48 protein-coding genes and 1 other RNA gene (1 of these 49 only partly in view) are annotated in these 57,671 nt (G+C 40.7%); 10 read left to right on the forward strand and 39 right to left on the reverse strand.

Annotation, left to right across the window (positions count from 1 at the left end):
- From dnaB to EO113_RS06580, 5 genes are all read right to left on the reverse strand, one after another.
- Window positions 1-274 carry the start of a replicative DNA helicase gene (gene dnaB / locus EO113_RS06560; RefSeq protein WP_127135866.1) on the reverse strand. Its footprint begins 1,079 nt before the window's first position, so 274 of the gene's 1,353 nt are visible here — the first part of the coding sequence; the start codon lies at window positions 272-274; the stop codon falls past the left edge of the window.
- Window positions 275-339: 65 nt separating this feature from the next.
- The gene (gene rplI / locus EO113_RS06565) at window positions 340-786 is read right to left on the reverse strand and encodes a 50S ribosomal protein L9 (RefSeq protein WP_009353218.1); all 447 of its coding nucleotides are present in this window, start codon (window positions 784-786) and stop codon (window positions 340-342) included.
- Window positions 783-2,807, reverse strand: a complete 2,025-nt coding sequence (locus EO113_RS06570; protein ID WP_127135867.1) for a DHH family phosphoesterase — start codon at window positions 2,805-2,807, stop codon at window positions 783-785. The genes rplI and EO113_RS06570 overlap by 4 nt, the downstream gene beginning before the upstream one ends.
- Before the next feature lie 16 nt (window positions 2,808-2,823).
- On the reverse strand, window positions 2,824-3,771 hold the full coding sequence (locus EO113_RS06575; RefSeq protein ID WP_009353182.1) for a YybS family protein: 948 nt from the start codon (window positions 3,769-3,771) through the stop codon (window positions 2,824-2,826).
- 104 nt (window positions 3,772-3,875) lie between these two features.
- A complete protein-coding gene (locus tag EO113_RS06580) occupies window positions 3,876-5,795 on the reverse strand; it encodes a ribonuclease J (RefSeq protein WP_127135868.1) in 1,920 nt (639 codons plus the stop codon).
- 427 nt (window positions 5,796-6,222) lie between these two features.
- On the opposite strand from EO113_RS06580, the gene EO113_RS06585 reads away from it, so the two are divergent.
- The 3 genes from EO113_RS06585 to bioF are packed head-to-tail and all read left to right on the forward strand — an operon-like array spanning window position 6,223 to window position 8,632.
- Window positions 6,223-6,717, forward strand: a complete 495-nt coding sequence (locus EO113_RS06585) for a hypothetical protein (RefSeq protein WP_127135869.1) — start codon at window positions 6,223-6,225, stop codon at window positions 6,715-6,717.
- Between the two features lie 6 nt (window positions 6,718-6,723).
- Window positions 6,724-7,479, forward strand: coding sequence for a 6-carboxyhexanoate--CoA ligase (locus tag EO113_RS06590; RefSeq protein ID WP_127135870.1), 756 nt, complete (start codon window positions 6,724-6,726; stop codon window positions 7,477-7,479).
- Window positions 7,472-8,632 carry an 8-amino-7-oxononanoate synthase gene (gene bioF / locus EO113_RS06595; RefSeq protein ID WP_127135871.1) on the forward strand — a complete coding sequence of 387 codons (1,161 nt, stop codon included), beginning with the start codon at window positions 7,472-7,474 and terminating at the stop codon, window positions 8,630-8,632. The genes EO113_RS06590 and bioF overlap by 8 nt, the downstream gene beginning before the upstream one ends.
- 437 nt (window positions 8,633-9,069) lie before the next feature.
- On the opposite strand, the gene EO113_RS06600 is transcribed toward bioF, so the two are convergent.
- The 19 genes from EO113_RS06600 to EO113_RS06690 form a co-directional block, all read right to left on the reverse strand.
- A complete protein-coding gene (locus tag EO113_RS06600) occupies window positions 9,070-9,777 on the reverse strand; it encodes a uracil-DNA glycosylase (protein WP_127135872.1) in 708 nt (235 codons plus the stop codon).
- 10 nt (window positions 9,778-9,787) lie between these two features.
- Window positions 9,788-11,389, reverse strand: a complete 1,602-nt coding sequence (locus tag EO113_RS06605; RefSeq protein ID WP_127135873.1) for a glycosyltransferase family 39 protein — start codon at window positions 11,387-11,389, stop codon at window positions 9,788-9,790.
- Window positions 11,390-11,399: 10 nt separating this feature from the next.
- Window positions 11,400-11,969, reverse strand: coding sequence for a DedA family protein (locus EO113_RS06610; RefSeq protein WP_370106798.1), 570 nt, complete (start codon window positions 11,967-11,969; stop codon window positions 11,400-11,402).
- A gap of 48 nt (window positions 11,970-12,017) precedes the next feature.
- Window positions 12,018-12,968 carry a cation diffusion facilitator family transporter gene (locus tag EO113_RS06615; protein ID WP_009353188.1) on the reverse strand — a complete coding sequence of 317 codons (951 nt, stop codon included), beginning with the start codon at window positions 12,966-12,968 and terminating at the stop codon, window positions 12,018-12,020.
- A 230-nt stretch (window positions 12,969-13,198) separates the two neighbouring features.
- Window positions 13,199-15,382, reverse strand: a complete 2,184-nt coding sequence (gene speC, locus EO113_RS06620; protein WP_127135875.1) for an ornithine decarboxylase — start codon at window positions 15,380-15,382, stop codon at window positions 13,199-13,201.
- 87 nt (window positions 15,383-15,469) lie between these two features.
- Window positions 15,470-16,768, reverse strand: coding sequence for an adenylosuccinate synthase (locus tag EO113_RS06625; RefSeq protein ID WP_127069093.1), 1,299 nt, complete (start codon window positions 16,766-16,768; stop codon window positions 15,470-15,472).
- A 184-nt stretch (window positions 16,769-16,952) separates the two neighbouring features.
- The gene (locus EO113_RS06630) at window positions 16,953-19,601 is read right to left on the reverse strand and encodes a 3'-5' exonuclease (protein WP_127135876.1); all 2,649 of its coding nucleotides are present in this window, start codon (window positions 19,599-19,601) and stop codon (window positions 16,953-16,955) included.
- A 14-nt stretch (window positions 19,602-19,615) separates the two neighbouring features.
- Window positions 19,616-19,849, reverse strand: coding sequence for a hypothetical protein (locus EO113_RS06635; RefSeq protein ID WP_240633523.1), 234 nt, complete (start codon window positions 19,847-19,849; stop codon window positions 19,616-19,618).
- Window positions 19,849-20,442 (reverse strand): recombination mediator RecR, encoded by a 594-nt coding sequence (gene recR, locus EO113_RS06640; RefSeq protein WP_009353178.1) that lies wholly within the window; start codon window positions 20,440-20,442, stop codon window positions 19,849-19,851. The genes EO113_RS06635 and recR overlap by 1 nt, the downstream gene beginning before the upstream one ends.
- 1 nt (window position 20,443) lies before the next feature.
- Window positions 20,444-20,773 carry a YbaB/EbfC family nucleoid-associated protein gene (locus tag EO113_RS06645; protein WP_009353175.1) on the reverse strand — a complete coding sequence of 110 codons (330 nt, stop codon included), beginning with the start codon at window positions 20,771-20,773 and terminating at the stop codon, window positions 20,444-20,446.
- A gap of 15 nt (window positions 20,774-20,788) precedes the next feature.
- A complete protein-coding gene (gene dnaX / locus EO113_RS06650; protein ID WP_127135877.1) occupies window positions 20,789-23,083 on the reverse strand; it encodes a DNA polymerase III subunit gamma/tau in 2,295 nt (764 codons plus the stop codon).
- A gap of 55 nt (window positions 23,084-23,138) precedes the next feature.
- Window positions 23,139-23,279, reverse strand: an RNA gene (ffs, locus tag EO113_RS06655) — signal recognition particle sRNA large type.
- Between the two features lie 337 nt (window positions 23,280-23,616).
- A complete protein-coding gene (locus tag EO113_RS06660) occupies window positions 23,617-24,261 on the reverse strand; it encodes a DUF421 domain-containing protein (RefSeq protein ID WP_009353216.1) in 645 nt (214 codons plus the stop codon).
- A 1-nt stretch (window position 24,262) separates the two neighbouring features.
- The gene (locus EO113_RS06665; protein WP_009353185.1) at window positions 24,263-24,724 is read right to left on the reverse strand and encodes a DUF3290 family protein; all 462 of its coding nucleotides are present in this window, start codon (window positions 24,722-24,724) and stop codon (window positions 24,263-24,265) included.
- A 16-nt stretch (window positions 24,725-24,740) separates the two neighbouring features.
- Window positions 24,741-25,292 (reverse strand): TIGR01440 family protein, encoded by a 552-nt coding sequence (locus EO113_RS06670; protein WP_127061722.1) that lies wholly within the window; start codon window positions 25,290-25,292, stop codon window positions 24,741-24,743.
- Window positions 25,293-25,461: 169 nt separating this feature from the next.
- Complete coding sequence (locus tag EO113_RS06675) at window positions 25,462-26,340, reverse strand: mechanosensitive ion channel family protein (RefSeq protein WP_062403513.1); 879 nt, start codon at window positions 26,338-26,340, stop codon at window positions 25,462-25,464.
- Window positions 26,341-26,644: 304 nt separating this feature from the next.
- Complete coding sequence (locus tag EO113_RS06680; RefSeq protein WP_009353186.1) at window positions 26,645-27,355, reverse strand: lactate utilization protein C; 711 nt, start codon at window positions 27,353-27,355, stop codon at window positions 26,645-26,647.
- Window position 27,356: 1 nt separating this feature from the next.
- A complete protein-coding gene (locus EO113_RS06685) occupies window positions 27,357-28,802 on the reverse strand; it encodes a LutB/LldF family L-lactate oxidation iron-sulfur protein (protein ID WP_062403510.1) in 1,446 nt (481 codons plus the stop codon).
- A gap of 11 nt (window positions 28,803-28,813) precedes the next feature.
- A complete protein-coding gene (locus EO113_RS06690) occupies window positions 28,814-29,551 on the reverse strand; it encodes a (Fe-S)-binding protein (protein WP_009353202.1) in 738 nt (245 codons plus the stop codon).
- 524 nt (window positions 29,552-30,075) lie between these two features.
- On the opposite strand from EO113_RS06690, the gene EO113_RS06695 reads away from it, so the two are divergent.
- Window positions 30,076-31,233 (forward strand): S-layer homology domain-containing protein, encoded by a 1,158-nt coding sequence (locus EO113_RS06695; protein WP_062403507.1) that lies wholly within the window; start codon window positions 30,076-30,078, stop codon window positions 31,231-31,233.
- 86 nt (window positions 31,234-31,319) lie between these two features.
- Here the strand turns inward: EO113_RS06695 and dapF are convergent, their stop codons facing one another.
- Window positions 31,320-32,159: a diaminopimelate epimerase gene (gene dapF, locus EO113_RS06700; RefSeq protein WP_062403504.1), complete on the reverse strand. Its 840-nt coding sequence runs from the start codon at window positions 32,157-32,159 to the stop codon at window positions 31,320-31,322.
- Between the two features lie 216 nt (window positions 32,160-32,375).
- Here dapF and EO113_RS06705 point away from each other — a divergent pair, with 216 nt between their 5' ends.
- Both EO113_RS06705 and mscL read left to right on the forward strand, forming a co-directional pair.
- Complete coding sequence (locus EO113_RS06705; protein ID WP_009353154.1) at window positions 32,376-33,131, forward strand: DeoR/GlpR family DNA-binding transcription regulator; 756 nt, start codon at window positions 32,376-32,378, stop codon at window positions 33,129-33,131.
- Window positions 33,132-33,309: 178 nt separating this feature from the next.
- Window positions 33,310-33,756 carry a large-conductance mechanosensitive channel protein MscL gene (gene mscL / locus EO113_RS06710; RefSeq protein ID WP_009353215.1) on the forward strand — a complete coding sequence of 149 codons (447 nt, stop codon included), beginning with the start codon at window positions 33,310-33,312 and terminating at the stop codon, window positions 33,754-33,756.
- Window positions 33,757-34,109: 353 nt separating this feature from the next.
- Here the strand turns inward: mscL and EO113_RS06715 are convergent, their stop codons facing one another.
- Window positions 34,110-36,017 (reverse strand): YadA-like family protein, encoded by a 1,908-nt coding sequence (locus EO113_RS06715; RefSeq protein WP_127135878.1) that lies wholly within the window; start codon window positions 36,015-36,017, stop codon window positions 34,110-34,112.
- Window positions 36,018-36,218: 201 nt separating this feature from the next.
- Window positions 36,219-37,553, reverse strand: a complete 1,335-nt coding sequence (potE, locus tag EO113_RS06720) for a putrescine-ornithine antiporter (protein WP_009353207.1) — start codon at window positions 37,551-37,553, stop codon at window positions 36,219-36,221.
- 270 nt (window positions 37,554-37,823) lie between these two features.
- Here potE and EO113_RS06725 point away from each other — a divergent pair, with 270 nt between their 5' ends.
- On the forward strand, window positions 37,824-39,248 hold the full coding sequence (locus EO113_RS06725; protein ID WP_127135879.1) for a sodium:alanine symporter family protein: 1,425 nt from the start codon (window positions 37,824-37,826) through the stop codon (window positions 39,246-39,248).
- Between the two features lie 201 nt (window positions 39,249-39,449).
- Here the strand turns inward: EO113_RS06725 and addA are convergent, their stop codons facing one another.
- The 8 genes from addA to EO113_RS06765 all read right to left on the reverse strand — a co-directional run bounded on the left by addA (window position 39,450) and on the right by EO113_RS06765 (window position 50,665).
- Window positions 39,450-43,301 (reverse strand): helicase-exonuclease AddAB subunit AddA, encoded by a 3,852-nt coding sequence (gene addA, locus EO113_RS06730; protein WP_127135880.1) that lies wholly within the window; start codon window positions 43,299-43,301, stop codon window positions 39,450-39,452.
- The gene (locus EO113_RS06735) at window positions 43,288-46,677 is read right to left on the reverse strand and encodes a PD-(D/E)XK nuclease family protein (protein ID WP_127135881.1); all 3,390 of its coding nucleotides are present in this window, start codon (window positions 46,675-46,677) and stop codon (window positions 43,288-43,290) included. The genes addA and EO113_RS06735 overlap by 14 nt, the downstream gene beginning before the upstream one ends.
- 116 nt (window positions 46,678-46,793) lie before the next feature.
- Complete coding sequence (gene queF / locus EO113_RS06740; RefSeq protein WP_127011052.1) at window positions 46,794-47,291, reverse strand: preQ(1) synthase; 498 nt, start codon at window positions 47,289-47,291, stop codon at window positions 46,794-46,796.
- Window positions 47,284-47,784 carry a QueT transporter family protein gene (locus EO113_RS06745; RefSeq protein WP_127135882.1) on the reverse strand — a complete coding sequence of 167 codons (501 nt, stop codon included), beginning with the start codon at window positions 47,782-47,784 and terminating at the stop codon, window positions 47,284-47,286. The genes queF and EO113_RS06745 overlap by 8 nt, the downstream gene beginning before the upstream one ends.
- An 81-nt stretch (window positions 47,785-47,865) precedes the next feature.
- Entirely contained in the window at window positions 47,866-48,390 is a 525-nt protein-coding gene (locus tag EO113_RS06750) for a GNAT family N-acetyltransferase (protein ID WP_062401206.1), read from the reverse strand.
- Window positions 48,391-48,479: 89 nt separating this feature from the next.
- On the reverse strand, window positions 48,480-49,454 hold the full coding sequence (locus EO113_RS06755) for a hypothetical protein (RefSeq protein ID WP_127135883.1): 975 nt from the start codon (window positions 49,452-49,454) through the stop codon (window positions 48,480-48,482).
- A gap of 16 nt (window positions 49,455-49,470) precedes the next feature.
- Complete coding sequence (locus EO113_RS06760; RefSeq protein ID WP_127061704.1) at window positions 49,471-50,181, reverse strand: hypothetical protein; 711 nt, start codon at window positions 50,179-50,181, stop codon at window positions 49,471-49,473.
- A 1-nt stretch (window position 50,182) separates the two neighbouring features.
- The gene (locus tag EO113_RS06765; RefSeq protein ID WP_164723762.1) at window positions 50,183-50,665 is read right to left on the reverse strand and encodes an ECF transporter S component; all 483 of its coding nucleotides are present in this window, start codon (window positions 50,663-50,665) and stop codon (window positions 50,183-50,185) included.
- A 186-nt stretch (window positions 50,666-50,851) separates the two neighbouring features.
- Here EO113_RS06765 and EO113_RS06770 point away from each other — a divergent pair, with 186 nt between their 5' ends.
- Together EO113_RS06770 and EO113_RS06775 are read left to right on the forward strand one after the other, a co-directional pair.
- Entirely contained in the window at window positions 50,852-51,526 is a 675-nt protein-coding gene (locus EO113_RS06770) for a response regulator transcription factor (RefSeq protein ID WP_062401198.1), read from the forward strand.
- Between the two features lie 108 nt (window positions 51,527-51,634).
- Window positions 51,635-52,909: a cell wall metabolism sensor histidine kinase WalK gene (locus EO113_RS06775; protein WP_164723761.1), complete on the forward strand. Its 1,275-nt coding sequence runs from the start codon at window positions 51,635-51,637 to the stop codon at window positions 52,907-52,909.
- A 67-nt stretch (window positions 52,910-52,976) separates the two neighbouring features.
- On the opposite strand, the gene EO113_RS06780 is transcribed toward EO113_RS06775, so the two are convergent.
- The 3 genes from EO113_RS06780 to EO113_RS06790 all read right to left on the reverse strand — a co-directional run bounded on the left by EO113_RS06780 (window position 52,977) and on the right by EO113_RS06790 (window position 55,223).
- The gene (locus EO113_RS06780; protein WP_127135884.1) at window positions 52,977-54,188 is read right to left on the reverse strand and encodes an MFS transporter; all 1,212 of its coding nucleotides are present in this window, start codon (window positions 54,186-54,188) and stop codon (window positions 52,977-52,979) included.
- Window positions 54,189-54,344: 156 nt separating this feature from the next.
- Window positions 54,345-54,776, reverse strand: coding sequence for a MarR family winged helix-turn-helix transcriptional regulator (locus EO113_RS06785; protein ID WP_062401192.1), 432 nt, complete (start codon window positions 54,774-54,776; stop codon window positions 54,345-54,347).
- A 30-nt stretch (window positions 54,777-54,806) separates the two neighbouring features.
- Window positions 54,807-55,223, reverse strand: coding sequence for an Rrf2 family transcriptional regulator (locus tag EO113_RS06790; protein WP_009353240.1), 417 nt, complete (start codon window positions 55,221-55,223; stop codon window positions 54,807-54,809).
- A gap of 332 nt (window positions 55,224-55,555) precedes the next feature.
- Between EO113_RS06790 and EO113_RS06795 the strand changes: the two genes are divergently transcribed.
- Window positions 55,556-56,926 carry an NCS2 family permease gene (locus EO113_RS06795; protein ID WP_009353152.1) on the forward strand — a complete coding sequence of 457 codons (1,371 nt, stop codon included), beginning with the start codon at window positions 55,556-55,558 and terminating at the stop codon, window positions 56,924-56,926.
- Between the two features lie 259 nt (window positions 56,927-57,185).
- Here EO113_RS06795 and EO113_RS06800 read toward each other — a convergent pair whose 3' ends face one another.
- Complete coding sequence (locus EO113_RS06800; RefSeq protein ID WP_009353198.1) at window positions 57,186-57,488, reverse strand: hypothetical protein; 303 nt, start codon at window positions 57,486-57,488, stop codon at window positions 57,186-57,188.
- Window positions 57,489-57,671: the final 183 nt, after the last annotated feature.

The raw sequence follows: 57,671 nt of genomic DNA on the forward strand, positions 1-57,671 counted from the left end.
TATCTGTTGTAAGATTTGTAAGGTATAAAATACCTCCTACAGCCTCTAATTTTTGGGATTTTTTTAATTCTTCAGATAATAAAACATAGTCTGCTCGCTGATTTTTTCCTACAATACTAGCAATCGCTTCATAAATTACTCGATGATTATCACTGTAAAAATCTTCTGCTTTTACAATAGAGCTAACTGCATCAAAGGCATCTTTATTGAGCAAAATAGCTCCTAGTACGGCTCGTTCTGCTTCTATACTATGCGGTGGTATCCGTCCTGACATACATACCCTCCCTATATACAATTACATATTTTATGCAAAAAAGAGGGGCCTAGCCCCTCTTTCTATTAACCTGCAACTACTTCTACAGTAATCTTAGCTGTAATTTCTGGATGCACTCGAATTAACACTTCATGAGTACCCAATGTTTTGATTGGCTCTTTTAAGTCAATTTTCTTTTTATCTACATCAACTTTTACTTGCGCTTGCAATGCATCAGAAATATCTTTACCTGTTACAGAACCGAATACACGGCCACCATCTCCCATTTTTACAGGGATTGTAATAGATACTTTCGACAATTGGCTAGCCAATACAGTAGCTTCATCAGAGTCCACTTGTTTTTTATGAGCTTGAGCCCCCAATTTTTGTTTCGCGTTGTTCAAATTCTGAGGAGTTCCTTCAAGGCCAACACCTTTTTTAATAAGCACATTACGACCATAAGCTTCAGAAACTTCTATGATTTCGCCACGTTTACCAACTTTTTTAACATCTTCTAATAAAATTACTTTCATGTTAAGTCCTCCTTCGTTTCTCTTTGTAATTCTGTCATATGGGATACGGCTACTTCAGTCACCCATTGGCGCGCCTCTTTCATAGACATATTGTAAATCTGAGCGCCCGCCACGGTACGATGACCTCCGCCACCGACAGATTCCATAATTAACTGTACATTTAACTTGCCTTGTGACCTAGCACTGACTCCAATGCCACCATCTGGCAATACATAAAATACAAAACTAGCTTCAATACCCTCTAGCGTGATTAATTTATCACCTGTTTGAGCTGCTATCACTGTTGCATTCTTCGCATCTTGCGGTGCCTCTGTAAAAGCCATATTTTCTATTTCTTCTGCAGACGCTAGCATAGCAGAACGTATACGCATACCTTCAAAGCTATCCATAAATAAATGTCGTACTAAAGATACATCTGCACCTGATCGGCGCAAGAAAGAGGCTGCTTCAAAGGTGCGCGCCCCTGTTTGGACCACAAAGTTTTTTGTATCTACTACAATACCCGCATATAAACCACTAGCTTCAATATGCTTAATCTCTACATGTTCTGGGAAATATTGAATTAACTCTGTTACCAGTTCACTAGTAGATGATGTAGATGGTTCCAAATAGGTCAATAATGGAGACTCAATAAAGTCTGAACCCCTTCTATGATGGTCGATGACAACACGACGATTTGCCTTTTTCAAAGCTGATGGAGCTGCCACCATCTCAGAACGATGCACATCTGTCACAATCACAACTGTATTATCTGTTACAAACTGAGCTGCTTCTTCTTCATCAATAATTAAACCTTGAAAATCTGGATGTTCTACCAGTACTTCTACTAATTTACGAACTGCTGTAGGATGTGAACTCAAGGCAATATGCACTGGTTTATTAAGGGCTCTTGCCATCGCTGCTACGCCTACAGAAGCACCAATACTATCATAATCTTCCCGATCATGGCCCATCACAAGCACACGATCAGAATCTAGCATAATCTCATGTAATGCATGGGATACCACCCTAGCACGAACACGTGTATTCTTTTCATTCCCTGATGACTTCCCACCAAAGAATTTTACTTCCTCACCATGATATACACAAACTTGGTCACCGCCACGCCCTAAAGCGATTTCTAAGGCTGATTTTGCCTTTTCCCCTTGTACTTTCACAGTATCTTCTGTTAAAGCAATGCCCATACTGATAGTTGGAGGAATATGTTTCGATGTCGTTAAGGCCCGAATTTTATCTAATATGCTAAACTTCGACTCCATCATCTGCAACATAGCTGCTTTACTAATACTGAAGGTATACGTATCTTCTGTAGCATTTCGTATAAATCCGTCATGTCTGTCAATTTCCGTTACAATCAAGCGATTCATATCAGACCATAATTGCGTATATTCAATATCGCTCAAGCCAGAACGCAAATCTTCAATATTATCCATAGCAATGAAACCAAGAGCTGGCAGCATAGAAATAGCCTTATGTTTTTCTGCTTCAATATCTGTAATATCATCAAAGTAAAATGCCATATAAGACTCTAATTCATCACTCTTTACATCAGAATAGTTAGACTTTGGTGCTACCAAGGTTTTGTAAAGTACGCGATAATACTTACCATCAATTTCCTCGTGAAAGAACCCAGACTTGCCCCAATATTTATCAATCCGCAAGGTAGGAATAAATCCACTTAATTTCATTGTTTTATCAGAATCACTGGGCAACCAATCTCTAAATACGCTATTACTCCAGCAGATAACATTATGTTCATCGATGATGACAATACCTACTGGCAAGTTTTGTAGCGCAAAGGTCGAGGCCTGCGTAATTCCTTTCGCCATACAGTCAAATTGAGCTTTTCTAAAATGTCGTCCTCTTCGAATGGTACGTCCCACGTACAAATACGCAGCGATTACCACTATACAAGCCAACATGGCTAGTTGCCAATTCAAATAGAAAATAATACCTAATAAGATAAGAATGAGAACGGCAGCAGTAATTTCAATAGAACTGTATTCAGTTTGTATATCCATACTACCTCCTCTAATTTCACTCACTTCGTCTGCCCCATCGTTCCTCTAGGTGCAAGAACACATCTAGAGCTCCTAATATAGCGGCGGACTGTGACATCATAATAAATAAACCTAGTACAATCCACGGTACAAACTTCGGTGGATGATAACTTTTACTAATACGCCAAGCACAAGATATACCTCGTATAAATAGCATTATACCACCTAAGTACATCAAATTATAGCCTACATATTCAAGGAGCGGAATATATTGTTTCACAAAATAAGAAATAACACCCACTAAAAAGATATGTAATGCCCAATCTGGTACACGCCAACCTTTAATAGTAGGCATTTCAGGAATATGGTAAGTACCGATACGACTGAGCACAATATACGTAAGACGATTGATAATATAAGAAATAGCCACACCAGAGCAAAATAAACCTGCAATCAATACTTTTTTCATGATTTCAATTTGATCTTGTAAGGCGATCATCGCCGTTGTCACTTGTTCCTCTGAAAGCCCCTGCTGCACATACATATCTTGCATGGATACTGTAATTTGTTCTTCCAAAGATGACCACATCTCTGTAGGACTTACCTGCATCACCAAAGCGGATGCCCAAAACTGAACTACTACTGCTAGCATTAATACCACAGCAGGAATCATCAACAATTTAGAAATCGACCAGTGCTTGCTTAATCCATAACCGATTAAAATACCAATCACACCAAAGACTCCCCCTTCTACTATGGCCGTCAAAGGTCCTAATAAAAAGGCAATGGCTATAATCGCTGATACAACAGATAATAGGCTCCAGCGAAAACCATGACGTACACCTACAATGGCAATCGTCATAGGCACAAAAATAGATCCAAAAAATCCAAGCATAGGTACACTGAGACCTATCATGGCAAAGACAATCATCAATGCCGTTAAGATACCAGACTCTACGACGGACTTTGTACTTGTTTGATTCATATACTAACTCCACACTATATTTTCCCCAAAGGTTCAACATAGTTCTATGCTAATAGAATAAATAGACATATGACTTTCGTCATATGCCTATTATATCATATTCTCTATACGTCTTGAATGATTGGTAGAATCATTGGGCGACGACGTGTTTTTTCATAGAAGAATTTTCCTAATGTGTCACGCACCACAGTTTTGATCGTTGTCCAATCTTTGATATGATCCATTTCACATTTCTCTACTGCTGCATCTACACGACGTTGTGCTTCACTTAATAATTCTTCCGCATCACGAACATACACAAAGCCACGAGATAACATATCTGGTCCCGCTACAATCGTACCAGAAGCACGGTCCATTGCCATAACAACCACAACCATACCTTCTTGCGCTAATTGCTGACGATCACGGATAACGATGTTACCTACATCGCCTACACCTAATCCATCCACAAAGACTTTACCAGCTGGCACACGACCTGCTAAACGACCTGTACGAGTAGTAAACTCAAAAATTTGTCCATTATCACCTACCAAGACATTGCTAGGTTTTACAATCCCCATGGACACAGCCAGTTCACCATGTTTTTTCAACATGCGGTATTCACCATGAACTGGGATAAAGAATTTAGGTCTCACCAAATTCAACATAGTTTTTAAATCTTCTTGGCTACCATGACCAGATACGTGAATACCACGATCCTTGCCGTATACTACATGAGCACCTTGGCGCAATAAGTTATCGATGGTACGTCCTACGGCCGCTTCATTACCTGGAATTGGTGTAGCGGAGATGATAACAGTATCATTTGGTGTAATCTCTACGGTACGGTGATTGTTTGTAGACATACGAGATAGACCTGCCATTGGTTCCCCTTGAGACCCCGTTGTTAAGATCATAATTTCATCAGCACGATAGCGATTCATTTCATCATCACCGATGATAGTTCCTTCTGGCACTGTTAAATAACCACGCTCTTGAGCGATTTCTGTAACATTTACCATGGAACGACCTAATACCACTACTTTACGTTTTGTGGCTACCGCTGCATCAATAGCTTGTTGCAATCGGGACACATTAGATGCAAAAGTAGCTAAAATAACACGACCCGTAGCTTCTGCGATAGCACGCATAATCGCTGGTCCTACAGAACTTTCAGATGGAGTGAACCCTGGCTTTTCCACATTAGTGGAGTCAGACATAAGCGCCAATACGCCTTTGTTACCAAGTTCTGCAAACTTGTGAACGTCCATCAATTTCCCATCTACAGGAGTTTGATCCACTTTGAAGTCCCCCGTATGTACCACAGTACCTACTGGAGTTTCTAAAAAGATGGCACATGCATCTGGAATAGAGTGATTTGTTTGGATAAAGCCCACTTTGAAGCAGCCAATTTTAAATTCATCACCAGCTTTTACAACTTGTAATTTTTTAGCTTTTACATGATGTTCTTTTAACTTACCTTCAATCAAGCCACATACTAAGTTCGTAGCATACACAGGTACGTTCACTTCTTTTAATAAATACGCCAAGGATCCAATGTGGTCTTCATGACCATGAGTAATCACCACAGCACGTACTTTATCTTTATGCTCGATTAAATAACTCATATCAGGGATTACAATATCTACCCCTAACATGTCATTTTCTGGGAATGCTAATCCCGCATCTAACACGACAATATCATCGCCATATTGGAAAATGGTCATGTTTTTACCGATCTCACCTAGGCCACCTAATGGAATGATTTGCAATTTATCTTTTCGCGCATGGGAACGATTTATTTGTTCATGTTTTTCCACAGTTGTATTGGCACGTTGTGGTTTACGCGGACCACGATTAGATTGACGGCGCTCGCCATTATCGCCTTGTGGACGCGGACGACTGGTACGTTCCCCCTCAGCTTTCACAGTGGTACGACGATTTTGACCCGTCGTGCGGCGTGTACGTGTTGTAGAACGTGGTCGTTGTTGCGTAGCTTCACCTACCGGTGCAGCTATATTTGTTCTTTCTTCTTGTATATTCAAAATTTCCTCCTACAGGACTATAGTCGTACTGTCTATACATACTACCATAGTCCAAGACTATATAATCCCACCCTCAGATGGTTAAGCATGTATCGGCATGTAAGCACAAATAAGTATCTATTTCTGTTCGTATTCATACAGCAAAACACTGTGAGAAACCTTTCTCACTATCTATGTCACATTCTTCTACACAGCAAAGCATATACCCTCTATACATACTTCTACTGTGAAACATTTGGGAACCCATAAGGTTCATAAGCCGATCAAAATAATTACCTTTATTATACTATAGAAAATCCACCCTAAGCAACTAAGGCGCCTCTCCCTAATCCATAAAATTTGCAATTGAATATTGCACTATATGCAATTGCGTTTTATAATGTAAACGAAGTAAGGTTTTTGAAAGTTTACAATAGGAGGTCACAAAATGAAAAATGTAAGTATTCACACAATTGCAGAGATCGCTATCTTAACGGCGATGATGACAATTCTAGGAGGCATCAAAATTCCCAACTTAATTCCCGGTGTAGAGTTCCAACTATCTGCTCCTTTAGCGGTAGCAATTTGCGCTGCCTTCGGATTCCGCAAGTACATCATCTGCGGCTGTCTTTCTAGTTTGATTGGTCTTGTATTAGGCACACAAAACTTATTAAACGTTGCCATTGCCATGCAATTCCGCCTCATCGTAGGACTCATTTTATGGATTGGCAAAAATCGCATGTGGTCTATTCTTATCTCTGGTCCTATTGCGTCTGCTATCGCCCGTATCACTATTGGTTTATCCTTTGGCAAAATGGTCATTCCTATGCTTATGATGGCAGTACCTGGCATGATTTTCACAGTCATTGTAAGCCCTATCTTCTATAGTATCTTGCGACGTCTACCACGCTTGGCTACTACATTGAAAGTACATCAAGGTTAGTCTCTCATGGTCTATAGCATTCGTATGCGCGCTGCTAAGGGAGGCCCTCATGAACAAGGCGGTTCTCATATTTCAGGAGCTGAACGTCTCGTCTCTTTAGAATCCTTATCACGCATTTCAGAAGAATTTTTACAACGAGCATTACAACACAGCAAAGGTCGTCCAGATTTTATCAATTTACAAATTGATGAGATTCCTGATGACTCCATCGTGAAAGTCCCTGCTCTCATGGTGGCTACTACAGAATCAGAAACAATCGAGGACTCTCATCGGGTAGCTACCCAACTATTACAACAAGCACAGATCCATGAACAGGCGATTCAAAAGGCTTTTATCAAACTCAGCCAAAACACAAAAACTATAAGTGGTGCTTGGCTCGTCAATGCTACTACTGGTGAGGTATACCCCCAAACAGTACGCGTGTCTCGTATGGATGCCGAATCAGATGCAGACATACACTACCATTTGCAATATTATGGTTGTTCTTCCATCCATTCTAGGGAGGCTCTCATCCTAGCAAGCAAGGTCCTCGCATCGCCTTACGTACTAGGTGAACTATGTTGGTCCGATGATCCAGAGTATACGACAGGCTATGTGTCCTATGGCACTACCTACCATCGGTTAAGCCCTATGAAAGTCTATGGTAGTCCTATCGGTGGTCGTGCCTTCTTTATCACTGACGATGCACCGATAGAAGAAGTAATACAGTATTTTACATCCACTCCTACGTGGGTCACAACGAAAGGGATTCACCATGTTTAATCGATACTCCGAAGCCTTAGTCAAGCGCCAAGAGGAATCACAATTTCGTTCTCCTCGCACCTATACTCCTATCGATGCTACTCATGTTATGTATGAAGGTTCCACCTATCTGATGATGGCATCAAATAATTACCTAGGCTTAACCCATCATCCCCACGTGAAAGATCGCGCCTTACAGGCCATCCAACACTATGGCACCGGTTCTGGTGGCGCTCGCCTTACCTCTGGTTCTTTCCCTTTATTTCAAGAACTAGAGCACCGTCTTGCACAGTGGAAAGACTGTGAAAAGACACTCACTTTCACAACTGGGTTTATGGCAAATCTAGGAACAATCTCTGCCCTAGTTCATAAAGGAGATATTATTTTTAGTGATGAATTGAATCACGCTAGCCTCATCGACGGATGTCGTCTCAGTGGCGCTAAAGTACAAGTCTACCCTCACAAGGATCTGGCAGGTCTAGAATCCTCATTAAGCCAATCTAAGCACTATGGTATGCGTTTTATCATCACTGATGGAGTGTTCAGCATGGATGGGGATATAGCACCCTTACCTGAACTATTGGAACTTGCAGAACGGTACGATGCCCTACTGATTGTGGATGATGCTCATGCTACTGGCGTCATCGGTGAGGGCCGTGGCACAGCGCATCACTTTCACTGTGAAAACCCACGTATCATCACCACTGGCACTATGAGTAAAGCCTTAGGGTCCATCGGAGGATACGTCTGCGGTAGCCAAACCATCATCGACTATATCATTAACCACAGTCGTCCCTTCATCTTTGCCACCGCTTTGTCCCCTGCTGACATTGGAGCCAGCATCGGTGCCCTAGAAGTATTAGCAGAGGATCCAAGTGTGTATCAAAACCTGCGAAGCAATACAAAATATATGCACAAAGCCTTGCAAGCGCTAGGAATCCCTAGCAGTGATGACACACCAATTTTCCCTATTATCATCGGTTCCAACGAAGACACATTAGAAGCTAGCCTCCTATGTGAACGAGAAGGGATTATCCTCAGTGGTATACGTCCACCTACTGTACCTATCAATACAGGGCGATTACGCTTAACCGTCACCTCCGCACACACACAACAAGAATTAGATAAAGTCATCCAAGTATTGCAGCACTTGCCAACACGTAAAGTAATATAATGACCAACCCTGTATGGAGCACTTGTCGAAAGCAACGATGACTCATATAAAAACTATACTCTTTACAAAATATACCACAACATACAAAAGAGGAAAGCGAAGCACACAGCATCCACTTTCCTCTTTTTATATTTTTAATAAACCAAAGGGGCCCGTAGCCCCTTTTCGTTAATATAGTATAAATATGAACAAGTCTAACATAAACGCACTTAATGATACCAATTTGGTGAGTCCTCACCAACTAATTTTACCATTAAATTATATCACTGTAATCAAAGAACCTACACCAAGAAAACCCAGTTTTTTTCATAATTCCATTTCCGCCAAGAAAAGCCGTAGTGCTTACTAAAAACATTAGCGTAGGTCTGTTTTTAGAAGCGCTGCGGCTTTTCGTCTTTTTAGAAGCGCTGCGGCTTTTCACTTTTTTGTATTACCTATTAAGCTTTCAGCTTTTCCTCAAGAAATTCCCGAAACTGCTGCTTATACAGCCCCGCTCCTCCATTGGCTGGATGGCGCAAGGTTGCTTGTACATCTATACCATAGTCACTGAGTGTAAGACTCGCTTTTTGACCCACTCCAAGGATCTGTGCCCTAGGGAACAAATCTAAGAGCTGTTTCGTATAGGTCCACCCTAAGTCTAATTCTTGCTTTGTAGGAGTCCGGTTCGTCAAGCCATCTATTCCTTTAAAGGGATGAAATGGAAAAATGTTCCACAACACCACTTCATAAGGGTCTATATTAGCTTCTAACATGGCATTCCACACCACAGAATCAGTAGGCTCATTAAAGCCCTTTTCTTTTTGTGTCGGTTTTATAATATACTCGCTCTTTGGATTACTAGTTCGTTTCGGCTCCAATCCAGTAAGCACCATAGATGGGGTTACCGTAGGGTGATGCCCTAAGAGCATTCTTTCACAGGTCATGGCAATCCCTGTAAATCGCCCTCCTTGATAGCCCACCGCTTCTGCAATGATAAGAATTTTGGCGCGATCTAATCGCTGCTCCAAATAGGCTTGTAACTGTTTTCTCCGAATGGAGCTCGCTCTCTGATTAGTATCATAGCGTTCATCAAAATCATTCCAAGGATTATACACATGAGGACTAGAAAATCCTTTTAATTGTCGCATCAATCGTTCTACTGACATAGATACCTCACTATTTGGAATGCAATAGTACTACCTTAGAACTACTTTCATCACGTTCTAAATATTGACCTACTGAAGATTCCTCTAATTCTTTACCATAATTTTTATTGGTAATTATGAGCATCCGTTCCCCAGATTGCAAGCGTTTAAATAACTCTTGTTCCTCAATTTGAGGCATCACATTCTTACCGTTCCACTTCGCACTGCGCTGTACATTATACTTCGCCAATCGTTCTGGACTAGGCTCTACTCGCACGGGTGTCACATCTAAATAATACGGCACTGACGCCGCATATTCCCCATAATAATACACAGGTCCATGAAAGCTGCGTATCTGTTCATGATAGGTCACAGAAGAACGCAAGCCCAAGAATGGTACCAACCCTTCCATAAGCACAATACCTAGTACTACCAAGGTACCCATCCCCACTGTGAAAGGCATCATCAATCGTTTCCGATACCAATAACACCCACCTAGAAATAAGGTAAGGACTACGACAACAGCTCGAAGAATCCACCAAAAGCCCCAAGGTGCAAAGAATGTTCCAACCCCAAGAGCCCACCATAACACTAAAGTCGGTCCTAATAGCCACCACCAAGCACGGTGACTGGCATCTTTCAAAGAAATCACCCCATAAGCCCCTAATAGACTAAAAGGAATCACCGAAATAAAAGCATAGGTTGGATATTTCGTGGCCATCATTGTATAGAACAAAATTGTTCCCCATCCCATAATCATGGTATATAGATAGGCATCAGTTCTTGTTTTCCAACCCCGATACATACCGTATAAAATGGCTCCCGTCCAAGGGAGAGAGCCTCCTAGGAAAATAGGTAGATAATACCACCAATGGTTTACCTCAGGATGTTCAGATTGGGTCGCTCTCGTTACATTATGAAGTCCTAAAAACCCATTGATAAATTCCATACCGTGAGTATGGTACATATATCCATACCAAGGCAAGACTATAGCTAAGAGTATGAGGATACCTTGCCATGGAAATAAAGCTTTCACCATAGACCAAGATCGTTTAACCCCTGCATAAATCAGGAACAACAATCCCGGTAATACCAGCCCTACAGGGCCTTTTGTCAACACTGCAATACCCGCAAAGCCATAGGCTACTGCCATATGCCATGGATTCTTAACTAGTAGCCCACGATAGGCGTAATAAAAGGTACCTACCGTGGCAAATAACAACACCATATCTGTGATGATACCATGGGCAATGATCCATACGATGAGAGATGTGCCTAATATGAATGCTGATAACAAAGCGCCTAATCGTTGCCCTGTTAGGGTGCGCACCCCTTGGTAAACCATAGCCACTGATAAAGCCCCAAAAAGACCTGATGGAAAACGAGCTGCAAAATCTGTCATGCCGAATACAGAATAGGACAAACTCAATAGCCAATAAATCATAATTGGTTTATCAAACCAATAGTGCCCATAAATTTGTGGGGACAACCAATCTCCGGAAAGGACCATCTCTTTTGCGGTTAAAGCGTAATTCGACTCTACTGGATCCGACACTGGTAATAGATGGTTCCCTAGTACATAAACTCCTAAGAAAAAGAGAAATACTACATAGGTTACACGATGTAATTTCATAAGCATCTCCCTATTGTTTACGACGTTTCCAATATTTCAAACCATATACTACAGCTACTATTACAAAGACTACAATCATAGCAATTAATAGTTCATGATTATACTCAATCAAGTCTTTCCAATGTTCCCCTAGCTTCATGCCTAGCCAAACTAATAAGATTGTCCAAGGAATGGTACCAACAGTAGTCCAAATCACAAAGGGGGTCATCGGATATTTAGCCACTCCTGCAGGGAAGGAAATAAATGTACGCACCCCTGGTAATAAACGGCCAATAAACACAGCGGCACCACCATAGCGATTGAACAATTTTTCTGCAGCACCAAATTTATCTTCACTAAATAAGATATATTTCCCATATTTCATCAATACAGGTCTGCCACCATATTCCCCTAGCCAATAGGATAATACAGAACCCACAATACCCGCTACAACACCTACAATAATAGCCGTATTCAGATCAAATACTCCTTGAAATACTAAATACCCTGCGAACCCTAAAATAATTTCACTAGGAATCGGAATGTTCGCATTTTCTAGCACCATGCAAATAAACATGGCTGCATACCCATAGGTCTCCATGATGGTCAATACATAATCCACTGTTGTCTCCTCATCGGAAGATAATTATTAATCTTCATCTTCTTCATCTAATAAATAATCTTTTGCCATCCACTTTTTCGTAGCTGTAAATGTGATAGTCACCCATTTTTCTGCAGGGTCACCACCAATGGCAAGGTCAATTTCATTGCGAATTTCATCTAATTCCACAATGGTTTGTTTTGGAAAATTCTTAGGAATTAAAATATCAATTTCAATCATTTTTACATTCCCATAGGCTTGTACACTAGTGACATAATCTTTAAATTTATACTTTTCCATGAAAGAATCCATAATAAATTGGATTCGATTATGTAATTTCAAAGGCGCTACACCCATAATTTGTTTCACCGATGGAATGATAATTTTTAAAGCAGATGGCATCATTTGTAACGATAAAATAATGAGCACAATAGGATCCACGTAGACCGCCCATTCTGCATAGCCAAAATGTTCTAGCCCAAAAGCCACTAAAAAGCTAACTAAAATCCCAGCTTCCAACATAGCATCGATGGACCAGCTAATATTATCGAATTTTACCAAATTAGATTGTAATTTTTTATTGATTTGGTGCACATAGAAATAATAGCACGTATCAGCAATGGTAAAAATCGTAGCATAGATGATAGCAGGTCCCACATGAACAGCACGACCGCCACCTAATAAATCCGTCAGTCCCGACAAAAAGGCATAGCTTACGATCAGCAAGGTAAAACTACCTTCTGCAATCAACACCAACGGTTCAAACTGCCAATAGCCAAACTGAAAGCGTTTGCTTGTTTCATTTGATACTAATCGGGATGTGATGATCATCATCACCTTAATAATCACGGCAATAAAGGACACGACCCCATCTAACAAGATGGCACTAGATCCGCTAAAGACCCCCATCATAGTGCCCCCTATAGCCACAAATGACATGAGTATGGCCGATTGAATTAACAACCGTTGCTCTACTGCATGTTTATCTTGTATTAACATATACACTCCTATTTAATCTAGTGAGCTTTTCGCTCAAGTTTCCTATACCTATGTAAGAATATTTGTATCTGTAACTACTTTATAGCCTATAGGCATTCTGTACGGTCTACACGCTATGAAATAGTTTTATGCATTCATATACAAGTATATATAAAAACGGTGTATCATACAAGTACGATACACCATTTCTATTCATTGTGAGTACAAATTTATATATAGAATCCTCTATACTATCGCGATTCATAGGACTCTTGTAAAACGTAGGCAAAGGCTTTTTTAGTGCCATCCTCTTGCTCTTGCAAGTACACCCCTTGAATTTCTGGGGCAAAGCCAGGCAATCGATTAATCCCTTCTTCTAAGGCTAAGAAATAATCTCGTGCCGTCTCTGACCAGCGCTCACCTGGCTGTACACAGAGCACTCCTGGTGGATATGGCAAGGCTCCTTCTAACGCCATACGCCCCACTGCCTCAGACACAGGCACTAACTCGCCATGGCCTCGAACAAAATCAAAGTTCGCTTCTTGCGGTGATTTTACATAATCAGGAAAACACTCTTGTAAAAATAATTTCCGTTGTAAATCACTCACATTACGATCTTTATAAAAATCATGCATTTCTTGGCAAAGTTGACGAATTGTATATCCATCATAGGCCTTCCAGTGTTGATGATACACATAGGGCAATACTTCTTCCAACGGAGCATCTCTATCGATGAGCCTTTCAAACTCCACTAAATGAGATACTAATTGATCCATCTTTTTCTTTGTTTCCGCTGGCGTCATTAAGAATAATATGGTATTTAAATCGCATTTCTCTGGGATGATATGGCGATCGCGCAAGTAATGTGCCAAAATCGTAGCCGGTATACCAAAAGATTCATAGTCTCCTGTTTCTACATCAATACCAGGTGTAATCAATTGAAACTTGCAAGGGTCAATGAAGTATTGGTTCTCTCCATAGCCTTGGAAGGAGTGCCATTTTCCATTCGGTTCAAACCGGAAGTAGGATAGGTCCTCTGCCATGCGTTCCGTATCGCCATCTTCCCAACATTGACCATGCACCATAGGTGGCACTAGTGGTCGTATATACTGACACCGGGTTAGCACTGATTTACGAGCTTCGATAGCCACTTTTACACACTCTTTCCACAGATATTGACCACCTAATCCTTCATGCATTTTAGCATTCACATCTAAGGATGCAAACAAGGGATAAAAAGGAGATGTAGAGGCATGCATCATAAAGGCATTGTTCATCCGTTTATGGTTTACATACCGCGCTTGTCCTTTGATGTGTCTGTCTTTTTTATGCACCTGAGAGGCTTGAGAAAAGCCCGCTTGTTGCTTATGTACTGATTGCGTCACGAGAATACCCGGATCATTTGGTCCTAATTCTAATAATAAAGGACTGCAATCTTTCATCATAGGAATAAATTGTTCGTATCCTACCCAAGCAGAATCAAACAAAATATAATCACAAAGATGTCCAATCCGATCTACCACTTGTCGTGCATTATACATAGTTCCATCATAGGTACCTAGCTGAATCACTGCCAACCGAATAGGCCGTTCTTCCTTTGCTTTCTCTCGGTCTCTTTGCGCCACTAACTGACGGATATAGCTTTCTTCAAAGCAATGATCTAGAATCCCGCCGATGGACCCAAATGGATTTCGTGCCGTTTCCAAGTACACTGGTGTCGCCCCCGCTTGCACTAAAGCACCATGAGAAATAGACTTATGGTTATTTCTATCATAGAGCACCACATCTCCTGGTGCTAACAAGGCATTGAGAACCATTTTATTGGCGGAAGAGGTACCATTCAATACAAAATAGGTTTTATCCGCATTGAATACATCCGCTGCATGCTGTTGTGCATCACAAGCAGGTCCTTCATGAATAAGTAAATCTCCTAACTTCACATCTGCATTACATAAATCACTGATAAATACATTCTGCCCATAAAAATTGTAAAAAGCACGCCCTGCGGGATGCCTTTTAAAGAAGTCACCCCCTTGATGTCCGGGACAATCAAATTGAAGATTACCATTCGTAGAATACATAAATAAAGCCCTAAAAAACGGTGGCAACACAGCATATTCATAGCGTATGGCTGCGGTCTCAACATCCTCTGCTAGTATGGATTCATCAAGTCTATGTGCTGTATATATTTTCATGTTCGGCAAATCATCACCAGCTTTAATAAGAGCATCTCCATCTTTTGTGATTACAAAGAGAGGAATGGAAAAGGCTTGCACCTGTGGATGGTGAACCACATCTTTAACATACATATCACTGACCACGATGGCAGACACCTCCGTAAAGTCTGCCGTCTCCACATCCACCATAGGATATGTTATGTATTCTTTCAACAGTTCTGTCACATCCTGAGAGAGTGCTACGGACAATCGTTTCATAGTGCGATCTCCTTACTTTCAAATACACATCAATCTGCCATAAATAAAATAGAGACCCAAAACGGGTCTCTACATGGTTCATTGCGATTACGCAAATACATTCACTAAGTCAATCGTTTGATCACGACCAGGACCTACAGAAACGATACCTACTTGTACGCCAGTTACTTCTGCAATGCGTTCGACATAACGACGTGCTGCTTCTGGTAATTCTTCATACTTGCGGATACCGGAAATATCTGTTTTCCAACCTGGGAATGTTTCGTATACTGGTTCACATTCTGCTAATACATCTAAGCTAGCAGGGAATCCTTGTACAGGTTCACCGTTGCGAGTATAACCTACGCAGATTTTAACTTCATCTAAACCATCTAGGATATCAAGGCGAGTGATTGCCAAATAATCCAAGCTATTCAATGCTGCACCATAAGTCACAACGGATAAATCTAACCAACCACAACGACGGGAACGACCTGTAACAGTACCGAACTCATGGCCTGTTTGACGAAGGTATTCACCAGTTTCATCTAATAGTTCTGATGGGAATGGACCTTCACCCACACGAGTGGAGTATGCTTTTACTACGCCAAAGATATTTTTTAAGTAGTTAGGACCTACACCAGCGCCCACAGACGCACCACCTGCCACTGGATGAGAGCTAGTTACAAATGGATATGTACCATGATCAAGATCAAGCATCGTTGCTTGGGCCCCTTCAAACAATACTTTTTTACCACCTTTGATAGCATCGATGACTGCAAAGTTTGTATCTTTTACAAATGGACGTAATTGTTCTGCATAGCCTAAGTAATCTTTTAAAATTTCTTCAAAGTTAACTGGCTCAAAACCATATACGGCTGTTAACATTTTATTTTTCAATTCTACGTTGAATTTTAATTTTTTCTCAAATACAACTGGATCCATTAAATCGCAAATACGGATACCAATACGATTGACTTTATCTGCATAGCATGGACCGATACCATTTTTTGTAGTACCGATTTTAGCATCGCCTTTCACAGATTCTTCCGCTTCATCTAAACGATTATGGTACGGTAAAATCACGTGAGCACGGTCAGAAATATATAAGGATTTTGCACTTTTACCTTCTTTTTCAAGGTTTGCAATTTCTTCCAACAATACCTTAGGGTCCACAACGACACCAGTACCAATGATATTCATTTTATCATCGTAAAGAATACCGCTAGGCAATAAACGCAATGCGAAAGATTTACCATCTACGACTACTGTATGACCTGCATTATTACCACCTTGGCTACGTACTACCACATCAGCGCGTTCAGATAAATAATCAACGATTTTACCTTTACCTTCATCGCCCCATTGTGTGCCAATTACCATACTTGTTGCTACATTGGTTCCCATATGAATTGCCTCCATTACATCATAGAACTTTCTATCGTAATGACTACATTAAGTCATCGCACTGAAAGTTCTTCCATTATTAGTATTATCTTCGTAAATAGGCGCCTAACGTACACTATTTACACTTTATTATAGCATAGATTGAAAACATTGGGGTAGTTATTCCCTACAAATTCCCATATCTTTATGATGAGCCCAACCGCTTTATAAATTCTTCTGGAATGGACGATAAAAATCGACTTGGTTGTTGCCAATACCCATTTGCATTAACCTTTGCATAGGTAATGGTCAAGTGTTTCTTAGCACGGGTTAACGCCACATAGAAAATACGTTTTTCTTCTTCTAATTTACCATCTTTAACGGCAAAGTAGAACGGAAGTCCCCCATCATGTGCACTAGCAATAAAGACACTCTCAAATTCACTGCCTTTGGCTTGATGGACCGTAATGATGGGGATACGACTGTCTCCTTTTCGTCGGAACATGCCCTCTCCCGAGTGAAGAGCAGACATTTCTAATATCTCTTTCACACCATCACGGCCTACATAGTGTGGATGTTCCGTTTCTAACTCTTTCATGATGCGGTATAGTTCGCGAATACTAGTTAATCTACGTTCCCCAGTGGGATCTTCTTTTACTTTCTTCTGATAGTATTCCACTAGGCCCATATCATTCATAATATAGGCAAGAATTTCTGTAGGTTTACTCGTAGTCCACTTACTTCGTAAAGTATCCATAGAGGCAGCAATATTGGCAAATGTATCTCTATATTTATTTATAAATGCCATACGCTGTGCTTTCGTAGGAAGGATATTTTCTTTCATAGCATACACCAATAATTTACCCGTCGCTATAATATCATCCATGGCATTATGAGTGGACTGATGATCAATCGGGAAGTATCCACTTAAAAATTCTAGTTTATGGTTCGGCAAATTCGGATAGAACCGACGGTATATATCTAAGGTATCATAGATGGCTTGTACCCTTGGCATAGCTACACCATGTCGGCTACACTCTTGCTCTAATATGCTCATATCGTACTGCACATTATGACCGACAATCATGGACCCATCAGCAAACTGTCTGAATGCTTCCAGTACAGTTCGTGCATCACCACCAACCTTTTGTAAGTGCGCATCACTAAAGCCATGGACTAATTCTGAATCCCCTACAGGCACGCCGGGATTGATAAATCGTTCGAAGGTATCAATGGTATTGCCTTCTTCATCGATGCGGATAGCTGCCATCTGCACAATGCGATCTTCCATGATATTTACACCTGTCGTTTCCACATCAAATACAATGATATCTTTAGCCACTAGCCCTTTTTCTAATTGCTCATAAGGCTCTCGTGTAAAGATATTTGTGCTCATAAAATCGGTGATCCGCAACCCAGTTTTTCTCACTGCTGTGCTTTCTAATTCCTCTATGCGCTTATCACCAACTCCTTTGACAAAGGTTCGAATGATCCGTTTTGTACTCATCAAATCCCAAGGGTTCACTAAGCATTTAAAAAATGCCAATACATCCTTAATTTCTAACCGTCGGAAAAATTTTAATTCATCTGCCAAAATAAATTTTAGTTGCATCTTTTCTGGCAAGGGTCGATTACATCGTTTAAATTGTTCACTTAATCGTACGGCTTGTTTATTAGTGCGCACCAAAATTCCTACAGGGGGCATCTCTTCGCCAGTTCTCAGCTGTTGAATAGATTGAAATATATACCTAGCCTCATTCTGAGCATCTGCAGCAGCATATATCGAAATAGGCTCACCTTGCTGTGTGGCTATCGCTTTCGGTTCTTTTTGATACAACTCTCGCACCCGCTGAGGGAACATATCTTTCAACATGGAAAAAGCTCCCTTAAACAACATCTGATTAGACCGATAGTTTGTATCAAACACTAATTCTATGGGGTTATACTCTCTGCGATACCTATCGATTAATGTAATCGGATTAGAACCACGCCATTCATAAATAGTTTGAAAGTAATCCCCACAGAGCAAAATATGGTTCCCCTTCCACATGGTATTCATCACTTCATATTCTAATTCGCTAGTATCTTGCATTTCATCTACTGCAATATAGGAATAGCGCTGACGCCAACGATTAGCTACCTCAGGGCGCTGAAAGATTTGGTGCACCCTCGTAATCAAATCTGCAAAGTCTAGTCCATTCAATGAACGTAATCGCCATTCGTATTCCATCAATACTTGTAGCCCTTTTTCTTCTAAAAATTCGGCAGTATCTTCTGACATGATGCTATACCAAACGGACTGTTCCCGTTGCATACGCTTGATTGTCCGTGCGTAATCCTCTTGTATATTAGCAGAATAATATTGATACTTCGATCGATGCTCTTTCACTTCGCTGATAACCTCACGAATCGTTTTGGCATGTATTTTAAGTGCCATAAAACCATGCTCTTCACTATAGGCTTTCACAATATTTGGCAAACATTCACTCAATAATTCCTCTACATCTTCTTCGTCAAAGATGAGAAATTCTTTAAACAAATCTTCTTGTAATTTTGCTTCTTCTTGCAAAATGGTATAACAAAAGCTGTGAAATGTAGATACTTTCACAGCTTTTGCCTCTTGCCCTACAATCGCAATCATGCGTTCTTTCATTTCACGACACGCTTTATTCGTAAATGTTAAACACAAAATTTGATCCCCAGTGGCACGTCCCGTTTCCAAGATATGTGCCACCCGATAGGACAATGTATTTGTTTTTCCCGTTCCTGCAGAAGCTAGCAATACAATATTTCTATCTAATTCCTGTACAACTTGTTGTTGAATGTCATTAAGTACCACAGTATTTGATTGCATAGTTGCTCCTTATTTTACCAATGAAAGTACGCTAATCCTAGCACTGGTATAGGCCCTAACACGGCTGTTAGTGCCCACAACATAATATTCATATCCAAGGGAATATGGAATACTTCTGTAATCACTGCATAGGTAATCATACCTAAAAAGACATTGGTTGCTACCCGTTTGATGGTAAACCATGCTACCTTAATAATCATCCAAGCTACAACAATAGCTACTACAGCTTGTAATACGTAATCCATCATTACCTCATTTCCTGACGATGTAATACAGCACCGCTCAAGGTCACCTCATCAGCGTATTCAATATCCCCGCCTACGGGAATACCACGGGCAATACGAGTGACCTTAATTCCCGTAGGTTGCAATAATCGAGCAATATATAGCGCCGTTGCTTCCCCTTCTACATCAGGATCTGTGGCGATGATAACCTCTTGCACTGTATTATCTTGAAGGCGCAACATAAGCTCTTTCAAGCGGATGTCTTCTACGCCTACCCCATCAATAGGGGACAAAGCCCCTTCCAACACATGGTATAGTCCTTTATAGTCACCACTGCGTTCGATGGCGATGACATCACGGGATGTTTCCACCACACAAATCATCGATCTGTCCCGTTTAGAGCTTGCACAAAACTCACAAGGATCTTGAGCAGACAAATTAAAGCATTGGGAACATCTATGTGTGGCTTCTTTCGCTGCAAGGATGGTTTCTACCAAGCGTTGTACATCTTCTGCATCTGCCTCAATGAGATGGTATGCTAATCGTCTAGCCGATTTAGCCCCCACCCCTGGTAGGCGACGCAACTCTTCTACTAATCGTTCTAAAGGATTTGTCATATTAGAACATACCTGGCATTCCAGGAAGTTTCAAGTTTCCTGTGACAGCCCCTAATTTTTTCTCTGCCACTTCTTTTGCTTTACGGTTCGCTTCATTCACAGCTGCTAAGATTAAATCTTCTAATGCTTCCACATCTTCTGGATCTACTGCAGCAGGAGCAATTTTAATGGACAATACTTCTTGTTCTCCATTCATTGTTACAGATACGGCACCACCACCGATAGATGCTTCTACCACGGTGTTTTTAATTTCTTCTTGTGCTTTTTCCATATCCTTTTGCATTTTTTGAACTTTTTTCAACATACCTTGCATATTACCGCCACCAAACATAGTGAACCTCCTTCATTACTTAGACAAATCGTCTACTTCTTTCACATAAATATCATACCCATTAGCCTCCATGTGTTGTAAAGCATCATAGAGTAGAGTTTCTTGTTTTTCTTCATCACTGGCCTCGGCTGAAGACCATTTCGGCAATGTCCGTATCTCGTCTATTCCTTCTTCTGAAAGCATACCTTTCCCTATTTCCTGATAGTAGGGATTTAATACTTCCTCTGGATTCTCATAGACTGTGAGAAAGTCATCAATAATACCCTCTACATTGGTCGGATCACTACCAGCACCTACCTTTGAAGTGGTGTTTGTCCCTACATAAGTGGGTTTTCCACTATCAGGCCTCGACGTTTCTACAGATACAGTTGGCATCTCCTCAGAAGATGTAACCGGTATCGTTCCTTGCGCCACAACAATTGGTTGTCCTATCCCTTCAGCTTCTTTATTACCTTTCACCACAGGAGTCGTTACCATTGGTTGTACCTGCGACTGTCCGCTTTGTTGTGAAGCCCCTCCAAAGGATTTTGCTGCCTCTAAGTATACCTGCAATTTAGGGTCCTTCTTATCGATAGCTTTCACCACAATCGGCCGTCCTATCACTTGTTGAAACGCTTTCTTCCCACATTCTACATGTTGCGGTTGCACCAGAATAGGCCCTGCAATTGGTGTAGGAAACACCAAGATAGCTTGCTCTTGATCTAAGTACACCAAGTTTCCTTGCTGATAGATCGTATTGAGCAATCCATAGTTCTTGCCTCTCAACCATTTTATCACGTTTGCTAAAATCGTGCTATATTCATGAGGACTGACCATCCCCTGTCCTACAGTTAGCTCTTGCGCCGTGTCAAATATCGCCGTTTTAGGCTTTACCGATGGAGATGCTTTCTTCGGTAATGGTGGTGGCAAGGAGCTTTTACCAACAGAATCGGCCACTTTAGCTACACGAGGCGGTGGTAACGGGGATGTTGCTTTTACAGTTCTAGCTCTCACTGGTGAGACAGGTGGCAACAACACCTCATCCTCTACTGGATGAGGAATATCCTCCAAGACACCATCATATACATCCGTATCCGCCACAGGTGGTGCAGGTTCTACTACAGAGCTGGCAACTACAGGTCGTTGTTCCGCCCACTCATTCAACTTTTGGAGCAATGTATCTTCTTGACGATTCACAAACTGTTCCATCGTCGTCATGCGACCTTCCAAGGTTTGGTAAGTGCCTCCTCCCAATTGTAATAGTGAAAGCAATCCCATTTCTACAATGACCCTAGGGTTATCCACTTGCTTTGCATTATTTTGCACCGTTTGTAATACATTGATATAGCGTCCTATCTCCTCCATAGATAACGCATTGGCCTGCGCCAATAATCGCTCTTTATGCGTATCATAAGCCAATAACTCTTCTGCCTCAGGTAATACTTTCGCCACAATCATAGCTCGCAGATGTTCTACTAAGGCCGTTACAATTTGGCGAGCATCACGACCCATTTGTAGCGCTTCATCTACAGCTTGCAGTAAAGCCGCTCCGTTACCAGCTTTCAATATATCTACCATATCGAGGACCCAAGATTTGCTCACTAAGCCAATCATAGTCTCTACTAGAGGAGCTGTAATCATTTCCGAGGTCATACCAGAACATTGATCCAAAATACTCAAGGCATCACGTAAACCACCATCTGCATGGACTGCAATCACTTGTGCTGCCGCAGGATCAAGAGAGATATTACTTTCCTTCGCCACATGCAATAAATGGGCTGTAATATCTTTTGCTGTGATACGGCGGAATGTATAACGCTGACAACGAGATAAAATAGTAACCGGTAATTTCTCCGATTCTGTTGTGGCAAAAATGAACATCACATGACTTGGCGGTTCCTCGATAGTTTTCAACAAGGCATTCCATGCTTCATTGGTGAGCATGTGTGCTTCATCAATGATAAATACTTTTTTATGACCTACTACAGGCAAAAAGTTCACCTGTTCCCGCAAGGCACGCACTTCATCAATACCTCGATTGGAAGCCGCATCAATTTCGATCACATCCAAGGCTTGTCCTTGTAACATTTGCTGGCACGATTCACACTGACCACAAGGTGTATCTGTAGGTCCCTGTTCACAGTTAATAGCGCGCGCAAATATTTTTGCCATACTCGTTTTGCCCGTACCTCTAGGACCAGCAAATAAATAGGCATGGGCCACTTTATCTTCACGAATAGCTCGTTGTAATGTATCCGACACATGATGTTGACCCACAACATCTGTAAACTGTTTCGGTCTCCATCGTCTATATAACGCTAAATAACTCATAGCCCCTCCTTTCCCTTAAGATATGAAAAAAAGCAGCTAAGCTAGCTGCTTTACCATAGCACTCGAATCTGACAGCCCTATAGGTTTCCTCGTGGCACAAGAGAGTGACCGCTTAATGCTGCTCCAATCAAGGCCTGACATGGTTCACAGGCTCTCCTTGCACAAGCCCCATAGAACTGTCATATTCCAATGCTATTACCCTATCATTATACATGTTTTTCTATCCCTATTCAAGGGTATATACCTAATCCATCATAAATTGTGCTACACATTAGATGCTATTATTATAACAGAGTTAATTTGATAATTATCTCTTAAGTATCCCTTTATATGTACTAGTTTTCTTGTCCCTATTCTACAAGGATTGATTGTTATTTTTTGACATATGCAATTCTGAAGTATTACAAGAGTAGAAAATAGAAAGAAAAAAGGACGGCTGCCACCGTCCTTTTTTGAGTTTATGAAAGAATGCTCTAACTTCTTATATCTTTCTGCTCCAAGTATACACCCTTCTATTCTAACATACAATGGGACTATACTCGATGCCCTTCATAGGGGTGCAGGATTAAATCTCCTTTGGAGTATTCTCCTACATAGATATCCCTAATGGAATATCCTTGATCTCGCACTTCTTCTTCCAACCAAGCCATGTCTTTATCGGCTAGGTCTAGAATATCTGGATCTACTACGCCATCTACAATAACAGGGTAGCGAATGATATCATCACCATTCATGACCAGCGTTAATTGACCATTTTGTTCTAGCACAGCACGGCGTACATCACTCACAAGGGTAACCCCTGCGCTCCGAAGTTTCAACTGCAAATCACTACCACGAAGGCCCCGTTTCAAACACTCTCCAACGCGAATCTTACCGCGATCAATGACAATGCTAGGACGTCCATCGATCAGCGTTTTAATCCATCGCACATGAGCGCTAAGAAAACGCAAGCCCATGACCACGATGGTCCAAGCAATCAACACTAGGAAGAATTGCAAGATACCAATACTTTCACTGTAGATAACAGCACCAATAATACCACCTAGTACATAGTTTTGTACCTGATCTAAGGCCGAGTTCGGCGCTAAATTTCCCTTACCCATCAAGTTCATTTGCAAAATGAGAGCTAAAATACCAAGGGCTAGCTTAATAAATACTAATGTATATCCTGTTAACATATTATCGCCCATCCTTCTTCACATCTACCACCTTAGGATTGCTATTAATCATCTCCACAGGTCGCAAAGAATAACCATCCTTATTCATAGTGAAAGTCACCTCAAAATAGGCTTCCTCAATATTGACGATCATACGATCTTGCACGCGCAATGTATTAACGCGAATCTTATCCTTAGGTACATCTGCACGTTCACTTAAATTATTTAAGAATTGCACCATATAGCTCGATTCTTCTGCACTATTAATATCACGAGTGTAATCATTAACTTGCAATCCTAATAAAAATACAAGCCCCAATACAATGATAATGCCCAAGTCACGGAACTTAGTATCAAAACGATTATACATAACTTTTACACCTACTACTAGCAATGCTACTAATAAAATAGATGTCATAATGTATTGCAACAGAGATGTAAACTCTCCTCGTTGCACCACATAAGCATAGGTATAAAATTCCATAATTACCTCACAGTTCTTACTTTAACGCTTCATTATACTGCGCTCGATCTCCCCCTACAAATTTAGGACGTACACGAGCTGCTGTTACATGAGCTGCTCCAATTTCTTTTATACTTAGTCGCACAGGCACTGCCACATATTTTAGATGCATACCAATAAAAGTATCTCCAATGTCGATACCTGCATCAGCCTTTACATGCTCCACTAACACAGGATCCGACCATATTGCATAGGCTGTAGTTGCCATAGAACCACCTGCATGTTGTACAGGCACAGCATTCACTTCTTCATAGCCTCTAACCTCTGCGGCGTGACGTTCCATTACCAAGGCCCGATTAAGATGTTCACAACATTGAATAGCCACATCAAAGCTATATTCACGTTGTATTTCGAGCAGAGCTCTACACAAGTCTTTCGCCACATCGAGAGAGGAGTCCTTGCCAATATGTCCCCCTCTCACTTCGCTAGTGGAACATCCTACTACAAGTAGTTTACCTTCTTGCAGTTTTGCTGTCGTAGCCAATTCTGCTACAGCAGCTTTCATAGACTCATATATATTTTCATTCATAGGATTGCCTCCTCTTCATTGAGTACGAATCGACGTAAACAAGTATGCCATCGTCTTAGTGTATTATTTACCATATGCACTATACATGATAGGCATGGAATAGCATTGCCCTTGGATATTCCGTACCCACCTATATCTTGCGGGTACGGAATAGGATTCTCTTAGGCTATTAGTTAGCCATATGTACCACACGTTGAGGATACGGAATATCGATGCCTTCTGCATCAAAACGATCTTTCACATCGGACATAACACCATAATAGACTTCTCTGAAATCACTGGCGTTAATTAAAGGATAGGCAACAATGTTCACAGAACTATCGCCAAATTCTTTGATACCGATTTCTAAGGTATCCATATTATGAACCTTGCCTGTGCTCGCAAGAATTTCTTTGATAATCTCAATGGCCCGATGATGATCCGCATTATAGTTAATACCAAAGACAAACGTAATATAGCGTGTTAGTTCATAGTTGCTGTTCATCAAGTTATTGGATGTAATAGCCGAGTTCGGGATGAAGACAATTCGATTTTCTTTCGTCGCAATGGCGGTGTTAATTAAATGGATAGATTTCACAGAGCCTTCCACACCATTCACAGAAATCCAATCCCCTGCTTTAAAGGGTTTGAACGCCAAAATAATTAATCCCGAAGCTAAGTTGGACATGTTATTTTGCAACGCTAAACCAATGGCGATACCGAAGGCACCAAAAGCTGCCAAGAAGTTATTCGTCGGAAATCCCACTAAGGACAAAGCTGACAGCACGACTACGGACAAAATAGTGTAGTAAATAATTTGAGACGCAAAGCTGCGCACGGTTTGATCATAACCAGTGCGACTCATCAATTGTACTGACAACCGTCTTACAAATAAAGCTAAATAGCGGCCTATAATCAACACGATGATGGCTAAAATAATACTAGGTAAATATTCCAGTAATAAGGATTGCACATGATTAACAAAGGAAATACTTTCCTCTACATGCTCTGCTACCTTTTCAGTGCCTACCGCTGTGGCTGTGGCAACTTTTTCTTCTGCTAATAACATACATTATTCCTTTCCTATAACTATGTTGCAATAACTAACGCACAGTATATAATAGATAACCCACATACAATTACATTCTATGATAGCTATCAAACTAAACTTGTAAATATATTATCTTTAAGTATACGAAAAAAAGGTCTTTTGTCAAATATGATATCTGTTATGACACGGATAACTCCATATTTAGTATAGAAACACTTGCTGTCACCAACAGGTAACAAAAAACCTCTCGAACCAAAAAATATAGGGTAGTTGATATACCTATCAACTACCCTATATCCTAATTGTTTATGAACTATATCTCTTATTTAACTAAGATGAAAGTTACATTAATCGGACCATGTACACCAACGACACGAACTAACTCGATATCTGCAGTATTGGATGGACCAGAAATATGAACCACATTTGTAGGGAACTTAGCTGGATCATTACGATAGATTTTCGCTAATTCTGCCATCGTTTGTGTCATACGTGGATGAATTGTATCTTCACGCAATACAGAAATATGCGTTAAAGGCAATAAGCCCAAGGAACGACCAGATTCTTCTGTACTTGGTTGGATTACTGTTGCTGTTTCTGCAATCCCCAAGATTGGGAATGTAATACCAATATTAGAATCCTTCGCCACATTGATGTTCGCTTCACGACCTTTCGTAGCATCCCATTGATAGAATGTAGCTTGGTCTTCCCCTAATTGTTGGAATGCAGCTTCTAAACCATATGTTTCTACTTCTGCAGATTTAGGGTACACAACACTACCGCCACCACGAGCCACAATTTCGTCCACTAATGCCTGACCTACTTGAGAAGCATCCACTTCGATAAGTTTAGTACCTAAGCGTTCTGCTTCTGTTTTAAACATCTGTACTACTTGCTCATGGCTAAGGTCAGAATACATCGTCTCTTGAGGTCCTTTTGAAAAATCAAAAGGAGTTACAGACGTAGGAATTGAGTCACGGCCTAACGCACGAGATAGGCGACCTAAAAAGGCTTGTTTTTTTGCTTGATCCATTTTATTTCTCCTTTCCCTTTTGTGCTACGTGTTTTGCATATTCATCACGGAATTTACTCATTTTGAGCAAGCCCATATCTTTTGCTTTCACCCAGCCACCAACTACTGGTAATACTTTTGTCCAATCTGCCATATGGCCATTGTTACTCATTAATTTCATGCCGATAGCACCCATTTTGGTACCCATATCGAACAAGAAGGAGTTCGCAAATACACCTGCCACTGTGTGGAAGATACTGCGTTCGATAGCTGGACGCATTTGTAATTTATCAGCAATCACTTGACGATGTTTCAATAACAATTCATGCAATGGAATCTTAACTGGGCAATGCTCCCAACATTCGCCGCACAATGTGGACGCGTAAGGAAGATCGCCAGCTTCTTCATAACCAACCAATAGTGGAGTTAATACAGCACCCATTGGACCTGGATAGATAGAGCCATAACCATGACCCGTAATATGACGATATACAGGGCAAATGTTCATACATGCACCACAACGGATACAACGTAACATTTCTTCAAAATCGCCGCCTAAAATACCAGAACGACGGTTATCAATGATGATGATGTGTAATTCTTCTGGACCGTCTGCTTCCCCTTCACGAGCAGGACCTGTGATCATGGAGAAGTAGTTGGAAATTTTAGCGCCTACAGAGGAACGAATCAACATTTCCATCATCACATCCAAAGATGCGAAGTCAGGCACCAAACGTTCCATACCCATCAATGCAATTTGCGTTTTAGGCATGGAGCTTGCCATACGACCATTACCTTCGTTAGATACGATAGTAATAGTACCAGTTTCAGCTACACCGAAGTTACAACCAGTGAAACCTACGTCAGCACGCAAGAAACGATCGCGAATATAGCGACGTACGAAACGAGTCATTTCTTCTGGATTTTCAGTACCTTCATAACCTAATTTTTTCGCAAATGTATCACGAATACGGTTACGTTCAAAATGCAATGCAGGTACTACGATATGAGATGGAGGATCGAAATCTGCTGTTTGCAAAATAAATTCTGCCAAGTCAGTTTCATTTACTTCGATGCCTGCTTCAATTAATTCATGGTTTAATCCGATTTCTTCAGATACCATGGTTTTGGATTTAACAACCATTTTTGCTTCTTTGGCACGAAGTACTTCCAAACAAATTGCTGTTGCTTCTTTATCATCAGCTGCAAAGTGCACATGAGCACCAGCTTTTTCAGCATTTTCCGCAAATTGGTTTAAATAGTAATCCAAATTAGCCAATACATGGTCACGCAAATCAGCAGATTCATTACGGAAGTCTTCCCATTCTGCTACTTGATCTACTACAGCTTTACGTTTTTCATAGAATACATCCTGTGCTGTTTGAATGGCTTTTACTTTGAAGTCATTAGCAAGCACATCATTAACGCGTGTCTTAAACGGGCGTTTATCGTACACAATATTACTCATGGTGACTCCTCCTATCGACTATTCAATAATTCCGCAATATGCATTACGCGGATATGGCGATCAATTTCGCCTTCTTTGTAAAGTCGATCTAACATACCTTCAATATTCATCAAGCAAGCCATGTCGGAACCTGCTACAATGTTAGCACCAGAATCAGCAATATTTAATGCTTTTTCTCGTGTCATAACAGCGGAAATTTCAGGATTTTTTACTGTGAAAGTACCACCAAATCCACAGCAACGTTCTGCACGATGCAATGGTAAGTATTCTAAACCTTGAATGCCTGCTAATAGTTTCATAGGTTGTTCTTTGATTCCCATCAAACGTGTTACGTGGCAAGATTTATGGTATGTCACTTTGTCGTTAAAGCGAGCACCCACATCAGTTACCCCTAATACGTCTACGATGAATTGTGTAAACTCATAAATTTTAGAGCTCAATCTTTCAGCTCGTGCTAACCATTCTGGTTCATCTTTCAAAATATGATGATATTCGTCGCGAATCGCGAACGCACAAGAGCCAGACATGCTCACTACATAGTCAGCATTTTCAAATTGTTCAATTGTATTTTTAATAGCTCCTTTTGCAGCTTCGTTGTAACCAGAGTTAACAAACATCTGACCACAGCACACTTGCTTTTTAGGAACTGTTAATTCGCAGCCAAGGTTTTCAAGAACCTTTACACCTGCCATGCCTACATGAGGGTAGAACATATCAATCAAACATTGTTGAAATAAATGAATTTTCATTTTTTCACATCCTCAACTTTAAAGTAAACTACTATCACTTGATTGGCGAAATGCAACAATCGTTTTCCATCTATGTACTATTAGAACAGTAGGTTCTAAATAGTTTTCCGATGATTTTATTATATAGTAATTTTTCTGTAATTACAAAAGACTTGCAATATTAGCAAGAAGCCATTTTTATACCATTTTGCTAGTCATTATCAACCAGCTCATTTGTAGCAAAAATCACACGTTTTCCCTAGTCTTATCAATCCTTATAGCATCAAGGATTATATAATTTTTATGTATTTTAATACATATCAAATCTTCTATTAAAACACACATGTCTTTTCAGTCTCTAATTCCTACTTAAAACTAGTGCTATAACCAAAACTCATGAAAGAGATAACCATCGCTCTATAATTCAATTTTTTCTATAGTAAATTCATTGATAAATATCACTCTTTTCGCATGGAGTGAATCTTTCAAATATGGTATGATACATATAGTAAAACATTTTTAGTTTCCTAATTCGGAGGCACACCATGAAACGCATTTATTCTGCACTATTGCTAACTGTATTGCCTGTAGTATTATTACAAGCACAAACTAGCAACTCACTATCTACAAGCACTATGGTAACCACACCTAACACATTTACATATTCTCAACCAAATACGATTTCTACCTTTGATCGAGTACAAAAATATCGATTTACTGATGTACCTAGTAACTTTTGGGCTTATGAATCAATTACTAAAATGACAAAAGAAGGTTTAATGAGTGGATATCGTAATGGCACATTCAAACCCAATGACCCACTATCTCGTGAGGAAGCTGCCTCTTTATTTAGCAATATGATTGGAGATACTCCATCTATTATGTTAGCTAGTTCATTTTCAGACATCACTTCCGACCGTTGGTCTTCTCTAGCTATTGAAAGTGTAGCAAGAGCTAATATTATCAGCGGTTATGGTGACAATACGTATCGTCCAGAACAATATATGTCTCGCCAAGAATTTGCCGTGGTTGCTGATAAGTTTTTACACTACCAAGGATATCGTACTGAAGACCCAACAGCTCTCGATACCATCCACTTTAGTGATCAGAAATTTATCGCTCCTTGGGCTCAATCATCAGTACGTGAACTAGCTTTATGGGGATTCATCAATTACAGCACAAAAGGCTTATTCAATCCAGAAAAATATATCACTCGTGGTGAAGCTGCAGAAATTACATATCGTTTACTTTTCTCTAAAGAAGCTACTGCTATTCAGCGCACAATTCAGCAACAACAAATGGAAGAAACGGCACGCGCTCTGATCAAGAAAACATTTGGCGAGAATTACGATTTCCACCATCGTGGCGCTATGTTCTGGCGTGATGGTAAATTAGTCATTTCCTTTACATCTTCTAGCGATGTGAAAGCTATCACTGCAGAAACCGCCTATATTAAAGACAAACACTTCTTAGATAATCACATCATTACTACTGGTACTTATAACTTAGGTGACTTTGACAATTTACAAACCGATGCCGCTTACTTGTATCGTCAATTGGAGCCCCATGGCACTATCCTAGCTGTAACACCAACACCGAATGTAGACGGCTTAATTCTAACCGTAGACAAATTAGATGCTACGACACAGACAGCATTTATGAAAAAGTTTGGAAAGAAAGTTCAGCTAAAAACTAATTCATAATAACTCATACAAAAAGAGGAAAGTTGACTCCACTTGATCAACTTTCCTCTTTTGTGTTGGAAGCGCATTGTATTGCTAGTCCCCATCTAGCAAGTGACATCCTCCAACTCCAAGCTAAACACTTCTGTAGCAGGTCCTGTCATATATACTGTGCCATCTTCGTCATAATCTACATGTAAAACACCTAGGTATAACTCCACATCTACAGATCGACTAGTTAACCCTTTTTCATGAGCCATAACAGCGCTAGAGCAAGAACCTGTACCGCAAGCCAATGTAGCCCCTGCACCGCGCTCCCAAGTACGGACTTTCACAGTTTTCTCGTCCACCACTTGTATAAAGTTCACATTTGTTCCTTTTGGAAAAAGTGGATGCTTTTCAATCTTCGGCCCTAATACTGTCAATGGAACTGCTGTTACATCCTCTACAAATACTTCTGTATGCGGTACCCCTAACAGTACAGAACTCACCACATAGGATGTGCCGTCTACATCAATAGTATAGTCTATGACTTTATCTGATTCTATGTCCATAGGAATGTCTTTCGCAGAAAATGTAGGTTTACCCATGTTGACTTTCACCAATTTAGCCACACCGTTTTCAGCAATAATCGTTGGCGTCATAATACCAGCCAACGTTTCTACAGTAAACACTTCTGTATCAATGATCTTGCGGTCGTAGGCATACTTCGCAAAACAGCGAATGCCATTGCCACACATTTCAGCTTCACTGCCATCAGAATTGATAATGCGCATACGCACATCTGCCACCTTAGAAGGCATAACAATGACCAGACCATCTGCTCCGATACCCGTATGACGATCACATAGACGTTGTGCCATGTCCGTCACATCAAATTGTACTGTACCATCATCAAAAAAAACGATAAAATCATTTCCTAAACCGTGCATTTTTGTTATTTTCATATATATCTCCTCATCTGTATTATACAATTCCTGTCCGCACAGAGCGGATTATTAATTTATCGCAAAATATAGCCTTTGCTTTTATACATTTTGATGAAATCCATCATTGGCTACTATAATTTATTTGCCATTTATATTACCATGAATATAGGAAAAATAATAGGTACGTTTTCCTAAGCAGTATTAGGTTAATCATAAATTGGAGGTGATTTTACTATGCTTCCTGAAGAACGTTATTCTGCGATTCTACGACGCTTGAAACAAAACCGGGTGGTCACTGTACACGAATTGGTGACAGCCTTATCTTCTTCAGCGCCTACAATACGCAGAGATTTAGCCTATCTCCACAGTAAAGGTTTATTGCAAAAGGTCCACGGTGGCGCTGCCAGCCTCACCATTGACCATACCACAACGGATATAGATATAATCCCGAAATCCGTTATGTATCGCGATGCAAAAGAATCTATTGCCTTAGCTGCCTCTGAATTAATCAGTTCCTCTGGTTTTATCTTCATTGATGCTGGTAGTACCACTGAAATGGTGTTACATTATGTACCGCACACCAATGCTACCTTTGTGACTAATGGCATTCATCATGCTACCCATTTAGCATCGCGGCATATGAAAGTCATCTTATTAGGTGGCACTGTAAATCCTATTTCATCATCTATTGTCGGTAGTGTAGCTCTTAATCAATTAGATTCCTATAACTTTACACAAGGCTTCTTTGGTGCTCATGGTATAAGTTATAAATCTGGCTTTACCACAGAAGATCCTCTCGATGCTGCTGTGAAAGAAAAAGCATTACATAAATGTCACAATGCCTTTGTCTTAGCAGATCCATCTAAATTTGATCGCATTTCATCTGTTACTTTTGCCACCATTGATAAGGCGTCTATTATTACTACTAAATTACCCAATGAATTATATCGGAACTATGCAAACATTCAAGAAGTTGATCATCATCGTTAATACAAAAGCTGTCATCCCTAGACCTAAACGTCTAACGGTATGACAGCTTTTTTACAATCTATACAAGGTCGTGTATCCAACTATTTCATGTACATGATTACATCTAGCTTTTTCGATATATTTCTATTATAATGTATGGTATACTTTTTATTGTATGAATTTTGAAATGGAGATTAGTATGAGCTTTTTGAAAGATTTTAAAGACTTTGCCATGCGCGGCAATGTAGTAGACTTAGCAGTCGGCGTTATCATTGGCGCCGCTTTCGGTAAAATTGTTACTTCTTTAGTAAACGATGTGGTTATGCCTCCTATCGGATTATTATTAGGCGGAGTGGACTTTTCTAATCTATTCATCCCTTTAACTACTGGTACTGCTCCAGCGACTTTAGCAGAAGCTAAAGCGGCTGGTATCCCTGTCTTGGCTTATGGTATGTTCTTAAATACAGTCTTTGAATTCCTTATCATTGCTTTTTGTATTTTCGCTATCATCAGCCAAATTAAACGATTTACACCTGCAGAAGCACCGGTGGAAATCCGTAAATGTGACTATTGCCGTGAAGCTATTGCTGACGATGCAACACGCTGTCCACATTGTACAGCTGAATTAACTATCAAAGAATGTTAAATTCAATACATACTAGCTTTTAGATTTTTGAATTTTAGAGTTACATAATGCTAATAGGAAAGGACTGACACTAGTGTCAGTCCTTTACCTATAATTAGTATTATGTGAAATGCATAATGCATGATCACAACAAACCTAGCATATACTTTTATTATGTATATTGCTTTTCAAATATAGCATAACTAGATATTTAAAATCAAGTTTTAAAATATTCATTTCGCAAAGGCACAAAAGCCTTGAATATAGGGTTTTCTATGATTCATCAGAAAACAAAATACAACATTAATTTTCACAAAAAAAGAAAGTCGATAAATTTATATCAACTTTCTTTTTTACTATTTAAATGTATTTAATTATTTTGCAGCCATAGCATTCATAAGCATAGCAATTTTTTGATCTTGAGCTTCTAATTGAGCTTTTAATGTATCAATTTCTTTTGCCATTGCTACTTTAGTCATAGGAATATGTCCACGTTGACCAACTTTTAAGCTTACCCCTACATTAAATAATTTTTCACCATTTCCTACAGTACCGCCAAGGCTAACCATAGTATCTTCATTTGGACGATAGAATGCACCTAAAGCTAATGCATTACCGCTATGGTAGTTACCATAACCAGCTGCGATACTCCATGTATCATTACCATCAAACTCTAATGGATGTAATGCTGCTAACGCTGCAGAACCAGCTACTGCTTTATCCATACGAGAATTCAAACGACTTTCCATGGAACCCATATTTTGGTTAATGTTATCAACTTTGTTATTGACATTTGTAATATTAGTATTGATATCTTCTAAATTTTTATTAATAGTAGATTCAATGTTTCCTACTTCTGTTTTCACAGCTTTTAAAGCATCATTAATATTTGTTTTACCTGTACCACCAAGATCTTTTACAGTAACAGAGCCATTTTCACCAACAACAACAGCATCTTTACCTAATACTGCTTTTAAAGAGTCTGCTGTATTTTTTACAGAATCAGCTACATTTGCCACTGTAGTTGCTACAGAATGCAATTGGCTACCATTGATAGCATCTTTAGAATTTGCAGATACGTCTCCATTAGCTACATTAGTAACCTTTGTATTATTTGCATTGATTCCATCTTTTGTGACAAATTGCTTACCGTCAACAGCGATTCCACTTCCATCTACTTTGGTAGTACCTATTGTTACACTATTTAATGTAAGATCATCTTTTACTGCTACTGTGTATACAGGTTGACCATTAGCACCTTTTGATTCTGCAACAGTCACATTGGTACCTGCTTTTACTTCTGTTTTTACAGCTTTTAAGGCATCATTAACATTTGTTTTACCTGTACCACCAAGATCTTTAACAGTAACAGCTCCATCTTTATCTACTTCAGTTTCGCCACCTAATACTGTTTTCAAGGAATCGGCTGTATTTTTTACAGATTCAATAGCTTCATGAAGAGTAGCTTTTCCTGTTCCACCAATATCAGTAGCAGTAATTTTACCAGTTTCATCTACTGTTGCATCACCACCAATGATGTCTTTTACAGAACCAGCCATATTTGCCACTGCTGCTGCTACAGAATGTAATTGGCTACCATTAACAGCATCTGTAGATGTAGCTGTCACTTGACCTGCTGCTACGTTTTGAATTTGACGTTCTTTACCTTCATCACCAACAGAAACTACATAACTTACTTTATTGCCAGCATCATTAGTAACAGTACCTGCAAAATCAGTTAATTTTAATGTTGTTCCATTGGATTCAACAGAAGCTTCCGTTGTGTTAACACCTTCTTTTGTTTTAGCAAAAGTACCTAAAGCTACAGAGTTTTTCAAACTTGCTTCTGCGTGAGAACCATTGCTACCACCGCCGATAGCTACGCTATTCGCCGCAGCTACAGAGCGAGAACCTAATGCTGTACCATACCAGTCTGCAGAAGAGCTATCACCAATAGCTACGCCTCGGTTTTTTAACGCTTTTGCTTCACGACCAATAGCGATGGCAGATTGACCAGAACCATCTCCCTCTTTGTCCCCTGCATAGGCATTTTCACCGATAGCAATTGTATTATTAGTTGTACTTTGGGCATTTACACCAAGAGCAATTGCCTGAATTCCTTTTGCATTGGCACCAACACCATACGCAATGCCTTTATCATCACCTGTACCTGGCGTATTCACTGCAGCATCAGCTACATTCATTCCAATAGCACTCATAACCATAACAGCGCTCAACACTGCCGCTTTTAATGTTTGTTGTTTTTCTGTTGTTTTTAACATGTTCTTTTCCTTTACTTTTTCACGATAAAATAATCAATAAAATTGTTTATAATTCCTAAATTAAAAATTACAGTATTAAATGTTTTAGATTTAATACTGTAACAATTAATCATATGTGCAATTGTAAATAATCTTCATGAAGAAAAAATGAAGAAAATCAAAGTTCATGAAATCTTCATTTTTAAACTATGTATGTTGCTATTAATAAGCAGAGCTTTTACCAATAGCTTTCACTAGACGAGGCCGCCAATGGAATGCTGCCTGGTATGCTACATAGCCAAATAAAATGACGGAAGCCCCACCTTGTACAGGAATTGCTCCACATGCATAAATAGCATAACTATCATAGGCAATAGCTACGGCGCTCATCACATAGATTAGACGACGTAATCCGACGCTAGCCCCTTCAACAGATAGCATCTTGTTCACCGCCACGCAACAAAGAATATATGGAAATACATTTGTCACAACTGCTAGGTTAACAAGTTGTGCAAATTGTTCATTTAAACTTTCATCAGTGGTCATCAAAGCCAAAATAGCTTGTAATGCCAACAAAATAAAAATACCCCGTACAGGAGAATCTACGCGATTAACCCGGGCAAATACTTTAGGAAAGAAACCTGCTTCTGCACAGCTTTTAAAAACACGGCTCAAAGTAAATTGCCACCCCATAATGGCCCCAAAGCAGGATACTGCCATAAGCGCCATTACGATTTTACCTGCTGTACCATCAAACATATAGGCAAAAACAAGGCCAAATGGAGCAGTGGAGTTCACTAACTCAATGTTAGGAATGATCCCTGCCATAATATTTGTCGATACAATATATACCACAGCTACGGCTAAAGTGCCAAAAAATGTCGCAATCGGTACATTTTTCTTAGGATTTTCCACAGCATCTGCGTTTGCTGCTGCCGATTCAAAGCCTAAAAACCCCCACAATGTAAGGGAAATGGACTGACTGACCGCATCAAATACGGGTAGTTCTTGCGGATTCCAAACAGACACAAACATCTCTGGATCGAACCAAAACCAACCAAACACGCCAATAAATAAGACCGGCAACATGGTGCCCCAAATCGTAATATTGCTAATCCGTCCTGTGCTCTTGTTACCACGCACATTGACTAGAGCTGCCACCATGAGCAATCCTATTGTTGCTAAACTTACTTCTAATGGTGAAAGCGGCACATCAAACAATACAGCTCCATACCCTACGATAGATATAGCTATGGCTACATTGGCAATCACCAGAGATACTGCATAAGAATAATTGGCCATAAAATGTCCTGTCCTACCAAAGGCATATTCTACATAGCCTCCTAGACCACCAGACTTTTTCGTAAATAAGCCACATTGGGCAAAAATATAGGCTAAGGTTAAGGAGCCTAGTACAGTGATTATCCAAGATAGGATAGAAATGGTGCCTACCTGTGCTAATTGAGACGGTAGCATAATAATTCCAGCACCCAACATATTGGCTGCCACAATGGATGTCAGTTGGAATACAGACATTTTTTTAGCGGTGGTTTTCATGTATCAATCCCCTTTCCAAACATCACTTGAGTTCATTTCAAGTATCCGTGTCATCAAAACCGCTAGCCTAACTAGTCCGTACGGAATGGGTTCGGATGTAGTTAAGCGACTTCATTCTTTTATCGATTCATTGTAACACCTTTTCCTCCGTATGAATAGATATTTTTTTACAATTTTTCTCCTATTCCTATAACTTTCTATCATTTCCCTATCTTCCTATGATATACTATAGAAAATATGCTATGTCCATATAAAAGAAAGGATGTCCTTATGCAAGAACAAATCATTCAACTCTTGGGCGATGTAAACGGATTCCTCTGGAATAACATCATCATCGCTCTCCTCATCATTGCCGGTGTTTGGTTTACAGCAACCACACGATTCGTACAATTACGACAACTACCAGAAATGTTCCGTATTTTAAAATCTGGTGCAGGAGAAAAAAGTAAAGGTGACCATCACATTTCTCCATTCCAAGCATTCTGTATTAGCGTGGCCTCTCACGTGGGTGTTGGTAACATCGCTGGTATCGCTATCGCTATTGCCTTAGGTGGTCCAGGGGCTGTATTCTGGATGTGGTTTATCGCGCTACTTGGCGCAGCTACTAGCTTCATCGAAAACACATTGGGACAAATCTACAAAGAGCGCTTACCTGATGGCTCCTTCCGTGGCGGTCCATCCTATTACATTCGCCATGGTTTGAACAGTCCGTTCTTATCTATTTTATTTGCCATCTTAATCAGCGTTACATACGGCTTAATCTACAACTCTGTACAAGCAAATACCATTGCTATCGCTGTGCAACCATGGAATATCGACGCCTCTACAACAGGTCTTATCGTAGCAGCTTTATCTGCTCTTGTTATTTTCGGTGGTGCAAAACGTATCGCTCAAACAGCTGAATTTTTAGTGCCTTTTATGGCTGGTTTATATTTCTTAATTGCCTTATACATTGTCATCTCTAATATTTCTGTATTACCAACTGTGATTTCCGCTATCTTTACACAGGCTTTTACTATTGATTCTGCGACAGGCGGCTTCATCGGTGCTGCTGTAATGCAAGGTATCAAACGCGGCTTGTTCTCCAACGAGGCCGGCGAAGGTTCTGTACCAAATGCATCTGCTTCTGCTGATGTAAACCACCCTGTAAAACAAGGTTTAATCATGTCCCTTGGGGTATTCGTTGATACCATGTTTGTATGTACTGCCTCTGCATTCATCGTTCTTGTATCTGGCGAATATGTGCACACAGATCTAACAGGTATTGCCCTTGTTCAACACAGTATTGGACACCAATTAGGCTCTTGGGCTCCTGCAGTCATCGCATTATTTGTATTCATGTTTGCCTACAGTTCCATTATCGGCAACTATTTCTACGGCGAAGTGAATATTGCGCACATGACAAAAAATAACAAATTCGCTATTAACCTATTCCGTGCTCTTGTTATCATCATGGTCTATGTTGGTTGTATTGCTGAATTAAATCTTGTTTGGAACTTAGCTGACTTGTTTATGGCATTCTTAGTGCTTTGCAATATTACCTCTATCTTGCGTTTAGGCAAATTAGTAACCATTGCACTCAAAGATTACATGACTCAAAAATCTAAAGGTATTGAAGATCCAATCTTCGACCGCGCTATTTTACCAACTCAAAAAGGTATTACTTGGTGGCACAAAGGTCATGAAAACGAATAAACTCCTACGAAAAGGGTCCTTCGGGACCCTTTTTCTGTTTCGACGATATATTATATGATTCTGTAATATTTCTTGAAAGGGACAGTAAAGGCTCCCGCTACAACGCATTATATTAGATATAAAACATAGAGGAAGGTTGATACCATGGTATCAACCTTCCTCTGTTGTATATATTGAGTTATTATCTTTTTAAATTATCTACTATACTGGAATCGCTCTTTCTAGTCGGAAGGAATAGATGTATACCTCTTTTACAGGGTATGGGGTCAATCGTTCCAAGGCTTCTTTATAGAGCATGAGCTGAATGCGATAGCGCTCTACTAGAGCCTCTTCATCAAGACGGTCTGTTTTATAATCCACTAGCACCCAAGATCCCTCTTCTAGGAATGCTGTATCGATGATACCTTGTAGGAACAGATCTTCCCCGTCTAGCATCTCTGGGTATACACGGTTCGCAGGAAATAGCATACTAAATGGCAACTCTCGTTCCACTCGCTGTGCTGTTAGCAATCGTTGTCCTAGATCAGACTGAAAGAAATCATAAATCCGTTTTTCACTAATCGCCTTCCGTTCCTCATCAGTCAGGTATCCTTGTAATGCTAGCGAATCCAAGGCTTGTCGCAAAGATGGTCGTGTATACTGTTGCAACGGCAACCACTGCATCACTTCATGCATGAGGGTTCCCCAACGAGCACCACTGCAAATCGGTGTGGACTCTCTCATAGAGGCTAAAGTTACATCAAAAGGACCAAGATCTACTGGCAACTCTGTTGAGGCATTTTCCACACCTACAGCTAATGTACCTACTAAGGAATCTTTTATACCATTCGCATGTCTAGTTGTTCTATGTTCCGTCGCATCCGGCATGATTGATTCTATCATTTCCACATCATCATGACTACTTATATCACGCTTATAATCCGGCTCAATCATCTGTTTTGCCAATTCTTCCAGCTCCACAAAGCGCCGTTTAATTTCAGATACAGAGATTTTCCCCGCTCGCTCTGTGGAACTTTCATAAGGATAGACAGAAGTTAGCCGATCTATCACGACAGGGTCCAATGGTGGCGCTTCCACCGGTAATTGGGCACGTACTTGTTCTAGAATGTCTATTTCTACGGACGGTGTTTCCTGTGAAACACTGTAATCATTTCCATCATGAACATGGAAGGTCACAGGGCAATCTTTGTACGGTATATCTGGGAATTGCGGACTTTCTACCTCCGCAAATTGGCGCAACTGCATGCCACCTGCTACGTGGCGAGCTAAACTTCGCAATATCCAATCTAAATAGGAATTACATCCTAGAATCTGCTCTTTCGTGAAAGCACTTTCACCCCACTGTAAGACAGGCACTACCCATTCACCCATTTTCTTCGTCGCTGGTCGATCCGTGGAGCCATTGATAGATCCCTTCATATAGCCTGTGATATACAGCTTATCTTTAGGCCGAGTTAATGCTACATAAAGAATACGCTCCTCTTCAGCTTTCAAATTTTCTTCCAAAGCTTGGCGTACAAAAATCCAAGGTAAGGAATTATACATCACACGCAAGTCTGGGAAATACCCTTTCAAACCCACTCCATATTCCTTGTGCAATAGCAAGGACCGGTTCAAATCCATTTTGTTAAAGCCCTTTTGAGTGCCCATGAGAAACACCACGGGGAACTCTAAGCCCTTACTTTTGTGGATGGTCATAATGCGCACCACGTTGTCCGCTTCGCTCACTGTTTTGGCAACGCTCAAATCTTCTCCGGATGCCTGTAAGCTTTCAATAAAGCGTAAGAATCGGAATAAGCCACGGTAATTGCCATTTTCATATTGTTTGGCACGCTCATACAAGGCCAGCACATTGCCACGGCGCACCAAACCATTTGGCATGGCGCTCACGTATTCTACCACATGCAAGGTATCGTAGATGTGCCAAATTAAGTCCGTAATGCCTTGACGGCGAGACATGGTCCGCCATGTATCCATAGAGTCCACAAAGCGAATCCAACCTGCATTCTGGGATGCTTCTACAAATGGGCGTAACCCACTCCACAAGCTGTTCTCCCCTACGGACAGACGAAGACGCCCTAAATCGTTGGCATCCATCCCGATAAGAGGCGATTGCAAAACGATGGCCATAGGCAAGTCCTGCTCCGGATTATCGATGATTTGCAACAAGGACAGCACAAACTGCACTTCCATGGCACTGAAATAGCCGGATTTCTCCTCTGCATAGGCAGGGATGCCCTCTCGCCGTAGTAGGTCGATCATTCGGCTCGCTGACCCAGAGATAGATCGCTTCAAGAGTACAATGTCTCGCCATTCCATGAGCCGGAAGGTGCCGTCTTTATCTTGCACCATGGCGCCATTGTTCTTTAACTCTTGGATTTTACAGATCACAAAGAGCATTTCTTTTTCATCGTTCTCTAGGTCTTCTCCGTCTTCCGGGTCTGTCTGTGCCTTGTCTTCATCACAGCAAAGAACGTGCACTTCTACATCACCACCTACCCATTCTGGTGGCGCCTCTTCTACGATGCGACCTGTGTGGAGAGCTTCTGCCTCACCATAGGTAAGCCCTGCCCCTTCATCGGTCATAATTTGGGAAAATATAAAGTTCGTTACATTTAGAATTGCTTCATGGGAACGGAAGTTTTGGGACAAATCGATACGCCGTTCCACACCGTTCACATGGTGGTCAAACCGATGGTACTTTTCCATAAATAGCTGCGGATCTGCCATACGGAATCCATAAATCGACTGTTTCACATCGCCCACATAGAAACGATTGTCTCCACGAGATACTAAATTCACGATAGCCTCTTGGACGCCATTCGTGTCTTGGTATTCATCGACCATCACTTCTTTGAATGTATCCTGTAACTCCAGTGCCACCTCAGATGGCTTGAGTTCTTCTGTAAATTCTGGGTCTACTAATAAGGCTAAGCATAGATGTTCCAAGTCGGAGAAATCGATCATACCTGCTTCTTGTTTTGCCTGCTGAAAATCCTCATGGAATCGTTTCACCAGCCCCATAATACCTCGTGCCAACGGCACTAAGTACTCCATTTGCTCTCGCCAATCTGCTTCCGTAATAGCAAAGACACCTTTCGGCATGGCTTGCAATATCTCTTTTCCTTCTGCCAAAATGGCTTTGATTTCACTCAGGATAGCTGGATCGCTTTCATTCATAGCCTTAGTGGCACGGAGTACGGGGAAACTAAATCCCCCAATCCCCACTACACCCACATGCATAGCATCCCAGGTGTCTGCTTTTTGCATAGCTTGTAACAGCGTTTGCAATTCGCTGACCTTCTCCATCCATTTATCGAACCCATTACCTAACGTCGCCAATCGCTGTGCCTCTTCATAGCGCTCTAGAAGATACTCAATTTGTCGTTGTTGTTCTTTCCAAAATAATGTGCCCCAAGTAGTTTCTAACAAGGTTTGGTGTAAAGCACTTTCATAGGTATGACACACCTGATCTAACCAACGCATAGGCTGACTTTGAGCCAAGGCAAAGTTGTATATTTGAAAGACCGTCTCCCGCAAGATCTGGTCTGATCGTTCCGTGCTAAACATATCGCTCACATCGTAAATATTATATAAACCTTGTTCGTAGGCTTCTAGCAAAATGGCATCTAGCACATCGTAGCGCATAAGCGCTAATTCTCCTTCATTGCCGATAGTAAAAGACGGATCTATATCCAGTTTATAAAAATAACTGCGGATCACCCATTGGCAAAAGGAGTGCAAAGTAGAAATATGGGCGGACGGCAACATATTCAATTGTTCTTCTAAATAAGCATCCCCTGTGGCTTGAAACTCTTCCGCTAGTTTCATCCCGATACGAGCTTTCATCTCCGCTGCTGCCGCCTTTGTGAAAGTCACCACCATCAGTTCCTGAATACTTAGCTCTCGCCGTTTCAGGCGTTGTATCATACGCTCTACGAGGACTGCCGTTTTACCAGATCCCGCCGCAGCGGACACCAAAATAGTTTGGGATGGTAACTGCCCTGGTCTAGGTGCATCAATAGCACTCTGTTGCGCATCAGTCCATTTCATAGGTAGCCCCTCCTGTTTGTAATGCTTCCATCTTCTCCAATGCTTCCTCTTCGGTCATGGTCTTAATATAGCGATATCTATTGCGCGTTCCATCAAAGCGACATAAGGCTTGGAACTCACAATATTCACATGGCCGTCGCTTATCCTTTTGGTACGGACTAATAGGAAACTCTCCATCCATCATCTGTGTACCACTGTTGGAAATAATTTGTTTTGTGTATTTCTTCATAAGGCCAAATTGTTCCATCGTCTTCAAACTTTTGGATGTGCGACTATCTGGAGTGCCGTCCTTTTTCAGGACAATCGGTACATATGGAGAATTGCTTTGATACGCCCTCGTCACATCTAAGGATTGTAAGACGTCACCGTCTACAAAGTATCCACTATTTTTCAACTCTTGGATAGTAGATTTTTCTTCCTCTGCCCGTCTGTGATTCACTACTTCAGATAATTTCACTTGCGGATTCCGTACATAGGTATAGAGGGCAGCCGCTGTGCCAATTCTATCTTGTGTATTCTTTTCCAATGCCAATAGATAGGTCATTAATTGTAATTTCAAGCCATAGTAAATTTCATCAGCTCGCACCGTAGTGCCCCCTGATTTATAGTCAATCACTGCCGCATAATGACCAAGAGGTCCTCGATATTCATCGACACGGTCTATTTGACCGCGCAGTACGATACTTTCGCCATAGTTTTTGCCCAATGGGATGCGCACTGGACGCCAGTTAGATGTGCCCATGCCAAAACTTTGCTCTATTTCTGTAGTGGAAAACTCGCTTTTCTTAGACCAATCTACGAGACGTGCTACCGTAGCTGATAAGGTAGATGTTAATCGAGTATACAGTTGCGCTTCGTACGCATCTCGCTCTTCTGTGCCTATCACCGCATCGGCCGCTTCATGGCATAAAGATTCTTGTTCTTCCTCTGTTAAATCACGCCATTGTCGACCCTGTTCTAATAGATATTCCCCTAAATAGCGCAACGTATCGTGAAGGAAGGTCCCGATTTCAGGAGCTCCAAAGGATTTCACCTTCCGTGGGGCTAAGCGTAATGCATATTGAGCATAGAAACTGTATGGACAACGATGGTATCGTTCTAATCGTGTGACGGATCCCGTTAAAGCATCACTGCGTAACAATAACCCTCGTACAATGGACTGCTCAATGCGTGGCACCGTATTGGAGTCAAACATACCTCGTGTGGCAAAGAACACCTCACCTCTGTAGCCCATTTCTATGCTCCAGTTATAAAGACTCCACCAAGTAGAGGCGATAGGATCTCCTTTCATGAGAGCACTCATACGACTGGAAAAAAGGCCTAAGCTCTGGGATGGTCGCCACAGATAGTCCTGTTCTCGTCCCCCTGGCATAGATAGTGGTGCTTCTTCGATAGTTTTCACATACCCATATTGCTGTAAACGGCGCACTACCAAAGATGGTTCCATTTTAGACCCTTCTTCATCGGATGTGACATAGGACAGATGCAGTCCTTGGCTAGCACGAGTGCAGGCTAAATAGAATAAGAAATTTTCATTGAACATTTGCCCTAAGGCACCCGCCGCTAGTTGCACACCTACCTTAGCCAACGCCGTCCGCTCTTGGTCACGCAGAATGCCTTCGTCCCCCATTTTACGAGGAAATACGCCCTCATTGAGGCCTAGCACATAGACTTCCTTCGCATCTGTCATATAGCTACGGTCGATGGTGGTAATCGTCACATGATCCAACGATGGCGGCACCAAAGAGTAGGTCACTTCACTGAGTCCTTCCTCGATGATAAGCCCCATCTCCTCTGTGTTCAACTTCTCTGTACCCGTCACTGATGCACATTCCTCTAGCAATTGAATAGCATGTTTATAGATCTGTACATGGCTGGCACTTTCTTGTACATCCCCACGGTCCTCTGCTTCGTCATACCAATGTTTCAATTGCTCTGGAATTTGCCAATCTTGCATAGTTTGGAATAGGAACTCACTCCATTCCTGTCCCGTATGTGACAGTTTACAGAAATCATAGATTGGACGCAAATATTCCAGGACGCGCATATGTAAAGCCTGCATCACAGCTCGTCGCTCTTCATCGTCCTCGCCACCATAGGTCCAGGCCTCTCGTAACCACGCCGCCCCTTGAATGCCGTATTCTAAACAATAGTTTTCTAATCGGTCTACTTCTTCCCGTGTGAAAGGCGCAAAATCCGTCTTCAGTAAGCGGAACACTGCGTCATGGTCAAAGAAGGTGCGATATACATGGAAGATACCTTGCAAAAACTCCGCCAAAGGATGGCTAGTCATCATTTTCCGTTGGTCCGAGAAGAAAGGGATGCCATAGTTCATACATGCTTTTTCCAGCACATCACCATAAGGCTCCATATCCCGCAATATAATTGTACAGTCTTTCCAGCGATGCCCCTCTTCTTGACGATATGCCAATATCTTACGACATACTGCATCGGTCTCCCGCTCTCGATTGTAGGCACTTACCATGGTCAACGAATCTTCAGTGGTGTTTGCTTTCATAGGTGTTTTAAAAAATTGTGTGTTCAATTGTTGCAGCACAGGTGTCCCTCGATAGACGGTGTTCATATCATGCACTACTGCCTCTGGATACCAAGTCATCATATCTCGGTACGTCTCCCAAACGCGGAAATACATAGATCCCTTGCGACTGTGCACCTCTTCCTCCAAGGATGGCAAACTGATTGTCATATGACAGGATTCACTAAGAGAAAACAGCCGTTGAATCAATCGATATTGTAGTGGCGTAAACCAATGAAATCCATCCACAAAGACATGACACCCTTGCATCAGTGGCGACTGTGGTAATAGGTCGATCAATGTTTCCATAGAATCTTGGACACCTAACTCTTCCAGCGCTGCATCGTAGCGTTCTAACAACAAGGATAATTCTTGTAATTTACGGCCCAACACCATAGAATCTACATGTTTCACAGCCCCCGACAAGTCCTCTGGCGTCACACCAAAGGCTTTACACTCCGTCAATAGCCCTTGTATGACATCTCCAAAATGAGGTTGTTTCGCTGCCTGTTTAAACAAGTCCAACTCTCCGGCTGATTGCTTTAACAATACCCGAAGGACTAGTTTTTTTCCAATTTCCGACAGGCCTTCTTCTTTCACTTTCCCTAAGGATTGATACACTTGATAGGCTAATCGTGTCATGCCCACCACACGCACCGTGGTGAACCCTTTTTCCTGACGAAACTCTGCTAGTTTGCGTTCCATCATATACGTCGCAGGATCTGGCACAAGGACGATAATCTGGTGGTCTGGATGGTCTTGTAAAATTCGTTCTATCTCTGCGAAACAAGCCGTAGTCTTTCCCGTACCAGCTCCGCCAATATATAACTGTGGTTGCATGTCCAACTCCTTTTCCTTTCAACACGTTGTATCTATCTCTATCCTATCATGTCTAGGGCACTTAGTAAAATTGCCAGGTCCCTCAACCGATTGACCTGGCAATAGTATATATGTAATTAACGGTACGCTACCCGTTTTGGTTGCATATCATGAAAGTGCAAGCGCTCCTTCGCTGTGACTTCCCAATCGGTGCCCGGTTTGCCATAATTGGCGTACGGATCAATGGACAAGCCACCACGTGGTGTAAATTCGCCCCACACTTCAATATATTTAGGCTCCATCAATGCCACTAAGTCTTTCATGATGATGTTGATACAATCTTCGTGAAAGTCTCCATGGTTGCGAAAACTAAATAAATATAATTTTAAAGATTTACTTTCCACCAGCTTTTCATCTGGCACATAGGAAATATAAATCGTTGCAAAGTCCGGTTGCCCCGTCATTGGGCAAAGACTCGTAAACTCTGGACAATTGAATTTCACAAAATAGTCATTCCCTGGATGTTTATTAGGAAATGCTTCTAGCACCTGTGGTGCATAATCTGTAGGATAGTCCGTATGGCTACCTAAAGCATGAACACCTTGTAATTCTGCTGCATTACGACCACTACTCACGAACTAAAACCTCCTTATTTTTATAGACTACTTTCTCCAACGCATTAATCAAGAAGTAGCTCACTACACCACACACGAACTGACCTACTACGAGGGAGCTCACTAATACCCAGTATGGAACTGGCAAGAAATAGATCAACCAAATTGGTACAATCAATCCTGGTACAAAGGTAATGATAGGAATCAACACCCAATTACCTAACCCTTGACGCTTCGCAAGGATGATTAGACCTGTTGTCAATAAACCTACGATAGCTCCACCGATAGAATCCACTAAACCAAAACCACCCATCACTGTATTACTTACAAAGTTGGCAATACTAAAGGCTGGAATGGTGAATGGAAAGATAGCTGACAATCCATAGAGCGCTGTAGCAATACGCACTTGATACTGACCAAAGGCAAAGCCTTGCGTACCGATCATAAGCGCCAAATACATAGCGATGGAAATGGCAGAAATCGTCAATCGTTGTGTGTTGTTAAATTGTTTCATTATAACTCCTTAGTTTTGTTTACAGACAGGAGGATCTCGAACTGTCTATCTAATACCTACTACGACATAACTCGTAGCTACCTAGAACATTTCTAGGGTTTTGAAAAGCTCCGGGTATTCCAATGTGCCAGCTTCTAAAGGTGCTGCTTGGGCATCAAGCTTGATACACATCATATGCTCCCGGTCCAACCCTTCTGGTGGTTCTACACCAAAGTTATGTGCAAAATCATAGCCCAACCGTGGATAGTACACATTACTTCCGTACACGAACAAGTAGGAATATCCCATCTTACGAGCCAATCGTTGGCCCTCTAAGACAAGAGCTCCTCCTACACCATGTCCACGCATAGACTGCGCTACCGCCAGTAGACCCAAAATAAGCACATCTTGGTCGCCTACTTTACCACGCAGGAACATACCATACCCTGCAATGGCATTGTCGATAATCGACACCAAAGATAACTTAGGAATATACGCATCAGACTCACGCAAGGCTTCCACTAGTTTATATTCTCGTCCTGTACTGCGATCTGCACTGATATAGGCTTCTCGCACGAGAGCTGTGACCGTATAAAATTCACGCTTTTTCTCTTCTCGTATAATCATAGTTCCTCCGGTTCATGATGAAAGTACACCAAATGGATTGCTATCCTTTAGTATACCGAACTTTTTCGATAATAGCAAATATCTTTCCCTTATTTCTTAGCTTTCTTCGCTAGTCTCTCTCGTTCTTTTTGCTCTTGTTTTGCCAATCTTTCTTGCTCCTTAGCTTGCTGTTTTGCTAGCTGAGCTTCCTTGTTAGCCTGTTGCTTTGCTAATCGAGCTTGCTCTTTTGCCTGCTGTTTCGCCAATTTTTGTTCTGCTTGTAACTTAGCTCGTTCCGCCCTTGCCAAATGTTGCTGCTCTTTCTTTGCCAATGCCTCTTGTTTTCGTTGAGCTTTCGCTAATTGGCGTTGGGCTTGTGTGTCTAACCGTTCCTGTTTGCGTTCTGCTTTTTGCAATAAAGCCCACTCTTGTTTTGCCACTTTCATAAGCGGTCGTTGTTCCTTTTTAGACGCATCCCATTGACCCCCAGCCATAGCCTCCTGCACTTCTCCATCAATAGGCTGTAAGGCTACGTTTCCTTCTGCCTTCACCGAAGGCACTACTAATTCTAAATGGCTTCGCTGAGATGTTCCTTGTTGAAAAGTGCGCACTTGTACTAACCCATGATTTGGCAAAGCAGATGCATCAATTTGGAAGGATTCCATTTTCTTTTGGATTTCTTCTTTCGTCAAAGCTGGTTCCACTGCTATTGGTGTTCCCTCATCAGCACTATCTATTTGAGCTTTACCTGATTTTGCTTCTTCTTGTTCAATTTCATAATTCATAATAGAACGACGGTTTTCATTGTACAATCGCAATGCCAACATGCGATCACTTTCATTCATAGTTTCACGGCGTGCCACCACATCTGCCATCATAGGGATCAATTCTTTTCTAGTGAATGCTCGTGATCCTAAATCTACCCCCTTAGTATCCGTAATCGCTCCATGTTTCACCAATGTCATAAGCGCTTGATATTCCCAATCAGGAGGACTCACTACACCATATGGGTTTGCCTCTGCTTGAGCCACTGTCAATCCACCGGCTACCAATGCCAATGCTATATAATATCGTAATTGTTTCATATCTATATCCTTTCTATTACCTATGCCGACCTACATACTGCGCCCTCGAGAACTCTGCTAACCACGCTGTTTCACCACTGGCACGAACAGATACAACCACTGCCGTAGCTGGTCCACCACTATGATCTAATTCCTCATCAATCAGTTCTATGGACTCCATAGATGCCCCTTCTAAATAACTTAACACTATCAACTCTTGGCGGATGCCTCTGGAACCAATAGGCACCACACGAGATGTACTAGGATGTGCCAAAGCTCGTCGGACCTCATCATAGGTAACAATCCATTCTGGCTGTTCTAGCACTTCATTACCTACTAAGGGTTTTCCTAGTACGTACACAGCATAAGGTTCCCCTGTACCAAGCATTTCTGGCTTCCCGATTCCTAAGGCAGTAATCCCTACAGAGGTAGTGCTTACTTTCATATTGCTTTCATGGCTGCCATTAATTGGTACATCGATACCTAATGTATCCAATTCCTCTTGAATTCCCCTTATAACAGGTATCACTACCGTATCATAGTCGCCACCAATGAGATATTGAATTCCTTTTACTACACCTTTCGCACATAAAATTTCTAGCATCGCTACACGAGTTGCAAACGCACCTACCATAGAGTAGGGCGCTTCTAATACATCATGTTCTTGCAAACCGATACCACTACTAATATCACTAGCAACAATCCAATCTACACCATTTTGCAAAGAAATTCTTGTTATATCTCGCATATTATCTACCACCAAAAACTTTAGTCAGCTGACTTACCACCAGTGCCGCTCCCACATAATTTACTAGATAGGCTAAAGACAACGGCACAAATAAAATCGCCACAACTTCTACACTGTGCATCATCCATGATGTCACAACTAGACCTAAACCTACATTGATGATATACCCTACTATACCACTTACTACATAAGAGAAAGATGAAGTCCTCTTACGTATACAATATCCTATACTAGCCCCAGTACAAGCCATGATCAAAGCTACCACCACATGCATAGGTACACTAAGAGGAAATCCGGTGAATACGGCCGTTGCTAAATGCCCTAAGGCCCCAAGCACAGCACCTGCTACAGGTCCTAACAGTAAGGCTCCTACAAAAGCTGGCGACGAATCAAATCCAATGGAATACACACCAAAATGAATCTGTCCGCCTATAGCACAAAGAGCAATCAATAAGGCATAGACCGTAATCGTTCTAATATTCATAATACCCCCTCCTAGGGAAGAATAACTCATACTATTTCTATGTTTATTATAGGTGACCCCACCGTATAAAGCAATCATTCATGGTCTTTTCATGTACAACATCTATACTTTTTATATACATCTCTTTAATCTATTTTGAAAATACGTTACAATACAAATATACACCTTAACATGAAAGGAGCACCTATGAAAGTCTTAATTGTTGAAGATGAACAAATGCTGAATAATATTATTGCCAAACGTTTAAAACTAGAATCTATGATTGTAGATCAATGCTTTAACGGAGAAGATGGATTAGATTATATTTCCACATCTAGTTATGATGTGATCGTTATGGACATAATGATGCCAAAAATGGATGGTCATGCCGTAGTACAACAAATGCGTGAAGAAGGTAACAAAACCCCGGTTCTTTTCTTAACTGCCAAAGATACATTAGAAGATAAAGTATCTGGTTTAAATTTAGGCGCTGACGACTATTTAGTAAAACCATTTGAATTTGACGAACTCATTGCTCGCATCTATGCGTTAGCTCGTCGTGGTCGCAATCAAGCTACGGAAGATATTATTGCAGGGCCATTACGCATCAATCAAAAGAGCCGTTCCGTTCTTCGTAATGGAGAGCCTATAACATTAACTGCCAAAGAGTTCGACCTACTCTTCTATTTAGCAAGCAACCAAAATATCGTTTTATCTCGTCAACAAATTCTTGACCATGTGTGGGAATACGACTATGAAAGTTACTCCAATCTAATCGACGTATATATTAAAGACCTGCGCAAAAAAGTGGACATCGACGAAACCAAAAAATTAATTCAAACTGTTCGTGGCGTAGGCTATGTGTTCCGTACCGAGGAATAATCCATGCACGATGTAATCAAACGCTGTTGGAACTCCATAGAGACTCTTCTCTTGCGAGTTCCTTTGGTATATAAAATTACTAGTTGGTACTCTATTTTTCTACTGCTAATGATAGGGCTACTAGCTACCTTTGTAATCCAATTCACCCATATTTGGGACCAAAATGAAATCCGTACAGACCTACAAGAGGCTGTCATTGAATCCGCTAGTGACCCTAAAAAATTTAAGCCCTTTGATGACGGTATCTTTCTCTTAGTCTATACCCATGATGGAGTCGTCTTACGAGGTAATGTACCTGATTTATTTCCAAAAGAGGCTCCTCCTTCCTTTGATGCTATCACTGAAGTGAGTCATCAGAACCGTTCTTTTCTATACTACGATGCTCCCATTCAGCATCGCCCTGGTGTACAAGGCTATATTCGTGGCGTCGTACCTATGGCATTCCTTGATAGAAAGTCAAATAGCATGTTCTTCGCTTTATTATTCGGTGGTATTCTCTTCGTTACGGTTGCTGCTATTGGGGGATATTGGATTATTCAACGAGGTTTAAAACCAGTACGTACCGTTACCAATTTAGCTGCACAAATTTCATTAAAGCGAGATTTATCAGAACGTATTGAAAATATCCCTGAATCTGGAGATACTATCTATCAATTAGCTTCTACTTTCAACCATATGCTCAGCAGTTTAGAAGAATCTTCTAATCGTGAAAAGCGCTTTAATTCCGACATTTCTCATGAATTACGTACACCTATTGCTGTCATCCAAGCTGAAAGTGATTACGCTCGTCAATATGTAGCCTCCTTAGAAGAAGCAAAAGAAAGCTTTCAAAATATTTTTGTTCAGAGTAAGGGAATGGCAGACATGGTCTCACAATTGTTAGAAATTGCTCGCCTTGATAGTCTAACCAATATAGATAAAGAACCTGTCCCTCTATCCCAGGTGGCTGAACAATTAGCCCATACCTATGCTCGATTAAGTAAGGAGAAACATCTTACTTTTACTAGCCATATTGATGAGTCTATCATTGTTTATGGCAACCAAATCCTATTGCAACAGGCAATGGCCAATCTTTTGGACAATGCTTTCAAATTTGCCCATACGAGAGTACACTTGGAAGTCTCCTCAGGATCTACCATTCACATCTCCGTTCAAGATGATGGCATTGGTATCCCTCCGGAAAGCATCCCTTTAATTTGGGATCGATTGTACCAAGTAGACCCTTCACGTACCTCAAAAGAAAATAAAGGTCTCGGACTTGGGCTCTTTTTTGTACAAAATGTTGTGCAACTCCATGAAGGTACACTGCAAGTAGAAAGCACACCAGATGTAAAAACAACATTTGGCTTTGAATTACCAATTCATAATAATTCTGAAATATAACAAAAGAGGATATCTGACAAAATTGTCGGATATCCTCTTTCTTACTTCACTCACTATATACAGTCTATCAGATGTATTGAATGTTCGGTCGATTTCCATGGATTTTCAACACTAAATAGCCAATGATCATCATTCCTATACCTGCCACCAAGAATACATAGGATGTACCCCAATAGGTGGCTACTATGCTAGCAAACAGCGGTCCTATCATATTTCCTAATTGTTGGGATGTCGTGGCAAGTCCGAATACTCGGCCCCGCACTGATGGATCTGTATTCACGGTCATAGCTGATCCAAGGGATGGGAATATACCTACAATAAATACGCCAATAAGTAATTGCAAGGCCCCAAACCACCATAATCCAAACGGTAAACTTTGCAATAATAATACAGTTCCAGTACCCATTAGCCCATAAGATATGACTCTAAAGTATCCTCGCCGCTGTCCATAAGCAGCCCACACATTAGTCATAATCATGCCCATCACACCACCACCGCTGAGAATGGACCCTGCTAACATGGCAGCCCCTTCCATGGACCCTTTTAATTCTCCCACATAAATGGCCACAATAGGTTGTAGCATAAGCATAACAGCTTGCACTAAAAAATATAATCCTAAAATATGGAGTAGTACCTTATTTTGTTTTGCTGCTTGTAAATCTTCTGAAAAAGAAGTTGTTTTTACAGGAGCTTCACTTTCCATTTGTGGTTCTTTCACAAAGATAGCTATTGCTGCAGTGACGATAAATAAAGTAATCCCTGCCACCATAAATACAGGCCGCATCCCTACTGCTAGTTCTGTCAACCCTCCTGTTAAGGGACCCACAGTATTCCCTAGGACTAAACCCATCTGAAAGATACCCATCGCCGTACCTACACGTTCTTTTGGCACAGATAATGATACCATAGTCATAGCGGCTGGCATAAACCCATTGGCAAAACCTTGAAACGCACGAACTAATAAAAATTGATATTCATCTTGTACAAAAGCGCTCCATAAATACGATAGGCCAATCAAAATCCCTGCCCGGATTGCCATTAGTTTCTTTCCATGCTGATCCGCCAATCGACCCCATACAGGAGCCATGATGGCAGCGATAAAAAATGAAATAGAAAATGACAAGCCCGACCAAATAGCTAACTGTTCCTGTTCCACACCGAGCTCTAAAAGATACACGGGAAGGAAAGGAATGATCATTGTATAACAAATGGCAAGCAGTGACATCCCTATAGTAAGAATCCACACTGCCACCATTCCTGTTTGTTGTAATCCTTTCATACTTTACTCCCTCTAGATATACACAAATTGTAACCTTATTGTAACACATCTACCGTAAGGCCCCAATAAATTCCCTTCATAGACAGGGAAATAAAAATAGAGGATAGTTGATATACTATCCTCTACTCATTGTAACTATAAGTAGATTGTCACTATCTAGCCTTTGACATTATGCAAGACTTTCCATAACAAATTCTGTAACAATTGAAGCTCCTCTTGAGATAATCCCAATTTCGTTTCAATTAATTTTGGAATATGTCGAACTTTTTTCTCCAAAGACTTTCCTTTTGTTGTTAACGTAATCATCATAGAACGCTCATCTTGTTTAAATCGTTCACGTATAATTAAGCCTTTTTTCTCTAGCTTCCGTAACAATGGAGTTAATGTTCCCGAGTCTAAATAGATTCTCTCTCCAATCATTTTTAGATTCGCTTCTTTATATTCCCAAATAACAGACATCGCAAGATATTGTGTATATGTGATCCCCAACTCAGAGAGTTCTGGTTGACATGCTCGCAACGCTTCTTTTGCTGCTGCATATAAAGGGAAGCCGATTTCTTGCTCTACCTTTAATTTCTCTTTTTTCATCCTAAAATTCCCTTACCTCTTTCTTACAACTTACACTGAAAAATGTCGGTCAATAACATCTTGAAGCGTTAAACTTTGCATATATTCACGCAAATGATTTTGTAGATGTTCCCATAATGGCAATGTACGGCATCCTTCACTCATCGGACATGTGTTCACATCTTCCTCTAAGCAAGCTACAACTGCAATAGAATCTTCTGTAGCAGCAAGAATATCATAGACCGTATAGTCTTTTGGCTCTTTTGTCAGTTGGTAACCACCATACTTACCACGAACACTTTTTACATATCCTGCTGCACTCAATCGTGCTACAATTCCTTCTAAATATTTATCAGAAATATTTTGGCGCTCCGCCATTTCACGAATAGATACATTGCGATCTACACTGTGCTCTGCCAAATCAACTAGCACGCGTAATGCATATCGACCTTTAGTAGAAATTTTCATAAATAATACCTCTTCAAAAGTAGGATTTATACCTAATCTATATTATATATAGAACAACGAATTTTGTCTATATAGATTGTGTACATATTTAGTACCTATATTGCATAAGTAACACTCACAATATGCATATAAGCAATATATTTTGTATATTTACACATACTGAAAACCAGTGTCGCCTACTAATGTACTCCATTATAAACTTATTAGTATAATTTATATAATTTTATAAGTTTTATAATTTTTTTAAATAAATTGACTCAAAAAACCTATCCTAACCTTCTAGTCTATGCTACAATAAGGATGTAATTTTATTTATTACTAGGAGGTTCACCATGTTAGAACGCGTATTCGCCTTAAAGGAGCGAAATACTACAGTCCGCACAGAAATACTAGCAGGACTGACGACTTTTATTACGATGGCATATATTTTGCTATTAGCTCCCAACTTACTAAGCCTAGCTGGTATGGATAAAGATGCTGTATTAATTGCTACAGCCTTGGGTGGTGGTTTAGTCACCATTGCCATGGGAGTATTTGTTAATTATCCTATTGCTTTAGCACCAGGAGTTGGCCTATTAGCTTTTTATTCCTTCACCGTAGTTCTAGGTATGGGGTTAACATGGCAAACAGCATTAGGTGCTGTATTTATTTCTGGTCTTGTATTCCTTGTACTGACTCTGACGAAAATCCGTCAACTTATTATTGAAGCAATTCCTTCTTCTTTAAAGATTGCTATCACCGTAGGTATTGGCTTGTTCATTTGTATCATTGGTTTGAAACTATCTGGACTTATGACTATCGCCTTATCCTTACAACCTGGTACATTGAACGACATTGTAACTGCCAAAGGTCATGGAGCACCAGCTGCATCAGAAACCTTATTAACATTAGGAAACTTAAGCAATCCTGAAGTGCTTTTATCTCTTTTCTCTTTGTTCTTCTCTGCCGCTCTCATGGCTCGTCGTGTCCCTGGATCTCTATTAATTGGTGTTATCATCACATCTATCATTGCTTATGCGACTGGTATCGCTACTTTACCAGAATCTTTAAGCATTATAGCAGTCCCTGATTTCAGTAAAATTGCCTTTATGGAATTGGATATTTCATCAGCATTCCATGTTGGACTTATTACTATTATCTTTTCATTTACTTTCGTTGAGCTCTTTGACTCCATGGGCACATTGATTGCTACTGCCTCTAAAGCAGGCATTGCAGACCCTAAAAAGGGTGAATTCCCAGGTCTTGGTAAAGCTATGATTGTAGACTCCCTTGGCGTTAGCTTCGGTGCTATGCTTGGTTCTAGCACAATTACTGCATTCGTTGAAAGTGCTGCTGGTGTAGGTGCTGGCGGTCGTACAGGATTGACTGCTGTTACTTGCGGTATCATGTTTATCCTTTGTTTATTCTTTGCTCCATTAATCGCATTAGTTCCAAATGCAGCTACAGCTCCTGTACTTATTTTAGTAGGAGCACTAATGATGGAAGCTATCCGTGAAATCGACTTCTCCGATTGGACAGAAGGTTTCCCTGCCTACTTAGTTATTGTATTAATGCCATTTACATACAGTATTGCTAATGGTGTTGCCGCTGGTCTTATTGTATATCCTTTGATGAAGTTTATCACTGGCCGTCATAAAGATGTACACTGGTTTATGTATGTACTAGGTGCGATTGTATTGGCAAAATACATTTGGTTTGAATAACATACTGAATAACATATAAAATAACTTCAAATACAATAGAGGAAAGTTGATTCCATCATCAGCTTTCCTCTATTTTTTAGATTCTATAATACATGCTATCTCTACTCATATAAGAGTACTCGCCAACTTGTTTTACATGACAATAGGCATATCTCCCCATACATCAATGAAAGGGTCCCACAGGACCCTTTCATTGTATTTTGTATGTATTTCATATGGCTCTAATCAACAGGAATCGGACCTAGTCCCAACCCTTATACTACAGCAAGTCGTCTTCGTATACCGCTTCTTCAAAGAACAATGGCAACAAATCTTCGCTATATTCATTCATATCGCGGCCTGTTTTAGAGAATACCACAGACGCTGCAAATCGCATTAACTCTGCTTCGTTCTCTGGATTGTTCACAAATTCTTCAATAATTTTGTCCATATCTAAATGGCGTTTCATAATGAATCGAGCCAATTTACGACGATTCACTGGATCATTCACCAGTTCATCTACATCGATAATATACTCTGGCATTTTAATAGCAATATGTGTGTGGATTCCGTCTTCTTTCATGATAACCTCCTACTTGCACGCCCTATACTAGAGCTATACTTATATACCAACAAATATTATATTTCATAGTAATCACATAACAATTACATAACTACTTATACCTATTCTTCAACTTTCATAGTAACCTACCAAAATCGGTCATACCCCTAAGTACATCTAGTCATTTCCTGTACTCCTTATACA

It is taken from the genome of Veillonella sp. 3913 (assembly GCF_003992235.1).
GTDB lineage: Bacteria > Bacillota > Negativicutes > Veillonellales > Veillonellaceae > F0422.

Coding starts and splice junctions, on each gene's coding strand:
- EO113_RS06790 (WP_009353240.1), bottom strand. CDS start 55,223: ATGAAAATTTCTACTAAAGGTCGATATGCATTACGCGTGCTAGTTGAT.
- EO113_RS06600 (WP_127135872.1), bottom strand. CDS start 9,777: ATGTCAGTAGAACGATTGATGCGACAATTAAAAGGATTTTCTAGTCCT.
- EO113_RS06685 (WP_062403510.1), bottom strand. CDS start 28,802: ATGAGTAATATTGTGTACGATAAACGCCCGTTTAAGACACGCGTTAAT.
- EO113_RS06630 (WP_127135876.1), bottom strand. CDS start 19,601: ATGCAATCAAATACTGTGGTACTTAATGACATTCAACAACAAGTTGTA.
- EO113_RS06775 (WP_164723761.1), top strand. CDS start 51,635: ATGATAGGGCTACTAGCTACCTTTGTAATCCAATTCACCCATATTTGG.
- EO113_RS06575 (WP_009353182.1), bottom strand. CDS start 3,771: ATGAATCAAACAAGTACAAAGTCCGTCGTAGAGTCTGGTATCTTAACG.
- mscL (WP_009353215.1), top strand. CDS start 33,310: ATGAGCTTTTTGAAAGATTTTAAAGACTTTGCCATGCGCGGCAATGTA.
- EO113_RS06785 (WP_062401192.1), bottom strand. CDS start 54,776: ATGAAAAAAGAGAAATTAAAGGTAGAGCAAGAAATCGGCTTCCCTTTA.
- recR (WP_009353178.1), bottom strand. CDS start 20,442: ATGACAAATCCTTTAGAACGATTAGTAGAAGAGTTGCGTCGCCTACCA.
- EO113_RS06705 (WP_009353154.1), top strand. CDS start 32,376: ATGCTTCCTGAAGAACGTTATTCTGCGATTCTACGACGCTTGAAACAA.
- EO113_RS06585 (WP_127135869.1), top strand. CDS start 6,223: ATGAAAAATGTAAGTATTCACACAATTGCAGAGATCGCTATCTTAACG.
- speC (WP_127135875.1), bottom strand. CDS start 15,382: ATGAAACGATTGTCCGTAGCACTCTCTCAGGATGTGACAGAACTGTTG.
- dapF (WP_062403504.1), bottom strand. CDS start 32,159: ATGAAAATAACAAAAATGCACGGTTTAGGAAATGATTTTATCGTTTTT.
- EO113_RS06750 (WP_062401206.1), bottom strand. CDS start 48,390: ATGATTATACGAGAAGAGAAAAAGCGTGAATTTTATACGGTCACAGCT.
- EO113_RS06675 (WP_062403513.1), bottom strand. CDS start 26,340: ATGTTATTAGCAGAAGAAAAAGTTGCCACAGCCACAGCGGTAGGCACT.
- EO113_RS06660 (WP_009353216.1), bottom strand. CDS start 24,261: ATGTTAACAGGATATACATTAGTATTTATTAAGCTAGCCCTTGGTATT.
- EO113_RS06695 (WP_062403507.1), top strand. CDS start 30,076: ATGAAACGCATTTATTCTGCACTATTGCTAACTGTATTGCCTGTAGTA.
- EO113_RS06770 (WP_062401198.1), top strand. CDS start 50,852: ATGAAAGTCTTAATTGTTGAAGATGAACAAATGCTGAATAATATTATT.
- EO113_RS06735 (WP_127135881.1), bottom strand. CDS start 46,677: ATGCAACCACAGTTATATATTGGCGGAGCTGGTACGGGAAAGACTACG.
- EO113_RS06765 (WP_164723762.1), bottom strand. CDS start 50,665: ATGAATATTAGAACGATTACGGTCTATGCCTTATTGATTGCTCTTTGT.
- EO113_RS06625 (WP_127069093.1), bottom strand. CDS start 16,768: ATGGGAACCAATGTAGCAACAAGTATGGTAATTGGCACACAATGGGGC.
- EO113_RS06670 (WP_127061722.1), bottom strand. CDS start 25,292: ATGAATGAAAATATATATGAGTCTATGAAAGCTGCTGTAGCAGAATTG.
- EO113_RS06605 (WP_127135873.1), bottom strand. CDS start 11,389: ATGAAATTACATCGTGTAACCTATGTAGTATTTCTCTTTTTCTTAGGA.
- dnaX (WP_127135877.1), bottom strand. CDS start 23,083: ATGAGTTATTTAGCGTTATATAGACGATGGAGACCGAAACAGTTTACA.
- EO113_RS06795 (WP_009353152.1), top strand. CDS start 55,556: ATGTTAGAACGCGTATTCGCCTTAAAGGAGCGAAATACTACAGTCCGC.
- EO113_RS06800 (WP_009353198.1), bottom strand. CDS start 57,488: ATGAAAGAAGACGGAATCCACACACATATTGCTATTAAAATGCCAGAG.
- EO113_RS06745 (WP_127135882.1), bottom strand. CDS start 47,784: ATGAAACAATTTAACAACACACAACGATTGACGATTTCTGCCATTTCC.
- EO113_RS06610 (WP_370106798.1), bottom strand. CDS start 11,969: ATGGAGACCTATGGGTATGCAGCCATGTTTATTTGCATGGTGCTAGAA.
- EO113_RS06590 (WP_127135870.1), top strand. CDS start 6,724: ATGGTCTATAGCATTCGTATGCGCGCTGCTAAGGGAGGCCCTCATGAA.
- EO113_RS06780 (WP_127135884.1), bottom strand. CDS start 54,188: ATGAAAGGATTACAACAAACAGGAATGGTGGCAGTGTGGATTCTTACT.
- EO113_RS06645 (WP_009353175.1), bottom strand. CDS start 20,773: ATGTTTGGTGGCGGTAATATGCAAGGTATGTTGAAAAAAGTTCAAAAA.
- EO113_RS06635 (WP_240633523.1), bottom strand. CDS start 19,849: ATGATGGATTACGTATTACAAGCTGTAGTAGCTATTGTTGTAGCTTGG.
- EO113_RS06690 (WP_009353202.1), bottom strand. CDS start 29,551: ATGAAAATTCATTTATTTCAACAATGTTTGATTGATATGTTCTACCCT.
- EO113_RS06715 (WP_127135878.1), bottom strand. CDS start 36,017: ATGTTAAAAACAACAGAAAAACAACAAACATTAAAAGCGGCAGTGTTG.
- bioF (WP_127135871.1), top strand. CDS start 7,472: ATGTTTAATCGATACTCCGAAGCCTTAGTCAAGCGCCAAGAGGAATCA.
- EO113_RS06665 (WP_009353185.1), bottom strand. CDS start 24,724: ATGGAATTTTATACCTATGCTTATGTGGTGCAACGAGGAGAGTTTACA.
- EO113_RS06755 (WP_127135883.1), bottom strand. CDS start 49,454: ATGAAACAATTACGATATTATATAGCATTGGCATTGGTAGCCGGTGGA.
- EO113_RS06615 (WP_009353188.1), bottom strand. CDS start 12,968: ATGTTAATACAAGATAAACATGCAGTAGAGCAACGGTTGTTAATTCAA.
- addA (WP_127135880.1), bottom strand. CDS start 43,301: ATGAAATGGACTGATGCGCAACAGAGTGCTATTGATGCACCTAGACCA.
- rplI (WP_009353218.1), bottom strand. CDS start 786: ATGAAAGTAATTTTATTAGAAGATGTTAAAAAAGTTGGTAAACGTGGC.
- potE (WP_009353207.1), bottom strand. CDS start 37,553: ATGAAAACCACCGCTAAAAAAATGTCTGTATTCCAACTGACATCCATT.
- EO113_RS06725 (WP_127135879.1), top strand. CDS start 37,824: ATGCAAGAACAAATCATTCAACTCTTGGGCGATGTAAACGGATTCCTC.
- EO113_RS06570 (WP_127135867.1), bottom strand. CDS start 2,807: ATGGATATACAAACTGAATACAGTTCTATTGAAATTACTGCTGCCGTT.
- EO113_RS06760 (WP_127061704.1), bottom strand. CDS start 50,181: ATGCGAGATATAACAAGAATTTCTTTGCAAAATGGTGTAGATTGGATT.
- EO113_RS06680 (WP_009353186.1), bottom strand. CDS start 27,355: ATGGATCAAGCAAAAAAACAAGCCTTTTTAGGTCGCCTATCTCGTGCG.